The sequence below is a fragment of the Ruminococcus sp. 1001136sp1_2201st1_G3_2201SCRN_220225 genome, assembly GCF_040924365.1.
Lineage (GTDB): Bacteria > Bacillota > Clostridia > Lachnospirales > Lachnospiraceae > Blautia_A > Blautia_A faecis.
Map to the genome: position 1 here is coordinate 8,614 of NZ_JBCOME010000003.1, position 57,671 is coordinate 66,284.

42 protein-coding genes and 1 CRISPR repeat array (1 of these 43 running past the window's edge) are annotated in these 57,671 nt (G+C 42.0%); of the genes, 6 read left to right on the forward strand and 36 right to left on the reverse strand.

Going from position 1 to position 57,671, the window contains the following annotated elements:
- Positions 1 to 317: hypothetical protein (locus AB5642_RS01850; protein WP_368371425.1), on the reverse strand; the 317-nt coding region annotated here is incomplete at its 3' end.
- Positions 318 to 491: 174 nt separating this feature from the next.
- Here AB5642_RS01850 and AB5642_RS01855 point away from each other — a divergent pair.
- Genes AB5642_RS01855 through AB5642_RS01865 form a run of 3 tightly spaced genes read left to right on the forward strand, consistent with a single transcriptional unit; the run spans position 492 to position 2,493 of the window.
- Positions 492 to 1,166, forward strand: coding sequence for a response regulator transcription factor (locus AB5642_RS01855; RefSeq protein WP_118577702.1), 675 nt, complete (start codon positions 492 to 494; stop codon positions 1,164 to 1,166).
- The gene (locus AB5642_RS01860) at positions 1,163 to 2,383 is read left to right on the forward strand and encodes an ATP-binding protein (protein WP_237925986.1); all 1,221 of its coding nucleotides are present in this window, start codon (positions 1,163 to 1,165) and stop codon (positions 2,381 to 2,383) included. Before AB5642_RS01855 ends, AB5642_RS01860 begins: the two co-directional genes overlap by 4 nt.
- 17 nt (positions 2,384 to 2,400) lie before the next feature.
- Positions 2,401 to 2,493, forward strand: coding sequence for a hypothetical protein (locus AB5642_RS01865; protein WP_368371444.1), 93 nt, complete (start codon positions 2,401 to 2,403; stop codon positions 2,491 to 2,493).
- A gap of 15 nt (positions 2,494 to 2,508) precedes the next feature.
- On the opposite strand, the gene AB5642_RS01870 is transcribed toward AB5642_RS01865, so the two are convergent.
- The 20 genes from AB5642_RS01870 to AB5642_RS01965 form a co-directional block, all read right to left on the reverse strand.
- On the reverse strand, positions 2,509 to 3,075 hold the full coding sequence (locus tag AB5642_RS01870) for a M15 family metallopeptidase (RefSeq protein ID WP_173718040.1): 567 nt from the start codon (positions 3,073 to 3,075) through the stop codon (positions 2,509 to 2,511).
- Between the two features lie 114 nt (positions 3,076 to 3,189).
- A complete protein-coding gene (locus AB5642_RS01875; protein WP_118577704.1) occupies positions 3,190 to 4,596 on the reverse strand; it encodes a YfcC family protein in 1,407 nt (468 codons plus the stop codon).
- Between the two features lie 406 nt (positions 4,597 to 5,002).
- Positions 5,003 to 6,124, reverse strand: coding sequence for a linear amide C-N hydrolase (locus AB5642_RS01880; RefSeq protein WP_173716495.1), 1,122 nt, complete (start codon positions 6,122 to 6,124; stop codon positions 5,003 to 5,005).
- A gap of 274 nt (positions 6,125 to 6,398) precedes the next feature.
- Positions 6,399 to 8,456: a beta-galactosidase gene (locus AB5642_RS01885; protein WP_173718039.1), complete on the reverse strand. Its 2,058-nt coding sequence runs from the start codon at positions 8,454 to 8,456 to the stop codon at positions 6,399 to 6,401.
- A gap of 77 nt (positions 8,457 to 8,533) precedes the next feature.
- Entirely contained in the window at positions 8,534 to 8,944 is a 411-nt protein-coding gene (locus tag AB5642_RS01890) for a hypothetical protein (protein ID WP_195391830.1), read from the reverse strand.
- Positions 8,883 to 9,398, reverse strand: a complete 516-nt coding sequence (locus AB5642_RS01895; RefSeq protein WP_173716467.1) for a GNAT family N-acetyltransferase — start codon at positions 9,396 to 9,398, stop codon at positions 8,883 to 8,885. Before AB5642_RS01895 ends, AB5642_RS01890 begins: the two co-directional genes overlap by 62 nt.
- Positions 9,399 to 9,551: 153 nt before the next feature.
- A complete protein-coding gene (locus AB5642_RS01900) occupies positions 9,552 to 10,802 on the reverse strand; it encodes an ATP-binding protein (protein WP_173718037.1) in 1,251 nt (416 codons plus the stop codon).
- A 128-nt stretch (positions 10,803 to 10,930) separates the two neighbouring features.
- On the reverse strand, positions 10,931 to 11,794 hold the full coding sequence (locus AB5642_RS01905) for a hypothetical protein (protein ID WP_173718036.1): 864 nt from the start codon (positions 11,792 to 11,794) through the stop codon (positions 10,931 to 10,933).
- A gap of 83 nt (positions 11,795 to 11,877) precedes the next feature.
- A complete protein-coding gene (locus AB5642_RS01910; protein WP_173718035.1) occupies positions 11,878 to 13,200 on the reverse strand; it encodes a CRISPR-associated protein Csm6 in 1,323 nt (440 codons plus the stop codon).
- A gap of 12 nt (positions 13,201 to 13,212) precedes the next feature.
- Positions 13,213 to 13,551 (reverse strand): CRISPR-associated endonuclease Cas2, encoded by a 339-nt coding sequence (gene cas2 / locus AB5642_RS01915; RefSeq protein WP_173718034.1) that lies wholly within the window; start codon positions 13,549 to 13,551, stop codon positions 13,213 to 13,215.
- Positions 13,529 to 14,530, reverse strand: coding sequence for a CRISPR-associated endonuclease Cas1 (gene cas1 / locus AB5642_RS01920; RefSeq protein WP_173718033.1), 1,002 nt, complete (start codon positions 14,528 to 14,530; stop codon positions 13,529 to 13,531). Before cas1 ends, cas2 begins: the two co-directional genes overlap by 23 nt.
- Positions 14,531 to 14,547: 17 nt before the next feature.
- Positions 14,548 to 15,514: direct repeats of the CRISPR family, unit length 35 nt; unit sequence TTTCCGTCCCCTACCGGGGACTTATATTTCTCAAT.
- 134 nt (positions 15,515 to 15,648) lie between these two features.
- Positions 15,649 to 16,746 carry a type III-A CRISPR-associated RAMP protein Csm5 gene (csm5, locus tag AB5642_RS01925; protein ID WP_173718032.1) on the reverse strand — a complete coding sequence of 366 codons (1,098 nt, stop codon included), beginning with the start codon at positions 16,744 to 16,746 and terminating at the stop codon, positions 15,649 to 15,651.
- On the reverse strand, positions 16,743 to 17,669 hold the full coding sequence (gene csm4, locus AB5642_RS01930) for a type III-A CRISPR-associated RAMP protein Csm4 (RefSeq protein WP_173718031.1): 927 nt from the start codon (positions 17,667 to 17,669) through the stop codon (positions 16,743 to 16,745). Before csm4 ends, csm5 begins: the two co-directional genes overlap by 4 nt.
- 19 nt (positions 17,670 to 17,688) lie before the next feature.
- The gene (gene csm3 / locus AB5642_RS01935; protein ID WP_173718030.1) at positions 17,689 to 18,354 is read right to left on the reverse strand and encodes a type III-A CRISPR-associated RAMP protein Csm3; all 666 of its coding nucleotides are present in this window, start codon (positions 18,352 to 18,354) and stop codon (positions 17,689 to 17,691) included.
- A gap of 12 nt (positions 18,355 to 18,366) precedes the next feature.
- The gene (gene csm2 / locus AB5642_RS01940; RefSeq protein ID WP_173718029.1) at positions 18,367 to 18,768 is read right to left on the reverse strand and encodes a type III-A CRISPR-associated protein Csm2; all 402 of its coding nucleotides are present in this window, start codon (positions 18,766 to 18,768) and stop codon (positions 18,367 to 18,369) included.
- A gap of 1 nt (position 18,769) precedes the next feature.
- Complete coding sequence (gene cas10, locus AB5642_RS01945) at positions 18,770 to 21,106, reverse strand: type III-A CRISPR-associated protein Cas10/Csm1 (RefSeq protein ID WP_173718028.1); 2,337 nt, start codon at positions 21,104 to 21,106, stop codon at positions 18,770 to 18,772.
- On the reverse strand, positions 21,099 to 21,836 hold the full coding sequence (gene cas6, locus AB5642_RS01950; RefSeq protein ID WP_173718027.1) for a CRISPR-associated endoribonuclease Cas6: 738 nt from the start codon (positions 21,834 to 21,836) through the stop codon (positions 21,099 to 21,101). Before cas6 ends, cas10 begins: the two co-directional genes overlap by 8 nt.
- A gap of 330 nt (positions 21,837 to 22,166) precedes the next feature.
- Entirely contained in the window at positions 22,167 to 24,134 is a 1,968-nt protein-coding gene (locus tag AB5642_RS01955) for an oleate hydratase (protein WP_173718026.1), read from the reverse strand.
- A 358-nt stretch (positions 24,135 to 24,492) separates the two neighbouring features.
- Entirely contained in the window at positions 24,493 to 25,056 is a 564-nt protein-coding gene (locus AB5642_RS01960; protein WP_173716464.1) for a TetR/AcrR family transcriptional regulator, read from the reverse strand.
- Positions 25,053 to 25,196 (reverse strand): DUF6783 domain-containing protein, encoded by a 144-nt coding sequence (locus AB5642_RS01965; RefSeq protein WP_334285842.1) that lies wholly within the window; start codon positions 25,194 to 25,196, stop codon positions 25,053 to 25,055. Before AB5642_RS01965 ends, AB5642_RS01960 begins: the two co-directional genes overlap by 4 nt.
- Here AB5642_RS01965 and AB5642_RS01970 point away from each other — a divergent pair.
- Positions 25,161 to 25,262, forward strand: coding sequence for a DUF6783 domain-containing protein (locus tag AB5642_RS01970; RefSeq protein WP_334285841.1), 102 nt, complete (start codon positions 25,161 to 25,163; stop codon positions 25,260 to 25,262). The two genes, AB5642_RS01965 and AB5642_RS01970, sit on opposite strands and share 36 nt — an antisense overlap.
- Positions 25,263 to 25,412: 150 nt before the next feature.
- Here the strand turns inward: AB5642_RS01970 and AB5642_RS01975 are convergent, their stop codons facing one another.
- Entirely contained in the window at positions 25,413 to 35,363 is a 9,951-nt protein-coding gene (locus AB5642_RS01975; protein ID WP_173718025.1) for an InlB B-repeat-containing protein, read from the reverse strand.
- A gap of 581 nt (positions 35,364 to 35,944) precedes the next feature.
- Here AB5642_RS01975 and AB5642_RS01980 point away from each other — a divergent pair.
- Positions 35,945 to 36,496 carry a prolyl-tRNA synthetase associated domain-containing protein gene (locus tag AB5642_RS01980; RefSeq protein WP_118577811.1) on the forward strand — a complete coding sequence of 184 codons (552 nt, stop codon included), beginning with the start codon at positions 35,945 to 35,947 and terminating at the stop codon, positions 36,494 to 36,496.
- A gap of 116 nt (positions 36,497 to 36,612) precedes the next feature.
- Here the strand turns inward: AB5642_RS01980 and AB5642_RS01985 are convergent, their stop codons facing one another.
- The 4 genes from AB5642_RS01985 to AB5642_RS02000 form a co-directional block, all read right to left on the reverse strand.
- Complete coding sequence (locus AB5642_RS01985) at positions 36,613 to 37,632, reverse strand: sugar ABC transporter permease YjfF (RefSeq protein ID WP_148461387.1); 1,020 nt, start codon at positions 37,630 to 37,632, stop codon at positions 36,613 to 36,615.
- Positions 37,629 to 38,690 carry an ABC transporter permease gene (locus AB5642_RS01990; RefSeq protein WP_118577725.1) on the reverse strand — a complete coding sequence of 354 codons (1,062 nt, stop codon included), beginning with the start codon at positions 38,688 to 38,690 and terminating at the stop codon, positions 37,629 to 37,631. Before AB5642_RS01990 ends, AB5642_RS01985 begins: the two co-directional genes overlap by 4 nt.
- Positions 38,690 to 40,246, reverse strand: coding sequence for a sugar ABC transporter ATP-binding protein (locus AB5642_RS01995; RefSeq protein ID WP_330590177.1), 1,557 nt, complete (start codon positions 40,244 to 40,246; stop codon positions 38,690 to 38,692). Before AB5642_RS01995 ends, AB5642_RS01990 begins: the two co-directional genes overlap by 1 nt.
- A gap of 307 nt (positions 40,247 to 40,553) precedes the next feature.
- The gene (locus AB5642_RS02000; protein ID WP_173772959.1) at positions 40,554 to 41,537 is read right to left on the reverse strand and encodes an ABC transporter substrate-binding protein; all 984 of its coding nucleotides are present in this window, start codon (positions 41,535 to 41,537) and stop codon (positions 40,554 to 40,556) included.
- Between the two features lie 595 nt (positions 41,538 to 42,132).
- On the opposite strand from AB5642_RS02000, the gene AB5642_RS02005 reads away from it, so the two are divergent.
- Complete coding sequence (locus AB5642_RS02005; RefSeq protein ID WP_195991966.1) at positions 42,133 to 43,281, forward strand: GntR family transcriptional regulator; 1,149 nt, start codon at positions 42,133 to 42,135, stop codon at positions 43,279 to 43,281.
- Between the two features lie 9 nt (positions 43,282 to 43,290).
- Here the strand turns inward: AB5642_RS02005 and AB5642_RS02010 are convergent, their stop codons facing one another.
- From AB5642_RS02010 to AB5642_RS02055, 10 genes are all read right to left on the reverse strand, one after another.
- Positions 43,291 to 44,895 (reverse strand): response regulator, encoded by a 1,605-nt coding sequence (locus AB5642_RS02010; RefSeq protein ID WP_173770587.1) that lies wholly within the window; start codon positions 44,893 to 44,895, stop codon positions 43,291 to 43,293.
- A complete protein-coding gene (locus AB5642_RS02015; protein WP_173716786.1) occupies positions 44,870 to 45,898 on the reverse strand; it encodes an ABC transporter substrate-binding protein in 1,029 nt (342 codons plus the stop codon). Before AB5642_RS02015 ends, AB5642_RS02010 begins: the two co-directional genes overlap by 26 nt.
- A complete protein-coding gene (locus tag AB5642_RS02020) occupies positions 45,895 to 47,481 on the reverse strand; it encodes a sensor histidine kinase (protein WP_173718022.1) in 1,587 nt (528 codons plus the stop codon). Before AB5642_RS02020 ends, AB5642_RS02015 begins: the two co-directional genes overlap by 4 nt.
- Positions 47,482 to 47,602: 121 nt before the next feature.
- Positions 47,603 to 49,615 (reverse strand): diguanylate cyclase, encoded by a 2,013-nt coding sequence (locus AB5642_RS02025; protein WP_173718021.1) that lies wholly within the window; start codon positions 49,613 to 49,615, stop codon positions 47,603 to 47,605.
- 3 nt (positions 49,616 to 49,618) lie between these two features.
- Positions 49,619 to 50,347 carry an HAD family hydrolase gene (locus AB5642_RS02030; protein ID WP_173718020.1) on the reverse strand — a complete coding sequence of 243 codons (729 nt, stop codon included), beginning with the start codon at positions 50,345 to 50,347 and terminating at the stop codon, positions 49,619 to 49,621.
- A 281-nt stretch (positions 50,348 to 50,628) separates the two neighbouring features.
- On the reverse strand, positions 50,629 to 52,023 hold the full coding sequence (locus AB5642_RS02035; RefSeq protein WP_148461379.1) for a S1C family serine protease: 1,395 nt from the start codon (positions 52,021 to 52,023) through the stop codon (positions 50,629 to 50,631).
- Between the two features lie 95 nt (positions 52,024 to 52,118).
- Positions 52,119 to 52,280, reverse strand: a complete 162-nt coding sequence (locus AB5642_RS02040; protein ID WP_306467751.1) for a DUF6783 domain-containing protein — start codon at positions 52,278 to 52,280, stop codon at positions 52,119 to 52,121.
- An 81-nt stretch (positions 52,281 to 52,361) separates the two neighbouring features.
- The gene (locus tag AB5642_RS02045; RefSeq protein WP_118577927.1) at positions 52,362 to 52,865 is read right to left on the reverse strand and encodes a GtrA family protein; all 504 of its coding nucleotides are present in this window, start codon (positions 52,863 to 52,865) and stop codon (positions 52,362 to 52,364) included.
- A gap of 13 nt (positions 52,866 to 52,878) precedes the next feature.
- On the reverse strand, positions 52,879 to 55,314 hold the full coding sequence (locus AB5642_RS02050; RefSeq protein ID WP_195391808.1) for a glycoside hydrolase family 3 C-terminal domain-containing protein: 2,436 nt from the start codon (positions 55,312 to 55,314) through the stop codon (positions 52,879 to 52,881).
- Between the two features lie 117 nt (positions 55,315 to 55,431).
- Positions 55,432 to 57,671, reverse strand: the 3' portion of a protein-coding gene (locus AB5642_RS02055) for an ATP-binding protein (protein ID WP_195391809.1). 610 nt of this gene lie beyond the right edge of the window; the window shows 2,240 of its 2,850 coding nt (coding positions 611-2,850); its start codon lies beyond the right edge, outside the window; the stop codon is at positions 55,432 to 55,434.

The window sequence follows — 57,671 nt, forward strand, 5'->3', positions numbered from 1 at the left end:
ACCTTCATATTAATATCTGCTGCTTTTACTGTTTTTTTCACAGGTGTGCCATCTTCAGAGAAAACAGCTGTCTCAGAACCGTCACCGGCTACCACTGCGCCAGCTTCGTCTGCAGATACTGCTGCGCCGGCCTCATCTGCTGAAACTGCTGCGCCAGCTGCATCCGCAGGTACGCTCATGCCTGCTGCATCTGCCGGAACTGCCATGCCAGCTTCTTCTGCTGATACGCTTTCAGCCTTAATCATAACCGGATTGAAAGATGTTGCTGTCAGAACTCCTGCTGCCAGAATTGCCATAAGTCTTTTTTTATTCATCATTTTTAATTTTCCTTTCAGCGTTTTTTATTTGTCTGAACGTATTTTAACATCTTTCCTATAAAATCTGTGTTAAGATTTTTATTTTTTTCAAAATATGATAATATTTAAATTATAAATACTCTCTTTTTTGCGAGTATCTGATCTGCGCAAAATCATATTACGAAAGGAGCAGTTATGCACATTTTAATTATAGAAGACGAAGAGCAGCTCTGCCGCTCTGTTGCGGAGGGACTTCGCATAGATGGTTATGAAACAGATATCTGTTTCGATGGAGACGAAGGGCTTTGCCTGTGTATGACAGAAAATTATGACCTGATCCTGCTGGATCTGAATCTTCCCGGCACGGACGGTCTGGAAATTCTCCGTCAGTTCCGGGAACACAATACCAATACCCCGGTTCTGATCCTGTCCGCCCGGGATCAGATTGAAGATAAAGTAAACGGTCTGGATCTGGGAGCCAATGATTATCTTACCAAACCCTTTCACTTTCAGGAGCTGGAAGCCAGAATTCGAAGCCTTACCCGGCGGAAATTTGTTCAGGAGGATGTATGCCTGAAATGGAATCAGCTTACCTTTGATACCAGAACAAGAGAAACCTCTGTAAATGGAGTGCCGATTTCCCTTACCAGAAAAGAAAGCAGCCTTCTGGAATATTTCCTGCTCCATCAGAACCGTGTCATTTCACCGGAAGAAATGATTGAACATATTTGGGACGGAAGCGTAAATACCTTCAGCAATTCCATCCGTGTGCACATTTCATCTCTTAGAAAAAAACTAAAGGCTGCAATTGGATTTGACCCTATTCAGAATAAAATAGGCCAGGGCTATATATTGGAGGAATACAGATGATAAAAAAACGTTTCCACACCTCACTTCAGCTGAAACTCACTTTATTGCTGTCCTTACTGATGATTGTCTCCTGTGTTCTTATGTACTTCTTCATCAGCCATTCTGCCGTATCGGGAATGGACGGATTGCAGAATTATATGATCAAGGTGGACCCACAGGATGGCGATTCACCAATTACCTTTAATGTAGATCCCAAAGCTCTTTTTCCTCAGTTCGAGCAGGAAATCCAGGAAACCAAAGAAGCTTTTCTTCTACGAAGTGTTATTGCAACCACGATCATTATTCTTCTTTCCAGTGTGTGTACTTATTTTCTTACGAAAAAGGCCCTTACGCCACTGCAGAAACTAACCAGTGAAGTCAGTCAGATCCAGGCGCAGAACCTTTCCACCCAGCTGGCAGTTCCCAATTCAAAGGATGAAATTGCACAGCTGACCAGATCTTTCAATGAAATGCTGACCAGGCTGGACAATGCCTTCAGTACACAGAAACAGTTTTCTGCAAATGCCGCTCATGAGCTGCGGACACCACTAGCAGTCTTGCAGACCAATCTGGAAGTTTTTGAGAAAAAGCAGGAACCGGAAATAGTTGAATACAGACAGCTTTTCGCCATGATTAAAGAACAGACAGCAAGGCTTTCCCAGCTGGTGGGAACTCTTCTTGACATGACAAATCTGAAATCTGTTCCACGTACAGATCAGGTTACACTGGAAGAGCTTGTAGATGAGGTTTTCTGCGACCTGGACCCAGTTGCAGAAAAAGCAGGAATTTCCATTCATTTTGATGACAGCTCCAGTCAGGATTGGCATACTGATGTCCACACGCCTGATACATCTGCACTTAATAACAATATTCGCAATATCACAGGCAGTTATGTGCTTCTTTATCGTGCAGTCTACAATCTTGTGGAAAATGCCATTAAATACAACCGTCCCAATGGCTCTGTCACAGTTTCGGTGAAGGAGAAAAACGGTCAGGCTATGATCCTGGTAAAAGACACCGGCATTGGCATTTCACCTGAAAATCAGAAAAAAATCTTTGATCCTTTTTTCCGTGTAGACAAGTCCCGCAGCCGGGCTATGGGCGGTGCCGGACTGGGGCTGGCGCTGGTTGACTCCATTGCCCGGGAACACGGTGGTTCAGTGAAAGTATTAGAAAGTAATGAAAAAGGCAGCATAATTGCACTTATGCTACCCATTAGTAGTTTAGAGCGTGTCTAAAAAATCATTTCCGCAATCTGCACGCCCCACTTTGCGGGAGATTTTGCAGAAAGCCTTTTTCAGACACGCTCTATAGTAATCAAGCGGATTTTCGCAACCGACCCGGGTGACTTTACTTGATTCGGTTAAATTTCATAATCCGAAAACGGTGCCGGGTCTGTAGATACATCATAAAAATGCCACCATTCACATTCATATGCCTGGAAGCCTACGGATTCCATCACTTGTTTCAAATACTCGCCGTTTCTTCTTCCGTTTTCGGAATGACCGGAATAATTCAAAGCAGCGCGTTCGTCCATAATGTCAAATGGAGATGGCATTTCGATTTCGTTGCCTTCTTTATCAGTTAGAGTGACGTCAACACACATTCCGTTCATATGAGTAGGACGGAATTTCTTAATTTTCGTCATATCCGGCGGACGGGCAATGAAATCATCATTTGGCATGATCTCCCAGAACCGCTTCTGCGCACGAATTGGACGATAAGCGTCCCAGATTTTCACCCGATAGCCATCTTTTTCGAAAATTTCCTGCGCTTTTATCAGAATCTGCGCGGTGTGCTCATCCAGCCAGCAATCCGCTGACTGGTACACCTGCACGCCAGTGAAATTATCCGGCGTGGCATATTTCAGATCGATGATAAAATCGGAAGACAGGTCCGTAAGTTTAATTAAGTTTCCTTTTCTTTCCATTAGACTTACCTTTTCACAACAGTTACCTTTATGTTTTTAAAGTTCACTGGTTATCAAACAATTAATGTTCCTAAAGCTTTTCCTTGAAGTTCCAGAGCGTGTTTGAAAAAGGCTCTAGAACCCAATTCCAGTTGCAATTCCCAGCAAAATCGCCTGTGTCACAAACAAGATCAGAAACAGCGGTGTAAACCACTTATACCATTTCTGCAGGGAAATTCCACCAAGGCCACAGATGATAACGATATCTGCCGTCGGCCAGAAAATATTGGAAAGTCCATCGCCAAACTGGAATGCAAGAACTGCTGTCTGTCTGCTCACACCAATAATATCTGCCAGCTGTGCCATGATCGGCATGGTTGCAGAAGCCTGGCCTGTTGCAGATGGTATGAAGAAGTTGATCAGAGTCTGTACTACAAGCATTACCTGTGCAGAAACTGCATGAGGCGCATTTTTCAGCACATTTGACAAGCCGTAGATAACAGTATCCATAATTTGCGCATCTTGCATAACAACTGTGATAGCCTTCGCAATACCAGTAAGGATACATCCCCACATTGCAGTCTTTGCGCTGTCAATAAACTCACTGCACCATTTATTCGGAGACCACTTACAGATTGCTGCAGCAATCATAGACATAAGAAGGAACAAGCCACAAAGCTGCGGGAAATCCCATCCCCATTTGATCAGACCCAGCATAAGAACAACCAGCACTACAAGAACATCCAGAAGAACCAGACCATCTTTTAAGGTAAAGCTGTATTCATTTAACTCATCTCTGTCAAAGGCATGAATGTTTTTTTCACCAAATACAACGGATGCACCTGGATTTTTCTTAATTTTCCGCCCGTAAACCATTACATAGATAATGGAAATTGCCATGAAGATCACGAAGCAGATCGCACGGTATCCGGTTCCGGAATAAAGCTCTACACCTGAAATTGTCTGGGCAATTCCTACAGAATATGGATTCAGTGTCGCTCCCATAAATCCAACAAACTCTCCAACTGCAATAATGGCAAATCCGAACATTGCATCATATCCAAGAGCAACTCCCAGACCTACGATCAATGGATAAAATCCGTAGAATTCACTTGCCATACCAAACACGGAACCGCCCAGTCCGAAGATCATCATGATGATTGGAACAAGCAGAATTTCTTTTCCCTTCAGTTTCTTTAAAATGGTTCCGATTCCTGCATGGAAAGCACCTGTTTTCACCACAACACCGAAAGTTCCGCAGCAGCAGAGGATCATGAAGATTACATCAGCAGCCTCCACGCAGCCTCGATACAGTACACTGAAAAATCCAAGGAATCCGGTTGTGGTAACTTCGGATTTATCAATTGTGTGATAAGTTCCATCAATAGCTACGTTTCGAATTCTTCCATTGATGTTCATTTCCTGATAATCGTAGGTTCCGGATGGAATGATCCATGAAAGAATCGCCACCAGAAGTACAACGGATGCTACGATGATCAGGGTGTCTGGCATTGCCAGTTTTCTTTTTCTCTTTCCCGTCATAAATGACTCCCCCTTTAGATAGATGGATTATAAAAACTATTCGCTTTGCCTGAAGAGTTTTACACTTTTTTCTTATGTATACCCCATACATGTATCCACTCCGCAAACAGCAATTATAAATTCATAATACACTGCATATACTATGGAGTCAATCAAAATTAACGTGTTAAAGCGTTATTTTTCAGACTAAGTTGACATATTGTTTCAAATTTATAGACAAATTTAACTAACATTCCAGTCAACACTGTAACGAGATTCGTATTTCAAATAATCAAAATGCCCCGCCGGGGAAATGATGAAGCTTCCCTTTGACGAGGCATTTAAAACCTTATATTGAACTTCTGGTTCACGTGTCTTTCTCTTCCTTTAAGACTACCGGATTATGTTTGAAACAGGCTCTATGTTATTATTTTAATGTAATCGTGTTATCCTTCAGATTATACCCGATCACATCATCCCAGTTTCTCCGAAGGGCAATTTCTGCGGTGAGATTGGTATCATCATAAACAATAGACCACTGGGTATTACTGGTAACTTCCTCCTCTGACGGCTCCTGTGATGCGGCCTTCAAAGCCTCCCATGCAACATCACTGGTGTAAACTTCCTCATAGTCAAAAATAGCTTCCATTTTGTCATACCGCTCTTTTCCGTGACCGTAAATGCCATTCTTCTGATTCGGAAGGACTTTATCCTTATAGAGTCCAAAGAAATTCGTGATGGAACGAATTGGTGTGGCAACCATTTCTCTGGTTTCGCTTTCACAGTCATACTCCACTACTCTGCCATCACCGGAAGCATCTGTGATATAAAAGTGATAATCTCTGCCGCTTGTAGCAAACATGTCATACTGGTTCAGAAGCTCTACGGCTTCTTCTGTAGTTGCCGCGCGGTCCAGAATCAAACGGATCACAAGCGTGGTTCCGATCACCGGCCTGCCTGTATTCTGGTGAACCGGTTCGCTGTCCAAAGTAAGGACTGCAATAGATACCCCTTTTTCATTCATGCCGTCCAGGCAGATAAATGGTGCTGTTAATGTGGCAAGCTTTTTCTTCATACTCGCATCCGGAATATTTGCAGAGATATTATCCAATGCTGCGAAAGCCACGGATTTGTAACCACCCTTCGGTTCACAGTAAACCAGCATTGCGGAAGTATCCCGTTTGAAATCATAGTTTCTGCCCATCAGCACATTTCCGTCTGCTTCCTGCAGGGTAAAAGCACTGCAACCAAAATCCGGTGCTTTAATATGTACTGGCAAGATAGGAAGTGCCTCTTTCACAATGGCATCAACAAAGCTCTGGTTATCTGTTATGCCGTATTCGATCAGTCGATCCAGATCATAATCATATTTCACATCCATGCGATACAGATTATACTCGTCGTAATCTGTCACTTTCTGAATACTGCTTATGGTTTGAAAGCGACCCTCATACACTGAAATAAAACCACCCGCAGCCACTATCAGAAGCAAAAGAATCACCAGTAAAACCGTACGGATTATCTTACGTTTCTTCGATTGTGTCTTCATCTGCATCCCCCCTCCGGTAATATTTTTGATATAATCATTATACTGGATTAAATAATAGGTATGCAAGACAATTGTTGGATATGACTTGTTTTTCTGTTGAATTAACCTATTTTATCCATAACCTAACCAATACGTGTTTAAAAAACTAAAATCAAACGCGTTCTATGAATTTGGCTCACTACCTTATAAACAACAAAGAGCCGGATTTCTCCGACTCTTCGTTTAACTATTTCTGATTTATTTAATTTCATATTTTCAAAAACATTTTCCTGTTTCATTCCAAAACTTCATAAACTATTGTCTCATACGGTTTCATGCAGATTTCACCATTTGCAATTACATTATCATATAAGGACCGCATCTGCTTTTTCAGCACAATTTTTTGTTCTGAACCCATATAGTTCAGGACAAAGAAGTATTTCTTATTTCCTTTCACACGCTGAATGACTTCCACCTCCTGTGGAGCTTCAAGCATAGCCTGGAATGGTTCCAGAATTCCTGTGTATTCTAACAGCACCTTCATGCTTTCTCTGGAAAAAGTACTGCCAAAATGAATTGCATATCCCTTTCCTGTATTCTTTCTGATTACGGCTGGTTTTCCTGCGTAATAGCTATTGTCGTAGAAAGCCAGAGTTTCTCCCTCCTCTACAGGCTCCATAATGTCGTTAAATATTGGCATGTCAATCGTCTGACCGTCCCAGTTGGCGGTGACAGACGGCTCTGCTGGACTTGTGAATGTAAAATCTCTCACATCTGAACCAGTAATTTTCTGCAAAAGTCCGGGCTGCGGAAGCATAACACATTTGCCATTTTCCTGCTTATATCCGGAACGGCAGCCTATGATCAGGATTCCGCCATTTGCTACATATTCTTTAAGTAAAGCAGCTCTTTTTCCCGTCATAATAACAGGATGTGCATAGATGAGCACTGGATATTTCTGCAATTCCTTTATATCTGTATCCTCGCTCAGATATAACGTATTATATGGGGTGTGATAAATTTCAGAAGCAATGAAGATTTCTTCTGAGCTCTGCGCTTCCACCCTTCTATGCCATACATCCACATTCGTATCCCACATATTGTCGTAGTCTTTTAATACTCCAAATGCAGCTGTATAATCCGCTCCGCAAACTTCATCCAGACACTTTAATTTATTATAAAAGTCTTTTACCTCTGCCAGCTTACGGTTATCGCGATTGTCATAATCCAAAATTCCATGCCAGTACATTTCTGTACTAAAAGTACAGGTTCTCCACCTGAAAAAAGAAATATAATCTGCGCCATGGGCTACACTCTGCATTGCCCAAAGTGTAAGCTGACCAGGTCTTGGTGCCGGACCTTCCATTCTTGTAGTCCATCCACCTGCCCCAGACTGCTGTTCCATAATACCAAAATGAGGACATATGGAACGTACTTCCGTTAGATTTTTACTCCAATGACGGTCATTCAGGTCTTTCGCGGTCTTCGGATCTCTGTTCAACCCAAATGCAAAACTTGGATAGGAATCATATGTATAAACATCCAGGCATTCCTCTGCCATCTTGTGATTATCCAGATTCCAGAACATACCATTTGTGGTGATATAGTCTCCGTCTTTCTTATATTTCGAGATTATTTCTGCCTGCATTTTACAGAAAGAAATTGTACTTTCTGAAATAAAGCGGTAATAATCCAGCCTGAGATGTGGATTGCAACCATTATTTAACACCGGTCGCGGAACATAAATCTGCTCCCAGTCTGTATAGGTCTGATTCCAGAAAACAGTTCCCCATGCTTCGTTGAGGTTATCCAGAGTTTTATACTTTTCTTTCACAAAATTACGAAAGGCAACAGAATCTGCCTCTGAATAAAATTCATCCACCTCACAATTCAGTTCATTGTCAATCTGCCATCCCACAATTGCCGGATGTTTGCCGTAATGCTGCGCCAGCTTTTCTACGATCCTTGCAGATAATTCTCTATATTTTGGTGAATTGTAATTGTAATGTCTTCTGGCTCCATGACGATATGGAACTCCATCTTGACGGCAATTTAAAACTTCCGGGTATTTTTCCGTAAGCCATGCCGGCGGTGTAGCTGTAGGTGTTCCAAAAATCACCTGCATTTCTTCCTGTTTACATAACTCCATAAATTCATCCCAGAAATCAAAGGTAAAAACGCCCTCTTCCGGCTCCACTTTGTTCCAGGCAAACTCTGCTACACGGATCACGGTAATCCCTGCCGCCTTCATTCTCTGTAAATCATCCTGCCACAGTTCTCTACTCCAATGCTCCGGATAATAACAGGTTCCCATGGTCATTTCTTTCCATTGAAAATTTTGTGGTTTTCTCATATTCTGCTCCTTTTTAATTCAATTCTTTTGAAACAAAGAGTCGGAATTCTCCGACTCTTCGCTTCGCTTAATTCACTTTATTTTATTCCATATTCATCCATCAGTTTTTCACGATATCCAGGATCGTCCAACGCCAGTTGCAAGTCAGCCATTCTAGCAGCTTCCAAAAGCTTCTTGGTTAATGATGCCATTCTATCACTTCCTTCTATTCTTCCTTCACTTTTTCCAGCTTTTAATCCATCATCGTACAACATCTGACCTAATCTTGTCATCGCTACAACCTCCTTTAGCTCTTCCAAATCACTTCCCCGCAAAAACTTATCCGCCATTGTATATAATATTGCTACGGTCTTTTCTGCGGTTACTCTGGTATCCTGTTTTGCAAGTAATATAGCTATTTTTATAGTATCTTTCCGATCTTGTTCGCTACTTATCAACGGTGTTAATGAGTTCAATATAATACGGACAGATATCCTCATACTCCCCATTTTTCAATCTGAATCCTCCCGGAATCACACCCAGCTGGCGAAATCCAACTCTCTCATAAAGATGTCTTGCATGAACATTGCCCGCCACAACTGCGTTAAACTGCAGTACACGGAAACCATGCACTTTTCCCTGGGCTACGCAATCTTTTACCAGCTTTTCTCCAATATGAAGTCCGCGGTTACCGTGGGATACGGCGTAGCTGGCGTTGCAGATGTGTCCGCAGCGGCCTACATTGTTCGGATGAAGAATATATAATCCCAAGACCTGTCCGTTCTCCCTGTTCTCGGCTACCGCCGTATAAGTCTGCGCTGCGAAAAACTCCGCGCCGGTTTTCTCATCCAAACATTCTTCCTGTGGAAATGCCACGCCATCTTCCACAACCTCATTCCAGATGCGGATCATAGCTGGAAGATCTTTTTCCTCGTATTTTCTTACGATAATTTTGTTTTCCATAATGGTTCTCCTCAATTTCAGCTTATCTATCAGTGTACTCTTCTCTTTTTGTTGAAAAATCTGGCGAAGTTTTATTTCCATACATTGCAAATTACTTACCGTGAATGGAGTAACCGACAGCGACTCCTTATAGCAACATAAAAGACCACCACTTTATCTTATGATATATTTTGTACCTCTTCCTCTGCCCTCAACTGTTATAATGCCTTTTTGTCCCATACTCTTCAGCAACTGCGTTGTCTTGGATTTTCCAAAAGGAACATATGGTGCAATTTCACTAATTGATTTCATCAAATTCTTGCTCAAAATTTTATATACAATTCTTTCATCTTCCGTTAAGTCCACATCTTTTTCAAAATTCGGGAGTACAATCTTAATAGAATTTTCTGATACTTCAAAATCTGGTTTACTGAATCCATCTTCATATAGTTGTTTGATTCTCATAACTCCAGTTCCAAATATCTCAACAAACCCCAGCCGATAAAATACATTTGCAAGATTTCTATTTCTTAAAACAGATAATTTCCCAGCTAAATATTCCTCTTCTGTTATTCCAGATGGCAACCCGCCTGGAGAAACAATTTCTATCCTGTCATCAAACATTAAAATTCTGATTCTGGCCTCTATGTCCCAGGCTCTGTGGATCAACGCATTTGCAACCGCCTCTCTGAACGCAGCCTCTGGTATTTTTTCTACCTTTTTCCTGTCAGCCCCCTCAATTACTTCATATTGATAGTAATCTCTGAATATATCAATTGTCTTATCGTATACTTCAAGAATTGATATATTTTCAAAGGTTGCTCTCCTCTGAATAATGCTGATATTTTCGCCAAACTTCATAATGTCAATCCCTGGAAAATGGTTTTCGTCAGCCAGAAGACCTGCTGCATTATTATATCCATTCGTATTATTATATAAATTCAATGTTTTTAAAGTATCCTGATCAAAAGTCTCAAGCTGAATGCATTCTTTTAATTTATGATATAAGATTTCAAACGATAATTCCTGATCTTTGCACGGAAGCTCTTCAAATCTTATATTTTTCCCCTCCAGGATCAGTCTTGACAGTTCCAGCGTGTCTACTTCTATCGTAGCAGTATCGTTTCTTTTATACGCCTTGGATTTATACAAATAAGGCTTATGAACGCCACTTTTGACAACCAGTTTAATTATATGATCCTGCTGCACCTCAAGTGTATAGTCTGGTTGAGGGTAAATACTATCGTTAATTTTATTTTCAATATCCAGACATGATTGCTTTTCATCTGGTAACCCTTTGGCAACACCATTATCATCAACGCCAAAAAGAATCATGCCGCCATTGTAATTTGAAAAGGCACTAACAGTTTTCAAAAAAGTATTTGTGACAGTTTCTTTAAACTCCATTGTTCGTGTTTCCTTCATACGATTCAGCTCCTTTTCAATTATATTTCTATTATTATATGCAAAAACGCGCAAAAAAACAATCGTATTTTTTTACGATTGTTTTTTTGATTGATTTCAATTATTTCTATCATTATATCGAAGTAGCTTTATTGAGCCTCATCCCAGTAATCCTCCGCATCTCCATATTCGTCAAAATCATCTTCATGATCATAATAGAAATCCTCTGGATCATCATAATCATATACATCATATTCATCTTTTTTCTGTGACAATTTATTGTTGGAAGAGGATTTACTGCGTGACGAATATTTATTGGAAGAACTACTATAACTAGAAGAAGATTTCTGTACATATCGTATAAGGTCCGTAACTTTTCCATCCCGGCAGACTGCTCCATTTCTGTACGCGCCATCGCTTCCCTTCCACTTATACGTATTCTGCACTTTCACCTGTCCATTACTATCTCTGTAATTTTCTGACTCTTTTTTATCATAAAAACCCCAGATAGTACTTGTAATGTATTTCTCATCCATTCCTCTATACGGCTGATCTTGCTTGATTTTTTCTCGCTCTTTCTTTTCTTTCTCCTTCTTTAACCGCCGTTCTTCTGCTTCATTCTCCTTAGCTGCTGTTTCCCTGGCAATTTTCATTTCTTCTGCAAAATCTCCCGTATACATATCACCTTCATGAGGCAACTCCCACGTTATCCGATACTGCGTATGTATTGTTTCTCCATCGGCTACACTTTTACAATACTTTGCATAAACCAAAACATATTCCTTGTCCTTAAAGTTCTCTGGCAAATTCTCCAATAGCTCTACTGCGGTATTATAATCCTGCATCAGAATAGCATTCTCCGCCTTTTCATACTTCTCCAAATACTCCTCCTGCTGTCGTTGCAGTTCTTCCTGCTTACGTTTCTCTGCCTCAGCTTCCATATAAACTGAGGCACCTATAACTGTAAATAGCGCAGCGAGAATAAGAAATGGGGTAATAGGTATTCTCTTCATTTTGAAGTCTCCCTCAGTTTTAATAGAATTATTACACCGTAAATGGATATTACAATTACAGCCTCATATTGCTTTAAACGTTATCATAATTCATCTAGCAGCTTTATAATATGAGTATTCATTTTATCATATGAATTCCAATTTTCCTCTCTGATATTAATCTTCACTCGCGAACAAATGTATTTTATAAGCCACATAATTTCTGATACACTTTTTCCGGTCTGTTCTTTGACCCATTTCTCTGTCACAGATACAATATTATGAGCGGCAATATTTCGTGTGTTTTGTTCCACTGTAACCAACTCTCTTGCTCGTTGTTTCAATAAGTCATCAGAACACTTCGCTTCTATTAAATTAACTAATTGAATAGAATATACTGGTCCAAAATTAAACCGAGAAAAATCACCTTGCAAAAGCGGCAATATTTCACTACTTTCCAGTTTTCTCTGATTCCACTGCTTAGCAGAATTCTTTCCCTTATAATAATCCGAAATGTTCACTTCACAATATTGCTCAATTACAGATTCCATTAGATCAACACCCAAAGGCGTAAACGCTCGAATAAAATCCGCATATTCTCCTCTTTTTAGCTTCAAATCCAAAATTAAAGTATATTCAAAGAGGGAGCGTTTAACATCATCTGTTTTCACTGGCGTAACAATACCATTTCCCTTTGGAAGCGCTTTGTTCATTTTATTCCAATCTAATACCGATCTTGCCGCCGCTGCTTCTAGCCAGTTATAAATTTCTGGACTAATATCATCCTTTATATCTTTTCCCACTTCTAAAGCAGCACGATAATCATAAGAAAGCAAATGCTTTTTTATAATATCAATCTTTAACAAGCGCATTAAGTTCATACACTTTATTTCATGGCATCGATTTTCCGCCTCGCTTCTATTATCTTCGTTCAGTTCCCAGTTTGTTTCAACATCATAATCGTCTCTGTCTTCGTATTCCAGATTTCCTTTTTTCTTTGGTGTGGAAACCTGTATTGGAATAAATCTATATTCAGCTAATGTTGCCATAACCAGGAGAGCACTTTTCATTGCCGGTGTTCCCGATGCCATATTTACCAACAATATATCTTCGTTGTTCTTCTGTTTTTCAATTTCTCCTATAATTTTTCGAAATTCAGTAAAGAATACATCATATTGCTGAACGTCAATCATATCACTGTTTTCAATCACATGGACTTCAATGTTATGGTTGATTTTTTCACTCAATAACTCCACTGATCTTACATATCGATTATCTTTTTTATGATTCTCAATCATTTCTTTAGACAAATACAAATAAACAACATCTGGCTGGTAATGTCTACATATGTGCAGTAATGAACCATCATGAAAATACTTAATTGGATCCGTATTTCCTACTGGTGAAAATAAATACTTCTTTCCCATTTTCATTTTCCTCTATACTAAAATTATCTCTTCCTCAGAAACAGGCTCTATTCCCCAGGACTTGACTTTTCCCTTTCCTGTAATTTTGTAAACCCGCACACTATCCTCTCCATTTCGGTCAATGTATGCTGGAATCTGATCAATCAGCTTGTAATAATTTTTTTCTGAAAGCATTGCCTCAAATGCTGATTTTTGAACCCGTTTTCCATATCCTTCTAATAATTTGGCAAACTTGGTTCGACGCTTATTGTCAACAATATCATAAATTATCAAGATAAATTGACGGTCACTTTCCAGTTCATCTGTTATCTGAAAATAATATTCCTCATCATCGAATAACAATTGGTTCATACAAAGAAGCATCTCCCTTCTCAATTGCTTTGGTTAACTGCTCCATTTGCAATAAAATTCCACGACGAAAGCTTACAGGATAATCTACATATTTTAAATATCGAATTTCTGTCTGAAATTTACGTTCCAGTTTATTCAAATATAATTTTAATCCAGTCTTTGTTAAATAGCAACCTGGTTGCTCCAAGTTGAAAACAAAATCTTCTTTTGAAATTTCATGCCCATTTATCATGCTCATAACCGTTGCGTCCACAATAACAGCGCGCCACTCTTCCATCATATCACTTGCCAATGTGGGATGCTTTTCAGCATCTCTATGTATAAATCCGAAGTATGGATTTAACCCCTTCATTTCTATTTTACAGTATAATTCATTCATCAAAATAGAGTACCCTAAACTGATCATTGAATTAAATTCATCTTTTGGTGGGCGTCTACTTCTTCCGTTAAACTGAAATTCTCTCTCAATGCACTTTGAAAGACCTCTAAAATAGAACTTCGCAGCTTGCCCTTCATAGCCGATAATTTCTTCAATACGTCTGGAATTTTCTATTTTTCCTCTGCATATACTTAACATTTTTTGTTCTTCCTCAAGACGTATATTTCGACTTTTTTCATATCTTCTCAATACAACACTCTGATTTTTAATCTTTGCGCTTAAAATTCTTTTTCCAAGTTCTACCGCGAATTCTGTGTCATATAGTGCACTTTGCATTCTTTGTCTTCCAGCGTTTATATGGCTTGTAGACATTACACGACCAAAGTATACCCCACCTTTTGAAAAATAGACGACCGGAATTCCTCTTTTCAGACATTCTTCGGTACATTTTGCCGTCATCTGTGATTGCCCCATAATAGTGATACCCTCTAGAGATTCAATAGGAATCAATTTTTTCAAACCATCTTTATAATTTACTACACATTTATTTGCTTCATAACCAATCTGAGCTCCATTTTCATTAACATAAAGTAATCCCATTGTGTTCCCCCTTTGTTTTTCTCGTCCCCTATTGGGGGCTTATATTTCTCAATAACACGCCAAAAGACAATCAGAGAATTGTAGACGAATGGTTTTCGTCCCCTACCGGGGACTTATATTTCTCAATAGTAAAAAAGATTTCGTTGGAGAATTACAAGAAGTGTTTCCGTCCCCTACCGGGGACTTATATTTCTCAATTCCTTTTGAAACTCCGTACACAGCAAAGACTAGATTTCCGTCCCCTACCGGGGACTTATATTTCTCAATGGCATTCGGCATTCTGTACTTTGAAAATGGCATACGGGTTTCCGTCCCCTACCGGGGACTTATATTTCTCAATTGTTCCGGTTTTAACTTCGCACGCGGGTTTGAATCCGTTTCCGTCCCCTACCGGGGACTTATATTTCTCAATTGTTCATGTAAAATCCGAAATCACTGATTTTCCATCATTTCCGTCCCCTACCGGGGACTTATATTTCTCAATGGGCATCCCACCAAAAGCCACATATTCAATTCGTGCGTTTCCGTCCCCTACCGGGGACTTATATTTCTCAATTGCCTCTCCCTTAGTGTGTGGATAGATAACGGTTCGAGTTTCCGTCCCCTACCGGGGACTTATATTTCTCAATCTGAAGGGCAAAGTGATACCCAAAACAGAGATTGTTTCCGTCCCCTACCGGGGACTTATATTTCTCAATTGTTACACGGAACTAGCAAAAGTGGACGTAAATTTGTTTCCGTCCCCTACCGGGGACTTATATTTCTCAATAAAAGAAAGTGGCGTGGTTTATAAAAGTAACAAATCAGAGTTTCCGTCCCCTACCGGGGACTTATATTTCTCAATAAGGTTCGGTGGTATCTTTGTACATTCTGGCTTGTTTCCGTCCCCTACCGGGGACTTATATTTCTCAATAAAAACCTACTGACAATTGCAACACATAAATAGCAGTTTCCGTCCCCTACCGGGGACTTATATTTCTCAATACCATCTCCGCAATTCCTTGTAAACACTGACTGTATTACGCAATTTGCGTGGGAAATGATTTTTCAGAAATATAAGTTTATTTTTCATTATAAGAAACTCTCCAAATGCCTATTTTATGCGGTGCGCGGGAAAACTAATATATTTTGAATTTACATTGCCCCATCATATAAGTTTTCCCACAATATTTCGTACATTTTAGGACATGAGGAGAAACTCCCAGTCTGCAATCTTTGTAATGCTTATGTTCCTTTGGCACGTAAGTTTTATCAAAAATATCCTGCACAGCTTGAACTCCTTCTCTTTCTCCTAACAGAGAATATATCACAGTTTTTGAGACAAATCCACTTCCGCCACCAAGAAATACCGTTTCATCAAACATCTGATCTGCAATAGGATATTTGCTCTGAAATACACTATAGTAAAATTGATAAAATTTTTTTACTGCTTCCATAATTTTCTCACTTGTAATCTGATTGATTGATTCGTCAACTTTCATACTCGTCTTTATCACAGTTCCTGGCTTGACACATTCACGAAGCAGATTTAGTGTTTTGCTGCTACCATCGATATGATATTCCCATTTCTGACAAAGTATCATATCTTCATTGCTCAGTGGTTTACTGTCACTGATTATAATTCCTGACATAATATCATTCACTGCATCTTTGCTTTTTTCTGTTCTATTTAATTTATGAAATGCTTTTTCTTCAATTCCCCCTATATTTTTTTGTAAAATATTTCTATTTCTAATCGGTCCATCCAATTCCATTTTTATCTTCTGGACATCTTGTTTATAGTACAGTGGATTTTTCATAATATCTGCTGCAAGTAAAATTGTACGAAGCATTCCCTTTATTGAACTGCCAGGAATATATGGATTTCCATAAGGATCTCGCATGAAATTCATAATTTGCATGCGCCCTTTTTCCATCTGAATATCTCCTACATTTATTTTATACTTCATACAGCACTTGATTTCATCCAGAGAAATTCGATTTCTTTCAACCCAATGCTTCAAATCTTCTCTTCCATCTACAACCATAAATTTTTCAAACTCAATTTCCAAGTGCTTTTTCTTGGCTAACATATACAACTTATCAATATCTATAATACCAACTGTATTTCTATTCAAAAAAAGATATTCCTTTTTCTGAATTTCCATGCCACTTCCGACATAAACAGGTCCGCATACCTCTAATTCTAACTGATATGTTTTTAATACTCTTTTCATATGTCTACCCCCAGAAAAAGTGCTTTCTCATATCTGAATATAGGGTGTGTTCCACGATTCTTTTCTGTTATCACAGTTCCTTTAAATACTTGCTGAAAACAAGATCCCGGTATAAAAACATATCTTTCCTGTTTTCTCATCTGTTGTTCTGCATATTTTTCCGAATCTATAAAGCCCCCTCGCTTTAACAGACTATAATAGGCACAATCAAGAATCTTCTCCAGCTCCATATCTGCTGCCATCGCAGTAGAAAGCAATATATTTATTTTTCCAGCTTTTTGTAATTTTTTTTCTAAATTTGTAGAAATTTCACTTTCCTGATATTCAAAGCGCCCTAATCCTGTGCTCTTCTTTCCTCCAACTCCAGTATACGATAAACTTTCTAATAATTCTTCAAACAAATTTTTCACTTTTTCATCCTGAAAACCAACTATAATATATAGCCCGTTTCCATCATTGAAATAAAAAGCATTTACTCTATATGGCTCTGGATCCTCATTGCCGCTGATTCCAACAGATACTCTCATTCCTGATTTTCCTAGATTATGGAGTAAATCCATTTGATCTAACGGAAAATCTCCATTTATGTATTCTTCCAAAAGCTCTACTGGAATATATTTCATATTTTTAATCAACTTTTTTTCTCTCGAATCTCCACGCGAAGCTGAACTTTTTCGTTCAATTTTTAACATTGGTTTTGGAATAAAATATTCCTTTCCAATATAGGGAAATCCATCTGAAAATAATAACCTATCATTTTCTACAAATTCCAAAAATAAATTTTCCTTATTTAATTTTAATGCTTCCTGATAAAGAGCCGAAAAAAGAGTATCTGCATGAAATGATATATCTGTACTGTCGAGATTCCCATGTCCAAATCGTACTCCATTAAAGAATTCCAAACGATAACTTGTGTAATTCAATGTTTTCTCCTTTCAGAATTCACTCCTGAATTGCTTGTGATAATATCTTATTACACTGCGCCAATAATTCTTCACTTACCTCACCTACAACAGTTTCCGCAATTATATTCTCAAATGCAATTTTCCCATATCCCCGTGAACCACTTCCTCCAATATAATCGTATTGAAGCAAGCGCATACCCTCTGCCAGCGTTTCCACATCTTCTATCATTTCTTTTTCATCTTCCACTTCGTATATTAAATCTAACTCAAAAATAGAACCTCGAACAGCTCTCTCTATTTGTCTTGGGTTTGCTACTGCAGTAAGTCTGGAAATCGAATTCTCAAATTTCACCTCGGTCATACTCTGCAGACCTGCTCGTCTTAATTCTCCTTCATTCGCCAATACCATATCTGAAAATAACAGCCTGCTTCGCTTTACGTTTCCCTTCTTAGCTGAACCAAATAAACGTACAATTCTTTCATGATCATTATCTGGATCCTGAAGACTTTCATTAAATTCCTTAGCAAGTAAACTCCTCATTTTGCCTTTTAAAGAACTTCCAGGAAGCAATGGAAGATTTGATCTTACATCCCTTACTATTGGAGAATCAACTGCTCCAATTGCCGCAAAAGCACTGCTTCCTCCAATATGCATACCGGTTTTCACTAAAATATCCCCATTAATTCTAATTTTTGCGTACATAATGCTCCCCCTTTACTGTTCTTTTCCACCATAGTACTTATGAAATGCAATAAGAGCTTCCATATATCGACTAAAAAGCAAATAGTTCTTTTTACTTGCACCAATTTCTTTCAAACATTCAATTATTTCAGCCTTTTTTATAAACTTTTCTACCTTGTGCTCATTATCACGCCCACATTCATACATAACCCGAACTCTTAAATATTCTATTCTTCCTAGCAGTTCATCATCAAGCCTCTCCGACGGATAAAGTAATACCTGATTATATATATCAGCTGTCATTGCCAGAAGATTTCGAAGTTTAGAGGTCGTTACAATATTTACACGCCCTCTGTTCTTCACCTTTGATTCTTCTGCCAGATCCGAAATTACTTTTTCAGCCTTATCGACATAATTTTTCTCATTTATTCGCATATTAATGAGCCCCCTTCTCTCTGTGCATATAAGCATATAGATTTATTGCTGTTTTCAATTCTCTACAGTCTTTTTCAGATTGCACCCATTGATACATTTTTCTGGAAAACTTGCGATATTTTTCTTTCTTTTCACCTTCTTTATCTGGCTCCAAGCGAGACAGAAGATAGACAAATCTTGCAAAGTTAATTTTCTCCTTCTGATTTCGGATCAGTTCCAGCATGCGGTATAAGAATGACATTCCTCTTTCATCTGATTCTCCAAGAAAATCTTGAATTACATCATATTTTTCTCCAAGAACACTCTTATATAATTCTTCCCACCGATAAGTACCATCGCATATTTCAAGTTCATTAATCAAATGCGTCTCACCATCATCCATAAACGTCACAGAATCTTTTTCAGGCATTCTTTTTGACTCCGCTTCCATTTCCCCAGTTTCATTCGCAATGGCACCTATCGGATATGTACATTCATAAATTCCAATTCCAGACGATATTGACAAGGTTCCTTGCGTGTATTTTTTAAATTTTTCCTGTAAATCAATTGATAGCTCGATTACCTCATTCCACGCACCTACAATAAATACGTCATCTCCACCTGAATATACAATAGTTGCATTTCTTTCTGTCAACTTCTTTTCTCCATCAATATGATACTCTCCATTTTTTAAAATTGAACGAATATAATATTTAAAGAAAATTGATAACTGCCTTGAAAGTGCTGCTGTTCTTGACAATGTCGCATATTTTCCAGCAAATCCAGCAACAAAAGTCTGTCCTAAATTATCCACATCAGCTCTCAAAACACCAATACGTTTAATTCCTTCTGCCTTTTGCGCAAATTTTTCAAATGTATCCCCAGTAGTGTAATCTCCTACCCAAAGCTTTGTGGCAATATGTTTTCCAGTATACATCTGATTTTTTGCATATACCCTTACGAAATATGAATCTTTTTCCATACGTTTTGATAACGTTTTTTCATCATCTGCAAGAAGTAAATATCCCCCTGGAAGCGGAAGACCATCCGCTTCTCCTTCTAATACGACAGAAAAGAAATCACTATACAATACATTATTGGATAATTTCTGTATTTTACTGCATAATGGACATAGTCCATCTTCGCTTACTTTCCCAACATGCTTACATACTTTACATTCTTTCGTATAATCATCAGCCTTTTGGCTATTTAACCAAATAATTTCGTCCGCTTCATATCGATGCATTTTTTCCGCTGACAGTTTTTCTCCCACCCCGCGAAACATTTCAGAATAACTTCCCTCAGGAATATTCCTCAGAGAATTAGCACTACATTTGACATATCCACATGCAACGAACAGTTCATTTTGAAAATGCTTTAGGAACCATAACTTTAACTCTTTTTTCCAATCTTCCAATTTATGTAGCGTATCTTCCGTATTTGCCAATAAAAGATAACAATGTCCGCCACCAGAATACAATAAATTCGCTCTGGATAATTCTAATTTTTCAAGAAGCGTATCAATAATGTGCTCCATCATTATTTCTAAATAAAAAGAACGTGCTCTTAATGTACGTAATGCATTTTGGGAAGTAATTGTATAAATAAAATTCTGAATACCTGAAATATCTAAAGAGCAAAGTAAAAAAGCCTGTCTGTCATAAAATTCTTTCTCTTTCGTGAAAAGTTCATCCTTACAATTCTTTTTTCCAGCATTTAAATAATCATAAATGCAACTGGCTACTGCTGCTGTAAATTTTACATGATCAAATAATGAAATATCTGCCAGCTCCGCCTTTGCTGTAGATGACGGTACATATGACAAATTTGCCTCCATTACAGCCAACAGGGAATTCACATATTCATCATTCCAGTCTATTCCTCGAAGATTATCCGTTATTCTCTGACGGATTTTTATATAAAATGTCTGTGAAAAGTTTTTCTTCTCTTCTGACGGATAATTGATTCCACTTTCCGGATCCATGTCTCCCGGTTGATAATAATATTCTTGTTTATTTCCATTTAAAATATTAAAAATGCTTTGAAGTGGAACCGCGATTTCAAATCCTTTGTCATCGACATTTTCTTTTTCTCTTCTATCTGCAAATGCCGCGATATTATCAGCTATATATGTTATATACGCCAGGTTATCATCTTCAAGATTTGCACTCTTTAATAGCAGTGCATGATGATATTTAACACAATCCAAAATTTCCTTTTCTTTTATGTCAGCTTCTTCTTTTAAGTAATCATATCCACTTACGCTGTGGTTTCTTTTGTCACCACCTTCTCTGTAGATTACTTTTCCAATATCATGTAAAAGGCTTCCTATAATCAGCTTCGCTTTTCGATCATTCATCCTTTTTCCCTCCGCATCTTATAGCTCCCATTCCCATTCCAGTTTTTATTCCCACTCCTGAAAATTCCCCGAAATGAAAAAGAAGCCTTATATATCTTGCTATAGTCTCTGAACCTTTCACTTTAATTCCAATTTTTCCAACAAACCCAGTCACGTTTATTTTTTCCAATGGAAATGGTATTGTTTGTAAACGATAATTTACGACTTCACTGCTCCTGCACAGTTCCTCTAAAGTGTCTTTATCTTCCATTGTCATCTGCTGTGAAAATGCACTATATTTACGCATTAAGCTTCCATATATCAGACTTAAATCCGGATAAAAAATATAATTTCCATCATGCTTAAATGCTGTAGGTGTTAAAAAATATACCTCAAAATACCTAGAGCATTTCTTGTCATAAAACTCATCCAATAGAGTTTTCGCTTCCATCATTTGTATTGTTTTTTTCTCAGGAACAATTGTAATTCCTCGTTTTCTTAGTGTAATCTCTTTCAGCTCGGACATTGGAAGTATAATATTCTTATATGCTTCATCTGTAATAGTCTTTATATGCCAAACTACACCGTTCTCTTCTTTTGACACATATTGACTATACGGATTAAGCTGATTTCCATGAAGAATTCCCGCATACTCCGTGCTTATATTCTCCATAATGACACCTTGTAAATTTGAAGATTGCTGAAAATTTATTTCTGTTTTTCCAAACTCCATGCATAATTCTACATACATGTTTCATTCTCCGTTAAAATAATTATCATTTTGGTCAAGTATGCAAATATTATAATACAAACGCACTATAAAATCATTGTTTTTTTGCATTTTTTGTATATTTTTATATTATTTAAAGTGTCTAATCTATTATCTTGCAAAAACATGACACAAAAAACCGTTACCTATGTCTGCTCAAAACATAAATAACGGTTATGCCTACTTTGATTTTTTCACTCTCCAATATTCCAACATTTTTCAGTCTTCTATCTTTCATTCATTACTATTAAACAAAGAGCCGGATCACTCCGACTCTTCGCTCGTTTCAGCATATAAAATTTTTACAACCGCTTATTTCTCCAGCATATAATCCTTAATCACATCATGATCTCTCAGCACCTTCTCCACTAAAGTTCCCTTGATTGCTTTCAGCAGAGGTTTTTTCACCAGATTCAGCGGTCCAGGAAGCTCGATTTCAAGTGGGGATCTGCCATCCATAAGTTTTACGCTGGCGTCAAGGAGTTCTCGTACGTCGTAAACGCTGCCCCATACTTCCGGAACACCACGGTCTACGCCCATAAGTCCGTATACAGCTTCCATTGCGGTACGAACAGAATATTCTGTGGTGAAGATGGTGTCTCTTGGAGTCTCAGCAAACTGTCCAAGGAATGCAAAGTTCACGCAGCCATCCGGGATAACGTCCGGTCTGTCGCCTTTTGCTCTTGGCATGAAGAATGCAGTGATGTAAGGCATCATGGTCGGTACGCAGACTGCGCTGTTTTCAGCCAGATCCTCGATCTGATCCGTCGGTACGCCCATATGGTACAGCCACTCTTCGGTAATTTCTTTACCGGTACATTCTTTCATCGGTTTCTTTACATAATCGCCAGGTACATCTGTGAAAAGACCATATACCCAGACGCAAACCTTATCTTTATCCTGGTCCTTGAACTGACCCTGACGGTTGATGGTCCAGCTTAACAGCCAGCTGGAATCCTGGCAGCTTACGATACCGCCGGTAACAACCTTGCCGCTCTTTGGATCTCTTTTGCAGATGTCGGTAATATAAGGAATGATCTTGTCATCCAGTGTGGTAACAGTTGCAGATTCCCAGTTGGTCTTCGCAATATCGGAGCAGAATTTCTCCGGATGTCCGAAAGACGGATCCTGTTTTGCAATATTTTTCCAAAGGCTCCAGCAGCCGCTTGTACGAACCTCAGCATCTCCGTTTGGAGCGTGGTTCTGGTCACCGTAGATAGTTCCCTCTGTACAGCTTCCGTTGGTAACAAATACGTAGTCATTCTCAGTAAGAAGGATTCCCTTCTCAACACCCTTTACCTTGCACTCAATGGCAGTTGCCACTTTTTTGCCATCATGGATATCAAAGATTACATTGGTAACCTCTGTGTTGAACTGGAAGTCAACGCCTGCATCCTCCAGATATTTCTTCATTGGAAGGATCAGGGACTCATACTGATTGTATTTGGTGAATTTCAGAGCACTGAAATCCGGAAGTCCGCCGATATGATGGATAAAACGCTGGATGTAAAGCTTCATCTCCAGTGCACTGTGCCAGTTTTCGAATGCAAACATGGTTCTCCAGTATAACCAGAATGTGGAATTCAGAACCTCATCATCAAATACATCCTCGATGGTCTTGTCATAAAGATCCTCATCCTTTGTAAAGAACAGCTTCATGATTTCCATGCAGCCCTTCTGGCTCAGGTTAAATTTGCCATCTGTGTGAGCGTCTTTGCCCTGATTTACAGTAGCACGGCAAAGAGAATAGTTCGGATCATGTTTGTTCAGCCAGTAGTACTCGTCCAGAACGGATGCGCCTGGTTTTTCCAGAGATGGAATGCTGTGGAAAAGATCCCAGAGGCACTCGAAATGGTTCTCCATCTCACGCCCGCCTCGCATGACGTATCCTCTCATCGGATCGAAGATACCATCACATGCGCCGCCTGCAATGTCCATCGCTTCCAGGATGTGAATGTGGTCGCCAGGCATCTGCGCGTCTCTTACAAGGAAACAAGCTGCTGCCAGAGCCGCAAGTCCGCTTCCTACCAGATATGCATGCTTGTCATCTACACCTTCCGGTTTCTCCGGGCGGGCAAATGCTTCGTAGTTACCGTTTGTATAATAAATACCTTTGCTGTTTTTCTCGTTTTTACCACGCTCTGTATTGCGGTAATTCGGGTCTACGTGTGCTTCTGTAATCTGTTTCTCCTCACGGCTTTTATTTGCCAGGACTGCTACTCCTGCACCTGCTGCGGCAAGTGCTGCCATACCTAATACGGAATGTTTTTTCTTTGACATAAAAATTACCACCTTTCTGAAATTTACCGTTACATTATTTCCGGCTATCTGTGTTTATTCTTGTTTTAACTTTTCGAATCAGCTTCTAAGCTCTCTCAGGTTTGTTTCCTGACTTCAGATAAAAAGCTTTTATTTGGCTGATTCAAAATTCTGCTTCCTTTTATTTAGTATTTCCTGTTTCTGAGTGTATTCTACGTCAAAAAATAATTTTCCTCAATTTACAAAACAAGACGGATGACAAAAAACTTATCATCCGCCTTACTTTGTAAAGTTGATTTCGAATACTTTATGTCCCGCACTTTCAGCATTAAAGCTGCTATGCCATAGTTATCCCTTATTTTCCGGATAAACTTAATCTTTATTGCCCTTCCTTCTCCATATTCCGCAGGGAATTCCCAACATTTCCATGCATGGTCACGCAGACCATATTCGCGATTTCTTCCGGGGCTTCCTTCATTCCTCTCTTGATCCAGTCAAGCATGACACCTACGAAACTGTATTTGTAAAAATCCGCAATAAATTTCTTCTGTTCCTCTGTAACCATCAGGTTCTCGCTCTGCTCTTCCACCACTCCTTCGATCAGCTGATAGGTCAGGCTGTACAGATAATTTTCCACCTGCTCTCGTTTCACAGAGCGATATACATTCAAAATAAATGGTTTATTTTCCAAAACAGCCTCAAAAATCTGCTGAAGCCCTTCCTGCCAGGTGTCGTAGGTCTTTTTTCCCTGCAAAGCCCGGGAAGCGTCCTCAATACAGGACCATTCTACCAGGTCATAAATGTCTTTAAAATGATAGTAAAAAGCCATTCGGCTGATTCCACAGTCTGTAGTCAGGTCGCTGATGGTGATCTTGTCCAGAGGCTTCTGAAGGAGAAATTTCTTCAGAGACTCTTCCAGTGCATTTTTTGTGATATTGTTCATTCAGATGTGCTCCTCCTGATAATATTTATTTTGCAGTATGGCATCATGCAATACATGAGGTCTGTACAATTTCTAGAGCGTGTTTGAAAAAGGCATTCTGCAAGATGTATGTCACAATTTGTGGGAGATTTTGCCCGGATGAGGGCACCGTAGCGGACTACGACAATCGAATTCGGACGAAATATACCGCAATCTGCAGGCTCTAAGAATTTTATAAAGCCTTTTTGAATTTTTGTCAACAGGAGCACTATGGAAAAAGCAGCTTTCACACCATTTTCGCAAAAATGCATGGGAAAAGCCCCCTTTCGTGGAGGGCACATAAAGTGCTTTTCCAGAAAGGGGGCTAAGGGGAAGCCTTATTTCATTATATCTTTTTCATCTTTCTTTTTGAGAAAAATGATAAGAAGGATTGCAGCGGAGGCTGCGAAGAGCATGAATGCAAGCTGGGTAAGAGGTGAATCGTCACCGGTCTTGACGCCATTTGTTGTAACTGCCCTGTCCTCTGGCTGCTGTGTGACCTGAGGAGCCTGGGTGGGCTCTGCAGGAGCTTCTGTAGGTTCCTGGGCCGGCTCTGCTGTCGGTTCCGGTTCTTCCTTTCTGGATGTGTTGATAATAAGGACTGTTGCATCTTCTGATGTCTCAGAAAGTGTTACAAAGCCGTCATTTATTTCCACATCATATTCAAAGGTTTCGTTCAATGCTACCGGTGTACCATCTGCTGTAACCTCCGTTACATACAGTTTTATTTCTTCGCCGCCTACAGGAACTGTAACTTCTGTTTTTGCTGTTGCAGTGGATTCACCGTCCATAACAAGCGGAACAATGTTCTGGCTTACGCCGTCTGCAAGCTGTGTACAGTCTTCATCTTTGAAAATTCCTGCATAGAAGGTCTCTTCAGATTTCAGGTCTTCGCCGTTTTTCTTAACAACTGTCTTATTAATTGTGATGGTTTTCACAATATAGTACTCGTCTGGCAGAAGCAGGAACTGATTATCAAACTGGAACTGTGCTGCTGTTCCGTTCTCCGTAATCTCTACTTTATTGCCTGCCTGATACTGTGCTACATAAGAACCATTGTTGTAGGTACCCTCTGCAACAACTTTGCCTTCTGCGTCGGTCTCTGCTACATAGTAGGTACCGCGTTTCAGCTGGTCAAATGTTACCGAAGAGGTTCCCTGATTTTCATCAAAGTGAATCATCTTTGTATTAGCTGCCTTCTGAGTCATTGCCTCGTCGGAGAACAATGTCACATAGAAGTCTGCTGCACGGACTGCAAGGAGTTCACCCTGGATATTTGTAAGCCGTTTAGTTACTGTAATACTGCAATTTGCCGGATCTTCTGTTGGAACTTCTTTCTCATCTTTGCCTTCCGGTTTCGGGGTGTCGGCCGGATTCTCCGGTACGTCACCTGTTGCGGTTGCTGTATTGAGAATGGATTTTCCAAGGTCAGATTCTTTCACCTGATAGGTGTAGGTTACGGTCTTTGCCTCTCCTGCTTCCAGGATGCCAAGGTCAAAGCTCTGGCCTTCTGCAAGCTGGATTCCTTCCAGACTGTCTGTAATCTTCACATTTGTGAGTTTCACGTTTCCGGTATTGGTTACAGTTACGCTGTAGGTAATGATGTCGTTCAGGTCTGCTTTTCCTGCTTTGTCCTTCTGGGTTCCATCTGCTGCTGTGATGGAAACAATGTCTTTCTTCACTTCAAGCTTCGGATTTTCTACCGGGTTATCCGTGTTGTCTTCTGGCTTCTCGCCATCTGGATTCTCTGGGTTTGCAGGAGTTCCTACTGCTGCGTTACTGATTGTATTGCCTTTATCTGCTTCCTGTACCACATAGTCATAAGTGATGGTTGCTTCTGCTTTTGGTGCAAGGCTGCTGATTGTGAAAATTGTTACCTTTCCATCCTGCTTACTGTCTGCGCCCTGGATGTTGGAAATTGTTCCGGCTGCATTCAGAGTATCTGTGATCTCTACATTTTCCAGAGTCTGGTTTCCTGTGTTGGTCACGATGAGGGTGTAGTGGATGGTTTCGCCTGCTTTGAACATTCCGTTTTCGTGAGTGCTCTCACTGGATTTCTTGGTAAGTGTATAGCTTCTTACCGGGTCAACGGTGGTTACTGTATCCGTGTTTTCAAATGGCTTACCGCCCTCGAATTCCACTTTTACCGTATTTACAAAGCTTCCGTTGGCAATGTCTGCCTCTGTAATTTTATAGGTTGCTGTTGCTGTAACAGTTTCACCTGCAGGAACCTTCTCAACTGTGAGAACGTTCGGAGTCTCCTGCGGTGCACCTTCGATCACAACACCAGGAAGTTCAATGATCCTTACGGTTTTCGCTTCGTCATAGATATTCTTTACATTGATTGTAAAGGTAACAGTCTCATCCAGATCATAGGTTTTATCCTCATGGGTCTTGGTTACAACCTGGCCTGGATCTACCGGATCTTCTTCACTTCCGTCTGTAACCTTCAAAAGTCCTGCAAGAAGAATAATGGAATAGTTCTTTGTCACATCCTGTGCTTCTGTCTCGCTGCCCTCAGCTTTCTGGCTTGCTGCATTTGCAAAAATCTTCAGATCTGTGATCTTATTCTCGCTTTCGCCAACCAGTGTCTGGCTTCCTTCTACATGTGCGATTTCCTGCTGGCCATCTGCCAGAGTTCCATCTGCCAGTTTCCATGTAGGAGCCGTAAGCTCCTCGCCGTCATATTTCTTCTCGCCGCTGTCAGCCTGGAAGGTTACCTGGCGTCTGGTGATTTCAAGAGCTCCGTCCTCCACCTTAAACACAACGTTTGTAAAGTTCGGGTTGATGTTCTGGAAATCTTCTGCCTTCAACTCCATATCGTAGATTCCGGCATCTGTTCCTTTTACCTCAGCATTTCCAGTGAATGTGAAATCTTTGTCAGTATACAGCTTGTTACTGATGTCTGCTACAGTGTAGCCGGTAACTGTTTTCTCTGTTCCGTCATAGACTTCTGTACCACTGTTTTCTTTCAGTGTTACCACAACCTGATCTGTTACAGGTGTAACAAGCAGGCTGCCATTCTTAGTTTCAATGGTGTAGTTGTCAGCGTTGGTATTTTCATTCAGCTTATAGGTGAATGTATTCTCGCTGTCACCTACAGTTGTCTGGGTTCCTGTTACATCATAGGATGCGCCTTCGCCCTTGACAAATCCATCGCCACTTACCGTTACATCCTTTGCTGTTAACTCTGTTCCATTGTAAACCTTCTGGGCACTTGCACTGGTAAGAACCAGATTACGTTTTTCGATTACAAGAGAGCCATCAATTACATGGAAGGTAACTTTTGCAAAGTTCTTATTGGTATTTGTGAAGTTCTCTTCACTCAGCCCCATCATATAAGTATCTGCATTTGTTCCTTTTACAAGAGCTATACCATCAAAGTTGAAATCACTTTCTTTATACAAAGGACTGGTAATGGATACTGTGTAGCCTTCTACCGTTTTCTCTGTTCCATCGTACTTCTGAGTGCCTTTGTTACCTGTGATTGTTACCACTACTTCATCTTCGCTAGAGGAAACAGTAAGGATTCCTTCAAATGGTGTGATGTTGTAGTTATCCGGTTTGGTATTATCTTTCAGCTCATAGCTAAAGGTATTGTTGCTGAAGCCTGCCTCTGTCTGACTTCCGGTTACGTTGTATACTGCACCTTCTCCTTCTGCGAAGCCGTCACCGCCAACTGCCACATTGTCATTGGTCAGCGGCTTTCCATCGTATGTCTTGCTGTCTGTTGCGCTGGTCAGAGTCACATCTCGTCTGGAAATATTCAGAGTTCCGTCTACGATTTTGAAGGTAACACTTGCGAAGTTATGGCTTATGTTGTTAAAGTCAGATGGTTTCAGTTCCATGTTGTAAATGTCTGCATCTGTTGCTTTAATAACATCATTTCCACTAAATGTAAAGTCATTTTCTGTATACAGTTCATTGTCTATTGCTACGTCATAACCGGTTACTGTTTTCTCAGTGCCATCATATTTGGCGCTGCCACTGTGTTCGGTAATGGTGACAATTACGTTATCTGTAACCGGGGTTACTTTAAGGGTTCCCGGAGTAGTTTTGATATTGTAGTTGATTGCCTTGGTGCTGCTGTTCAGTCTGTAAGTGAATTCATTATCACTTGATCCTGCATTTGTCTGGCTTCCGGTTACATCATAATCTGCGCCTTCTCCAGGAACAAACTGGTCACCTGCGATCAGAATGTGATTCTTAGTCAGCGGAGTTCCGTCGTAAACTTTCTCGTCAGAACCACTGATCAGTTCCACATCTCGTTTGGTAATCTCAAGCTGTCCGTCTACAATTTCAAATACTACATTTGCAAAGTTTTTATTCTTGTTTGTAAAGTCTTCTGCTTTCAGATTCATCGGATATGAACCAAAGTCAGTTCCTTTCGCTGTGGCATCTCCGCTGAAGGTGAAATCAGTTTCTTTATAGAGGGTGTTGTCAATTGCTGTGTCATAACCTGTAACAGATTGTTCCGCTCCGTTGTATTTCAGGGAAGCGCTGTGCTCTGTGATGGTTATGGTTACTTCGTCAACAATTGGAGTGATCCTGAGGGTTCCAGGTTCATACTTAATATCGTAGTTTTCCGCTTTATAGCCAGTTTTCTGAGTAAAGGTAATTTCATTCCTTACATCCTTATCACTTACATTTAAAGCACTTCCAATTGCTTTGACATCAGACACTTCGCCATTTACGAAGCCATCCCCACCTATAGTTACATCCGGACGGATTAATGGAGTTCCATCGTAAACCTTAGCAGCACTCTCGCTGGTAAGAGTTACAGAACGTGGGATAACCTCTACATAACCATCCGTAACTACGATTGTTATATTTGTGAAATTCGGATTTCCATTTGCGAAAGCGTCTGCCTTCAATCCCATAAATGTGGTTCCTGCATCTGTTCTTTCTGCAAAAGCACTGTCATTACCAATGACTTCAATATCGTCTTTTTGGTAAACACCAGATGTGTCTTCCACAATATTGATAACATAGCCTTCTGCCACTTTCGGAGTGCCATCATATTTCTCACTTACATGATTTCCAATGATTTCAACTTTTACTTTTGTGGTAACCGGGGTAATTGCAAGTTCTCCCTCAACCTGTTCAATGGCATAATTATCTGCATTGAATTTTCCTTCAACAGGTGTAAAAGTAATTGTGTTTGGTTTTGGACTGTCGGCTACATTTGTAACGCTGCCGATTGCTTTGATATCTGTTACTTCACCATCTACGAAGCCACTTCCAGTTACTGTTACATTTGAATTGGTTAATGGGGTTCCGTCGTAAATCTTGCTGGCACTGGCGCTGGTGAGGAGTACAGAACGTTTATTAATCGTTACAGTTGCTTCTCCCTGAACGGATTTGTAACCATACAGGCTCGCCTCAAATTTCACAACTGCCGGAGTATCTGCCACATTCCTGTATTCAGGTGATTTGTCCAGATCATATGCATTTGTCTTTTCATTCCAATATTTGACTGTTATATTTGGATTCTCAATTTCTGCATTTTTAATCCGTGCTGTCGCTGTTACTCCATAGCTGTTTCCATCGTATTCCTTTACTACATCTGCTGCACTTACTGTCAGACCATTTTCATTTTCGAAGATGGTAAAGTCTGCAGGGATAATAGTAAAGGTGTAGTTGGTATATTCTTTTTCCAGAGCTTCTTTGCTGTTCTGGATACTCAGCACATTCTCATGAACCTTTATAGTATCGTCTCCTGCATCACTTCTGATTACTGCAAGATCAAGATCTTTAAGCTCATCTCCTACACTGTTTTCCAATATTGCCAGTTCGAAAGCAGGATCTGGATTTCCGTATACCTTGCTGGACTCTTTGGCTTTGATGGTTACCGGGCATCTGGCAATTTCAAGAGTTCCATCTACAATTACAAATTTTACATTTGTAAAGTTTTTGCTGATATTCTCGAAATCCGCTGCCTTCAGTTCCATATTGTAGCTTCCTGCATTAGTTCCTTCTATAACCGCATTTCCGTTGAAACTAAAATCTTTTTCAGAGTACAGCGTATTGCTGATATTCGTTACATCGTATCCTGTTACGGTCTGTTTGTTTCCGTCATAAACACCTGTACCGCTGTGTTCTGTGATCGTAACTACAACCTCGGTGTCAACTGGTTTCACTTTCAGTTTTCCAAATTCTTTTTGGATTTCGTAGTTTCCTGATTTGGTATTTTCTTTCAAAGTATAATCAAATACATTGTCCGATTCTCCTGCTTCTGTCTGTGATCCTGTCACTCCATAGGAAGCAATACCTTCTCCTTCTACGAATTCATCTTCTCCACCAACTACAATAGTGTCATTCGTCAGTGGAGTTCCGTCATAGAATTTTTCGTCCTTTGCACTTGTAAGTGTTATTTTACGCTGTGTAATACTTATCTTTGCTTCTACTGCAGGTCCCACATTTCCATTATTAACAACACGAACCTTTATTACAGTAGTTCCGCAATCTTTATATTTCGGAAGATTGGTAAAATTGTCATTGAGATCAGTCCACTGACCGTCTCCAATCTGATATTGAATCACATCTCCATCAATACCAGGCGCTGTAATAGTGATGGTATGCTCCTGACCATTGTACTTGCCAGTGTAATCCTCTACAGAAGGAGACGCTCTGTTATAATAAACTTTAAGAACTAAACTGCCGCCTTTTACTACAGCACCACTACGTTCGATTTCTCCACTTACACAGGTAAATCCAGTATAACCTTTAGGCGTCGCAGTTACCCATGCACCAATCTTTTCTGCACCCTGAAGTTCAAATTCTTTCTTATAGTAAGTTCCATCTGGATTCTGCAGCCAATGTTCTACTGTGTATGTTGCTTCTGGGGCTACATACGTGAAAACGATCTCAGTAGTCTGGCCTTTAATTGCCTGTACTACCGCCGGAGAAGTTAACTGATAACCCTCGAAAACCTTATATACAACAGTTTTCATATTATCAGTTGTGGTCACAGACTCTGCTGTTCCTATTTCTTTTCCACTCTCATCTACATAGCGAATCGTATAAGTCCAGCTTTCAAGCGGTTTATAGATGAAAACAATCTCCTGTTTATCATTGTTTATAATTACACTCTTTGAAAGTTCCTGCGGATAGTAGGCGTCTATAGGCTGCGCGTTTACACTTGCATTTTTTCCTTTCTCAATGCTCTGTGCTTCGCTTCTCCATAATTCCTTTCCATCTACATCCTTTGCTACAATATAGTAAGTGATAATATCAGAACTTTTCCATTTCGCATAAAGGGTCTGATCTTTTACAATCTGTGACTCTTTTACAAATTTGTGAGTAAAAGATTCATCTGTGTACCAACCGAGGAATTCATCGCCTTCTTTAGTTGGTGTTGGTAATGTATCTCCAAGTGTCTGACCTTTGGTCACTGTCAAAGTTGACTCAGTTACTGTTCCACCATTTGGATTAAAAGTTACTGTGTATGTTGGGGCTTCCCATTTGGCATATAATGTGATGGTATGAGATGGCATTTCTATTTGCCAGTTAAATTCTGTACCCTCTTCACATGCCGGTGATGTATACCAACCAGCAAAAATGTAATCTCTGTCTACGTTTGCTGGAGGCTGTACATCTTTATCCAATGGTTTATAACCGGAGACATTGGCTTCAAATTTTATACTTGCATCCGCAACACCGGTACAATTTTCAAAATGAAGGGCATAGGAATTACGAGAATAATATAAAAACGCACCGTTTCTGGATTTTCCAGTTACTTTATCCTTAAATGACGATTTATTTTTTACGTAATTTCCGCCATCTTTGTACCACCCATAGTTTAATGAATCATTCATATCAAAAGAAAATCCATCTATGGGCTGAGCATCCTCACTTGTTAAATGAGAATACGATATATTATAGCTTTGATATTCTTTAATCTTTCCATCTATCGTTTCTATATAATATACGATATCTGAGCCTTCTTGTTTTTTAAATCCATACATAGACAGATTTTTTGCTGGCATATTGGAAAAATTTGTATAATACGTGCCCCCGCTAGAAGTTGTAGCCCATTTCTTCTTTGAATGCTTTTCATCATTCCACTGATCAGAAACATCCTCTCCATATCGCGCTGAAATTTCTAAGTTATTGTCTGCTTTCCAATCAGTTGGATTTCCAAAATAATCTCGTCTTTGTGAAACATAAAATTTTATTATATATGTCTTTCTGTTATAATAAATATTCTTAACAGCCAGCCCATCGGCTGTAACCTGAATATCTCCTTTATTCTTTTCTACAGCAGGTTCAAATCCCTCATAGCGATTTTTTTCTACGCTATAGGAAATATTTTTTCCAACAACATCAGTACCAGCAACTATGTCCGCTTCGCCATTCTTGTTCTTAGCCATCTCATATGTTCCTGGAGTTTCCAATGATTCCTGCCAGTAAATAATTCTGTATGCAGCTCTTGTATTAATTTCCCATTTCGCTGTTACAGTAGTGTCTTCTGCCGGCATCGTTGCAGGGCAATTAGCCCAGCCTTTAAATGTATATCCAAGCTTAGTTGGCTCTTTCGGCAGTGTTATAGAAGCACCATACAGGATATCACTTGGCTCAACATAACTTCCACCGTCTGTATTCCAGGTAAGACGATAGCTATTTCTGTCATATTTAATTTCAACGACAGTAGAACCGTCCGCATTTACTTTTGCCTGATTCACCTCTTGTGAGGTAAAGCCTTTATATGCTCTCGCTGCAGCTACAGTTGTAGTTCCTGTAGTACCGTCAATTGTTTCACTAGCATCTTCTGTATACGTTTTTCCATCTGTATTTTGAAGCAAATGCTTAACTGTATAAGTTGTTGCAGTTCCTGTATAGGTAACTGTAATTGTCTGATCTGTCTCTACTTTTCCACTAAAAGTTACTGTTGACTGGTCAACACTAAAGCCCTCTAACTGAGGTGAAGTAATCGTATTCTCATAAGTTACACCTTTTTCTAATTCAGCTACCCATGGCTGCGCTGCTACAGTTCCATCTGTGTATTGATAAATAATCTGATATTTTACCTTTGCACCAATTTCAGAATACTGAGCTGTAACTTCCATATCTGCTGTTACATTACTGAAATCTTTATCCCATCCGATAAAACGATAACCATCTTTTTCAGGTGCAGCAGGTGCTACTGCAGCTTTTCCACTTTCTATCTGCTGAGTAGTTAAGGTATGGAAGGTTCCGTCCTTATCCTCGTATTTAAATACAACTTCATAATAAGTAATAACGTTCTGTTCATGATCTGTTTCATCAAGCATTAATAATGCGATATTATTCTCTGCAGCTGGTGGCTCTGCCACTGGCTCCTGAGCTACTGCTTTGTATGTAACAGTAACTTTCTCATCTTTTGTTACCGCCAGGATCTCGTAGAGACCATCTGCATTTTTCTGAATATCTGCCTGAGTGTCTGCAAAGCAAACATGGTCTACTTCATATCCATCGTTTGCTTTAACAGAAAAAGCAAAACTTTCATTTTCATTTACTTCTTTTCTGTAAGAAGAAATATTCTCCACCGGAGCCCCTTCGCCGCGAACCTGGATTTTTCCAAAATCTGCTGCGTGCTCGTCGAAAGTTACATGATAAAGAATTTCTTTCGCTTCTTCTGAAGGTTGGCTTTCCTGAGAATTCTCGGCTCCATTTTCGACATTAGTCTGGTCTTTATTTTCCCCAGAGTCAGATGCAGCAGGCTGCACTTCTGGTTTACTCTCTTCCTGGCTATTGTTCTGGGCAGGTTCTGGCGTTTCTGCCACTGTCTGACCCGTCGGTTCCGCTGGCTTTTCTGCCACTGCCTGCGCTGCCGGTTCCGCTGGTGTCTCTGCCACTGCCTGCGCTGCCGGTTCCGCTGGCTTTTCTGCCACTGCCTGCGCCGCCGGTTCCGCTGGCTTTTCTGCCACTGCCTGCGCTGCCGGTTCCACCGGCGTTTCTGCCACTGCCTGCGCTGCCGGTTCCGCTGGTGTCTCTGCCACTGCCTGCGCCGCCAGTTCCGCTGGTGTCTCTGCCACTGCCTGCGCCGCCGGTTCCGCTGGTGTCTCTGCCACTGCCTGCGCTGCCGGTTCCGCTGGTGTTTCTGCAGCCGGTGCCGATTCCTGAACTGCCGGTGATGCAGACTCTTCAACCTGAACCTCCGGCTCCTGAGCCTGCTCTTCTGCAACCACAGCTGTATTATCAGCCACATAATTCTCAGCGGTGGTCATCACTGTATTCTGCCCGATCATTGCTACAGCCAGCAACGTTGCCATCGCTCTCCTGAACTGTAAAAACTGCTTTTTCCTCATAATGCTTCCTCCTTTTCGCAACCTTTTTTTGTTGGCAGTTGCTTAACAGTTACTGTCCACTGATAACGTTTTGTATAATCTAAAGCGAACAATAACATTAAAACATTTGAGATCCAGTGAACATTTACGGTCCTTCACCGGATGCTCCGGAGCGTGCTTGAAAAAGACTTTCTGCAAGGATTACGGGAATGATTTTTCAAACAGGCTCCAGCCTGTATGGCACTGTGAGCCATACGGCTAAATCTCTACTATGTTTCAATTATAGCACCTCCTTTTCCACTATCCTGATTTCGGGGAATGAACTGCACGCTTAGGGAACGAAATGCACAAAAATTTACGAAAATGTGCATCTCATATTCGTAACTAAGGACAGATATCCGCCTCCGAACTTATATATGCATATATTTTCTGAAATATTCATCGCTATCCTGGAATATATTTGAAAAGTGTTTTCTAAAAGATGTGCATCACAATTTGTGGGAGAACATCCTCCACTTTACAAGAAAAACGCTCAATGCTACAATATTCCCCAGATATTTGACAAAAAAAGCCCCTGTGGGGGAATACATAAGGAGAACACCATGGAATTAAAGCTTGAAAACGGACGTCCCGCAGATACCACGGGCAGACTTGAAAAAGAGATACGTACTTATGATTTTCTTGATGCACTTCAGGTGCCTTATCAGAGGATTGACCATGAAACTCTGATGACCATTGAAGCTTGTAAAGATGTGGATAAAGTGCTTGATGCAGTAATCTGCAAAAACCTGTTTCTCTGCAACCGCCAGGAAACGAACTTCTATCTGCTACTCCTGCCAGGCGACAAGAAGTTTAAGACAAAGGAAGTATCTTCCCAGCTTGGCGTTGCCAGACTTTCCTTCGGCAATGAAACTTATATGGAGAAATTCCTTGATATCACACCTGGTTCTGTCAGTATACTTGGACTTATGAACGATAAGGAAAATCATGTGCAGCTGCTTATTGATGAAGACCTCCTGAAGGAACCTTACATCGGCTGTCACCCTTGTATTAACACATCCAGCCTGAAAATTAATATGAAAGATATGATGGAAAAAATTATTCCGGCTATGAAGCATGAACCGATTTTTGTGAAATTGGGACAGGAAGAATAAAATTGCAATTAACTAATTTGTATGTTACCCTTTCTTCCATTATGCCCAAAATAAAACAGACAGATACACATTTTAATCATGTACCCGCCTGTCTCATTTCAGTCTTTATTCAATTTTTATTTGCTCTTCCGCTCCTTTACCAGTGCAAATACACTCTGAAGTACAATGAAGAAGCACAGCAGGATTGCTGTTACAATGTTGGACCAGGAGCTGATCAGTTTTCCATTGGTTTTAACCAAAGTAGAAATCGTACCATTGATCAATACACCAAATAAGGAACCAAGTACATTTCCTACACCACCGGTAAGAAGTGTACCACCGATGACTGCGGAGGAAATAGCGTCCATTTCAAGGCCGGTTGCCTGGGTGGTGGTACCTGCCATGGTATTCAGGCAGTAGCAGATTCCGCCGATGGAAGTAAGGAAACTGGAAAGAATATATGCCTTCATCTGTGTTTTCTTAACATCAAGTCCCATCAGGGTTGCAGACTGCTGATTGCCGCCTACTGCGTAAATACTGCGGCCGAAGCGTGTGTATTTCAGCATCAGATAAATAGCAAGAATTACGATCAATGCAACTACAACAGTTACACGAAGGTATGGAAACTGCATGATTCCCTTTTTGTTCAGATACCCTCCAAATGGAAGGGAAATCTTAAAGCTGGAAAGAGTGGTAAAAATCTTGTCAGAAACAATACTTACCTGCTCTTTACAGATCACGGCTGTCATACCTCTGGCAAAGAACATTCCTGCCATAGTAACGATGAAAGGCTGGATTTCCAGGTAGGAAATACAGAAGCCCTGAACAATACCAAATATAATGCCAATTGCAAGAATCAGAAGCATAAGTACCGGGCTGGACCATCCCCACTGCTCAATTCCCACTGCCAGGATCATACAGTCCATAGCAACCAAGGAACCTACGGAAATATCAATACCGCCAGTAAGCATAACGCATGTCATACCAGCTGTGATGCAGATCAGACCTGCATTGTTGATCAGGATGTTCAGAAATGTCTGGAAACGGGTAAAGCCTTTGTCCGCATATACGATACATCCTGCAGCATACATTACAAAGAATAATACAATGGTGATCAGCAGCAACAGGTTATTGCTGTTTATTTTTTTCTTTTTCATGCCCGAGCTGCCTCCTTTCCGGATTTCTTTGTCAGCTTCTTAAAGAAGGCTTTGGCTGGCTCAGCCTGAATTACTACGATGATAATAACTACGATTGCCTTAAATACCGGTGCCTGTGCAGAAGAAACACCAAGTGCATACAGAGTTGTGGTAATCGCCTGGATGGTGTACGCTCCAATGATGGAACCTGCCAGGGAAAACTTACCGCCGCCAAGGCTGTTGCCGCCAAGTGCTACAGAAAGAATTGCATCCAGCTCCATGTTCAGACCGATGTTATTGGTATCTGCTGAATAGATTCTGGAGGTTGCAACCATACCTGCAAGACCTGCACAAAGACCGCAGATTGCATAGCACATAAGGATGATTTTTGCGGAATTAAAGCCTGCGATACGGGAAGCTTTTTTGTTAATACCAACACTCTGGATGTAAGTTCCAAGTGCTGTGTAGCGAAGTACAATAGAAGCAATTGCCACACACACAGCAGCCACAATGATCGGTGTAGGAATGATTCCGCAGTAAGCGCCAAGCTTCTGGAAAGAAGGAACTCGAACATAAACGATCTGGCTGTTGCAAAGAAGAAGTCCTACTGCTCGGCCTGCCGACCATAGGATCAGGGTGGCGACCATAGGCTGAATATTCATATAGGCAACCAGAAATCCATTAAAAACGCCACAGATCAAAGTGACAAGAAGTCCGGCTCCAATGCCAACCAGCAGCGGATGCGCATATTCCTGCACATTTACATTTCCGTATCCTGCAAGGATCATACAGCAGACACCTGCGTAAAGACTCATTACGGAACCAACGGAAATATCAGTACCGCCGGAAGCAGATACAACGAGTGTCATACCGATTGCCAGTATGGCGATTTCACTTCCACGGTTCAGGATGTCGATCAGACGTCCGTAAAGTACACCATTCTTAATGGAAATCATAAAGAAGGAAAGCGGTGCACTTCCTGTTGCAATATCATATACTACGTTGATCAGCATGACCAGGATCATACTGAAAACCGGAAGGAACAGACGTTTCTGCGCCAGTTTTTTGAAATTACCCATTACTGCTCACCTCCTGCGATTGCTTTCATTACGTTCATCTGGTTCATATCTGCCTCATCAATCTCTCCAACCTTCTGACCGTCACGGAGAACTGCCATACGGTTACAGGTACGGAGCATTTCCTCAATCTCAGAGGAAATGAAGATCAGACTCTTTCCTTCATCTGCAAGCTTCAGAACCAGCTTCTGGATCTCTGTCTTGGTACCGATATCGATGCCTCGAGTAGGCTCGTCCAGAATCAGGAAATCCGGGTTTGTTGCAAGCCATCTTGCAAGGATAACCTTCTGCTGGTTTCCACCGGAAAGTTGTTTGATCAAAGTCTCGCGGCTTGCACATTTGATCTGGAGAAGATCGATATACTTGTCTGCAATCTCACACTGTTTTGCCATAGGGATCTTTTTCAGAACTCCCTGTTTTGCCTGAATTGCAAGGATGATATTTTCTCTTACGGACAAATCTGCAACAATTCCCTCCGCTTTACGGTCGTCAGGAAGAAGTCCCATTCCAAGATGCATGGCATCAATAGGATTTTTCACCTTAACTTCCTTGCCTTTTACTTTCAAAGTACCAGTCTGGGCGCGGTCAGCACCGTAAATAGTACGTGCCAGTTCGCTTCGTCCGCTTCCAAGAAGTCCGGTAAGACCGATAACCTCTCCTTTGTGGATATCAAGGTCAAATGGTTTGATGGTTCCTGCATGGCTTAAGCCACGGGCTTCGATTACCATCGGTTCTTTTCTCTTATCTCCTGTGGTCTCCGGTTTAATGGAAGCAAGATCGTCGAAATCTTTTCCCATCATAGCTGCTACCAGCTTCACTCTCGGAAGATCTGCGATCTCATATTCGCCAACCAGCTGACCATTTCGAAGAACGGTAATTCCGTCACATACTGCATAAACCTGTTCCAGGAAATGGGTAACAAATATGATTCCTACACCTTTCTCCTTCAGTCTGCGCATCATGGTAAAAAGCTTTTCTACTTCACGGTCATCCAATGAAGAAGTTGGCTCATCCAGAATGAGCACCTTACAGTCCATATCTACAGCACGGGCAATTGCGATCATCTGCTGCAATGCCAGTGAATATTCTTCAAGATTACGTGTTACATCAACGTCAAGCTCCAGCTGTTTCATAAGGACAGCTGCCTGACGGTTCATTGCCTTTCGGTTGACCGTTCCAAGCTTTGTCAGTGGCTCGCGGCCTATGTAAAGATTCTCTGCCACCGAAAGGTTTGGACAGAGGTTTACTTCCTGATATACAGTAGAAATGCCCTTCTTCTGGGCGTCCATGGTATCTTTATTTACGATGGGATGATCAAATCCTTCCAGATAAATCTCTCCAGCCTCAAATTTATTTACGCCGGTCAGGCACTTGATCAATGTGGATTTACCCGCGCCATTCTCTCCCATCAGCGCGCGGATTTCACCTTTTTTCAATGTCAGATCCACGCCTTCCAGTGCTTTTACACCTGGGAATGTCATGCAGATTCCCTGCATTTTCAATACTACTCCTGCCTCCAACGCGATTCCTCCCTTCCCGTTATCAACTTCATTTTTCATTCTCCTCGTTATCGCGTTATTTGCCATAGATTCCTCTGTTCTGCGGCTCATAACCTCGTATAAACAACGAGATAAAACACGCTCTGCGAGTTTTACCCGTTATCGCGGCAGTCGCCAAGGTCTCATGCAAGCATGGACTTCGGCTCGTTGCTCGCGAAAATTAAGGGGAAGAAAATCCGCCTTGGGACTTTCCTCCCCTATTTGTTCATCTTTATCGTTTTTCAGCTGCTTGCTGATAACCAATTTCGATGTTTACGGATTGTTTCACAGCTCTGCTGTTTTCACACTCTCCGATTGATTTTTCTGATTAGTAAGCACGTCCAGCCAGAACTTCATCTGTCATAGTTGTAGCATACTCGCTCTCAATTCCAGGTGCTACGAATGCCTGATCCTCAACAAGTGTTGTCTTCTCAAATTCTTCGCCTGCCTGCATTTTCTCGATTACGCCCTTAACAACCTCAGCCTGGATCGGGTTACACTCAACATCACAGTTGATCTTTCCATCTAATGTATACTGAAGTCCATCGTGTGTTGCATCGAAGGAAATAAGAGTTACATCGCCGTCAACACCGTAGGTGATACCTGCTGCATCCATTGCATCCATTGCGCCGTATGCTTCGTTATCGTTCTGGCAGACAACTACATTGAACTGTCCCTCGTAGGATTTGATGAAAGACTCCATAACTTCCTGGCCACCAGCCTGTGTAAAGTCACCGGACTGAGAATCAAGGATCTTCCAGTTGTCATGCTCGCCAGCTACCTGATTGAATCCTTCTGTACGTCCAAGTGCTGCGGAAGCTCCTACGGAACCTTCGATTACAAGAATGTTAGCATCTTTATCGCCAAGATACTCAGCTAACCAGTTACCAGCTGTGATACCTTCGTTTGTTGTGTTTGTTCCAACCCATGCATCATATAAGTCGTCGCTTGCTTCGATCTCACGGTCTGCGATGATTACAGGGATTCCTGCATCCTGTGCTTCCTGAAGAACGGTGTCCCAGCCAGCGGACTGGATCGGAGCGATTACGATGTAATCCATATCTTTACTAATGAATGTACGAACTGCTTCAAGCTGTGCAGCATTGTCATTGTCGCAGTCTACAAGATCAAGGCTGTATCCGTTCTCTTCTGAGAAAACGTCCTGATAGTTCTGGGTGTTTGCTGTACGCCAGTCTGATTCATGTCCAACCTGTGCGTATCCAACTGTTACCAGATCGTCAGCGTAAACCGGCATAGCCATCATGCTGAGTGTTGCTGCTGCGAGTGCCATAACTGCTAATTTCTTTTTCATGTGATTGTTCCTCTCTTTCTTTTAGAAAAATACTTTTGCAGGTCGCGCCTGCCATTGGTTTCTCGTTCAACACTGATCCGTTTGCTGTCTTAGCTTTCCGTCCGTTCTTTGAATCCGTGTTCTTCTTGATGTCTATAATTTAGCGAAAATCAACATAAATTTCAATATTGTTTTCCCGCCTTTTGGTTGTTTCGTCAGTTCAAACAATACAAATTTGTTGGTTTTCATAGTGAAATACAGACAAATTTATATTATAATGAATTTCAAGCAGGAAAAGGGGTGATATTTTATGATTTCTCATTTAGAAAGTTTGTTTTCTTATGATTTTGTGAAAAATATTACACCTTTTTCTATGTTTTTCGATTTGGCAAACTGTCTAAGCTGGAAAAAAAAGGTTTGATCATTTGAAAAAAGGTATAATATTTTGGGTTTTAGAAGTGAAAAAGCAGAAGATTTATTGGGAAATCATAAATAATTCATGTGAAAATTTTATGAAATAACTATCCCAGCAAAATAAAAAAAACAGAGTGGCGCGACAGATTGCGGGAATACTTTTTCAGACACGCTCTAACCTAAGAAAGAGGAACTAAAATATATGGCGATCAAATATAAATGGCTGGTTGAACAGCTAAGAGAAATCATTTCAGATTCTATTCAAAAGGGAAGCAACAAGCTTCCCACCGAACAGGAGCTGGCTGTCAGATACCGTGTCAGCCGACAAACGGTCCGGGCTGCGCTGGCGGTTCTTGAAGATGAGCGGGAAATCCGCCGCATTAAAGGGAGCGGAGCTTACATTACCGGACTTTCCAGCCTGGAAGACCGGAATATAGTTGGAATTCTGATTCCCGATGAACAGCAATATGAATATCCTGCACTGATAAATGATATTCGTGTGGCGCTGGCTGCGGAGGGATTTTCCTGCAAGGTTTACCCCACTCACAATCATGTGGACCAGGAACGGCAAATCCTTCAGTTTCTTTTGAAAAGTCCGCTGCGAGCACTTATTGTGGAGCCTGTAAAAAGCGCCTTACCATCACCTAATACAGAGCTTTATCAAAGGCTGATACAAAGGGGAACTTCCATTTTGTTCCTGGGATGTGCTTATCCCCAGTTGTCTCAGATTCCAGTAATCTATGAAGATAATCTATATGGGGCTGGTCTTCTGGTGCAAAGTCTTGTGGAAAAAGGCCACTCTTCTATCGCCGGTATTTTCCAGATGGACGATCAGCGGGGACTTGAACGCTACCAGGGATTTCTGGATGCTATGCAAAATCAGGGGCTGACTGTACCAGACCGCAACATCTGCTGGTACACCACACAGGAACTGGATGATTTCCGTCAGAGCCAGGATATCAGCTTCCTGAAAAAATTTCTAGAACGGATCACCCCCGACTGCACTGCGTTTATTTGTGAGGATGACTTTATTGCATGGCTGTTATGGGAAGAGCTGTCGCTTGGACAGGAGAAAAAGATAGCAACTCATGCTTCCCTTTCATCCTCTCTTCAAAGCACTGGATTCAAGACTACTTCCGCCGACCATAGTTTCGAAACCACAATAGCACTAGCCGCCTTCAATACCAGCTACCTTACCACATCTGGTCTGCTCCGCGCCACAACACTGACACACCAGACACACCAGCCTGGTACTCTGGCCGCCCAAATGAGCATAAACAAATTAAAAGGACTCCCTGTCTCTTCGCAGGAAGTCCCATGGCAGTTATCACTGCCGAAATCGCATAATTAATTTTGAATATCATGCAGTCCCCTTACTCCGATATTCCCTTGGGCTGCACCCGGATTTTTTCTTAAACACATAACTGAAATAATGGGGATCCTTATATCCCACCTCCTGTGCGATCTCTCCGGACGACTTGTCCGTCTCGCGCAGGAGTTTTTTCGCTCTGTCAACACGTTTGCAGGTAATATACTCTACAAACGTCTTCTGCATATTCTGGCTGAAAATTGCGCTTAAATAGTTGGCACTCATATTTACCGCATCCGCTACTTCATTCAGGGAAATGGTCTCTTTATAGTAATTCTCATCAATATAATCCAGCACTTTCCTCATGGCGCTGTTGCCCTGAGACTCATTCTTCTCATCCCTGATATCAATGGCACTCTGAAGAATGTCCACACAATACCCTGCCACCTGTGATGCCTTGATGCTGGTATCCTGATATTTTCCCTCAATCCGTTCTGTATAACCCTCTTTTTCCACACCAATGGATTCCAGATACATAATAGTTGTAAACCGAATATGAAGCACCACATAATCCCGGAACATTCTGGACTCCAATGCCTTACTCATTCCACCCAGATATCCCTGAACGAACTCCTGGATCTCACTACTGCTTCCTTTTGTGAGAAAATCCTTGATGATCTCAGGATTCAGCTGTGAAGAATCCACTGCTGCCAGCCGGTTCTCCCCCTGCGAGTTTACATAACTTTCCAAAGTTTCTTCTGTAAGCACATGAAGCCCCGGCACCATAAAACGATATGCAAAATAATGATTCACGCTCTGATAACACTGGGAAAGCAGGCTCAATCTCTCCACTGGTTTTCCTACCGCCACATACCAGTCCATCTGCTCTTCCCCTTCGCAGGCCCGTTTCACATACTCCACGCAATTATCTGTCAGCTCTGGAAGCCGGGACAATTCCCCCTTTACCAGAACTCCATAACTGTTTACATTCCAGCGGAAAAGCAGATACTGGGGATAGCGGAGAAAATAATGAAGCACTTCATCCTGTTTCCGAAGAAAACCTGCCATCTTGTCCTTATTTTTCTCCTGTAAATACAGGAAAAGCAGATTATATCCTGCTGCCGTAATTTCTATGGACTGACGCTCTGCCTCATCATAAATCTCCTTAACCGACAGCTCGCCCTCCAGAATTTTCTCCATAAAACGCCGTCTGGAAAACTGCTCATACTCCTGGATCTCATTCTGGAACTGGGTGCGGTAGTCCTCCTGCTCCTGATCCTGCTCGATCTTATCTTTCAGTTCAAGAAGTACATTTTTCAGCTTCATTCTGGTAACCGGCTTCAGAAGATACTGGTCAACACCAACTTCAATTGCCTGTCTCGCATATTCAAAATCATCATAACCACTGATAATAATAATCTTCATCCGCGGAAATTCTTTGCTCACAATTTTACTTAAGGAAAGCCCATCCATAAAAGGCATTTTAATATCCGTGATCAATACATCCGGCTTCGTCTTACGGATCAGGGGCAAAGCCATTTCCCCGTCTGCTGCTTCTCCTACAAAACGGTATCCGAACTGATCCCAGGGAATCCTGTCCCTGAGCCCTTCGCGGATCACCGTCTCATCTTCAACCAGAAATACCTTCCGTAACATTTTCTTCCTCCCCAACGTTCTCCTGGGTATACACCCGCTCCGGAACATAATATGCTTTCTCTATTTCTTTGCCAGCTTCCATATCCTGAATGATCTGCTCCACGTATTTTCCCTGGTCAGGATTACACTGGACATCAATGTTGATCTCCCCATTTCTCACCAGCTCCACGCCCGCATCCACCGCATCAAAGGAAATTACCGTAATATCGCCGTTCACTCCTGCAGTTTTTCCTGCTTCTCTGATGGCTTCAAGAGCACCAAAAGTCATGTCATCGTTCTGTGAAACCACCACATCTATGTCCTCATACTGATCCAGAAGCCTTGCCATCTCTTCTTTTCCTTTTGCTGTGGTAAATTCTCCGTCTACCTGCTGCAAAATGTTCCAATTGCGCTGCACCTTTGCCACTTCATTGAACCCACGGGTTCTGCCGATGGTGGCGGAGGCGCCTTTGGTTCCTTTCAGCACTACAATGTTAACTTCGTCATCTTCCCTGCCCTGCTTTTTCATGTAATCCTCAAGCCAGTAACCGGCATCCTGTCCTTCGCGGACAAAATCGGAACCAACCCAGGAAGCATAGAGGGAGTCATCATCCACAGAAACCTTACGATCTATGAGAATTACCGGAATCCCGGCATCCTTCGCCTCCTGAAGCACAGTGTCCCAGCCAGATTCCTCAATAGGAGAAAGTACGATATAATCCACCTGCTGGGAAATAAAGCTTCGGATGGCCTTGATCTGATTGGCCTGCTTCTGTCTGGCATTGTCAAAAATCAGCATGTAGCCGTTTGCCCTGGTGAAAGCGTCCTGAATGGACTGCGTGTGGGCACTTCGCCATACAGATTCGCTTCCCACCTGGGCAACACCTACTACGATCAGATTATCGTCCTCCGCAGGAGTTTCCTGCACTTTACTGCTCAAAGGGCTTCCCAGAAGGGCCAGTGCCATAAGCACAAGCACAACCGGCGCCACAGCCCAGATATTTTTTCTTATAAACTGTCTCATACGCCTGTCTCCTCCTGCTGTGGCTGTCCACCCTCAATTATCTTATTGTCATTCTGCTGTTTCGGATTATTTTCTATTTTTTTATTTGCGTCAGAATTCACGCTGTTGCTGACATCAACCGCTTTTGCTGTATCATTCCCTGTTTTCTCCACCGGAGCTTCCAGAATAGCCGGGATCACAATCTCCACTGTAGTTCCCTTGCCCTTCTGTGACTGGATCTTCATTCCATACTCCGGTCCGAAATACATGTGGATACGCTCATTTACATTTGCCAGACCAAAGCCCTTCTCCGTCTCCTGGCAGGGCTTCTCGATCTGCTGGCGAAGCTGTTCAAGCTCTTCCTCATCCATGCCCACACCATCATCCCGGACAGTCAGACGGATAATATCGCCCTCTTTTTCCCCGTGAATGTGAATACAGCCTTTGGCACGTTTATATTTGATTCCATGGTAAAGTGCATTCTCCACCACTGGCTGAAGGGTCAGTTTCAGAATCTGATATTTATAAATCACCTGATCCAGCTGAATGTCATATTCCAGAATATCCCGATAACGCATCTCCTGAATCTGGAGGTAACTGCTGATGTGTTTTTCTTCTTCCTTAATGGAAATAAATTCCTTCCCTTTGCTGAGGATTTCACGGAAAAAGTCCGACAGTGTAACAACCATGGTCACCGCTTCGTCCGGCTCATTGGACTCGATCAGCCACACAATGGTGTCCAGCGTATTATAAAGAAAATGAGGCTGAATCTGCTCCTGAAGAAGGCGCAGATCTGCTTTTCGCATTTTCCGCTCGTCTTCCTTCACCTTATCGATCAGAGACTGCATGCTTCCTGCCATTTTGTTAAAGCTCACTGCAAGCTCAGCCACCTCATCATCGGAATCCGCCTGGGCTCTGGCATTGAAATCACCCTGGGCAATCTTCTCCGTAGCCTGGTTCAGCTGACTGATGGGCTGTATAATACCGGAAACGATCATCACCGCACTGACTGCAACCACAATGATCAGCACGCCGATCAGCACACTGCACACCACCATAAACCGCCCGATCTGATCCTGCAGGGTATCTGTGACCTTGTCCATATAACGTGTCTGATAATAGATATAATACTGGATATCATCCTGGATCAGTTCCGTCAGAATGTAAATATTATTGTCCAGCTTCTCAATATTCTCATTGTATCTGCCCCCGGCAGAAATACTGTCCACAATATCGTCCACCCTTTTTTCCAGGGTATCAATATTGCGAAGAAGACTCTCCAGCCACAGCTTGCTCTCAGATTCTGTGGTAATGGCTGTCAGTCTGGTAAATTCGCTGCGTAATTCATCTATTAAAGTATATGGATTCTTAAGACTTTTGTCTGTTTCGATGGTATCCAGAGTGACGTAGCCAACAACCAGCTTATACAGGCTCTCGTCCATCTCTTCCTTGAAATTCAGATTGTAATTATTCGCTACAGTCATGTTGCTTACGATCTCATCATAAGTATTGCTGTAACTTGCCATCGAGGCAAGAAGATACATCACAAGAAGAATAAACGGCAGTGTTACCACTGCCGCCAGTGTAAGAATTTTCTTTTTCATAAAGTAAAACTTACCCCCACTCCCGCAGGTCCCCCGACCTGCAAATGCTGCTGTTCGCGATTTTTACCCAAAATAATTCGTCGAACAATACCTCAATATATTACATTATAATAAGCCTTGCCTACTGCACCGTCTCGATCATCTTCCCCACATAAGAATTCTGTACAAGCATAGGCTGCTCTTCTGCCCGCTTCATTTCCTCCTGGATACGGCCCTGAATATCCTGCAAGCACTCCAGCAGCAGCGGATTGAAGGTTCCGCACTCACCGGCCAGGATCATCTCCATAGCCTTCTCATGGGAAAATGCTTTCTTATAAACACGCTCGCTTGTCAGTGCATCATATACATCTGCAACAGAAACCACCTGAGCTGCAATCGGAATTTCTTCCCCCTTCAGACCATCTGGATAACCCTTGCCATCGTAGCGCTCATGGTGCCATCTGCAGATCTGGTAAGCCACCTTCACAAGCTCTTCATTCTGATAAACACCCAGGCTCTTCAGCATGGAAGCACCGATCAGGGTATGCTTCTTCATTTCCTCAAACTCTTCATTTGTCAGTCTGCCTGGTTTATTCAAAATCTTCTCGTCGATTCCCACTTTACCAATATCGTGAAGGGCAGATGCAATTGTGATCATGTACTGGTCAGACCATTTTAGATCATATTTGTCTGTTTTCTGCATCAGTCTGTCCAGCAGAAATCCGGTCAACATCTTTATGTGCTGAACGTGCTGACCACTCTCTCCATTACGAAATTCTACGATATGGCTGAGAATATCTATCAAAATTTGACTATTTTTTTCTTTTTCTCGAATTTGATCCGTTACAAGTGTGATTAGGCGCCTCTGTTTTGCGTATAATTTAATAGTATTATATACACGCCGGTAAACAACCTTGGCATCAAACGGGCGGCTGATATAGTCTGAAACTCCCATTTCATACGCCCGGCGTATATATGATTCTGTCTCCTCACTGGAGATCATGATGACCGGAATATCCTCGATCCAATGGTTCCGGTTCATCTCCTCAAGAACTGCAAAGCCGTCCATGCCAGGCATTACAATATCAAGCAACACCAGTGAGATTCCTGCACCATACTCCCGAAGCACGGAGAGACATTCCTCCCCACTGCTTACTTCCATAGTCTTAAAATCATGGTGCAGAATCTCCGCAAGAATATCACGGTTCAGCTCAGCATCATCCACGATCAGAATCTGCTGTTTCAGCTCATCACGATTAACCTCTGCGCCGTCTGCATTTCCATCTTTTATCTCATTAGACTCGGTTACCACCAGATTCTTACGGGTTTTCGCCTGGTACATAAAACGGTCAGCTCTTCCTACCACACTTCCGATTGTTTCATCTGCCCCGGCAATTGTACCTCCAATGCTCACAGAAAGCTGAATCCCTGCATATCCCGGCACAGCAGCCAGATGGATCTTATCATGGATTTCCTGCAGTCTTCCGGCAAATTTCACTTCCGTTACTCCAGGAAACACCAGAAGAAACTCATCCCCACCATAGCGGATCAGAATATCATCCTTACGGATATGCTTGCATATGGTTTCTGCAACAACAGTCAGTGCCATATCCCCGACATTATGTCCATATGTGTCGTTATAAAGCTTAAAATCGTCCAGATCGATCATGGCAATTCCAGCCGGTCCCATCTGGGACTTCAATTCTTCTTCATAATAACGTCTGTTGTATGCCTTCGTAAGAACATCCTGATACAGTCTCTCGTTATATCCGGTAAGGCTGCTGATCAGGCGCTCATAATCTTTCCGGTCGATCAGGCTGCTTTTATCCATTTTCTTCAAAAGCTCCATTACATAAGGATTACCGTCAATTTCCAGATATTTAGCCATGATCTGATAAATGTCATCTCCAATAAATTCCAGCTTGCACAGCTCTGCCTTCCGTAAAAAGGCTTCCATTGCCACACATCCCTGGCAAAAATGCCCTATGCACAAATCTGCCTTTTTTGTCTGTCCGCCCTCTGCTGCCAACAGACCTTCTGCATTCAATTTCTCCAGTTTATCCTGGTCAAGAAGCCTTACAAAGTTAAAAACCTTACGGTAACAGACCATCTCGTATTCTGCCTGCTCCATGGTGATTTTGTAATCTGATACCATACTTTATCCATCCTTCTTCGTTGTAAAGCATATTTGGACAATAAGCTTTCTCAACTCTTCCTCTGTATATGCAATATAATCTGGTTTTTCCATACCTTCCGGAACCGTATAACGGTGATGGTTCATCCAGATGGTCTTCCATCCGGCATTTTTTGCACCTGCAATGTCATTCTCCAGAGAATCCCCGATCATAAAAGTATTCTCCGGCTTCATTCCCCATTTTTCTTCTGCCATGCGGAAAATCTGCACATCCGGCTTGGCCACGCCCACACCTGCAGACACGATCAGCTGATCCTCTGTAAACCATTTATCAAGTCCCAATGTGTGAAACTTCTGAACCTGATGGGAAAAAGGTCCGTTAGTGATCACACCCATTTTCACTCCGGCAGCTTCGCATTCGTCCAGCAGTTGTGTCATTACCCCTGAAACATGAAGATGGGACTGATTCTCTTTATATCTCTTCTGGAAGAGCTCTGCCTGCTCTCTGGTAAAGGGAATTCCAAGGTCTTTCATAGTATTTTCAATTCTGTAAATCCGGGATTCATGAATGGAAACCTGTCCACTCTCGCTGAACAGAAACATTTCAGCGCTTCTTTTCCCGAAGATCCGGTAAAACAGCTCCGGATCCGGAAGCTTCCTGCCCAGACTGAACTCACAGGCTGTAAGCAACGGCTCCATCTGGCTATATAAGGTATCATCTATATCGAAAACCAGAAATCTTTCGTTGTTCATTTTACTGACTCTTTTCCTTGTTCGTATAATTCTTAAAAATATTATGCCGCAGTCTGCCGACAATAAAATAATTATACCTTTTTAAGGTAGGTTACGCAATCTGTTATTCAATTTTCTATGTGTTTTCTAACTATTTCAAAGCATAGTATGTTTGAAAAATCAGTTTCTCAATCGGCACGCCTCGCTTTGTGGGAAATTTTGCCCGAAAAAAGAGGTTCACCTTTTTTACAGATGAACCTCTCTCATTCTATTATTTATTTTATTCACATTTCCGAAGCTTTTTAATTCCAGCCCTCGCCGTACTGGAGACCTGAGCCGCCTTCGTTATTCTCCCAGTCTTCCAGAAGATTATCATCCTGGCTGCTTCCCTGACCGTCACCGTTGTCCTTGGAATCCGTACTCTGTGTATTTGTGTTCTCGCCAAGAGTTACAGTTACTGTCTCTTCTTTGTAACCTTTTCCATCCGGAACCTCAATGGTAAGCTCTACATCCTCACCAGGCTCGTAGTAGGAAAGGAAATCAACCAGCTGTTCCTTGGTTGTAACAACCTTGCCTGCAAATTTTGTAATGATGGATTTTGCTTCAATACCAGCCTCATCAGCTGCACCGCCTTCTGTTACGTCTCTTACAAGAACGCCTTCCGGAACACCGTATGCTTCACTTACTGCACTGTCAACACTCCGAACTGTGATTCCCAGAACACCGTGGTTATCAACTTTATCTCTGGTCTCCTCATTCATCAGGCTCTCCAGCGTATCTGTTACATCAGAAATTGCAATTGCATAACCGATACCCTCAACCGCTGTGGAAGCAAGCTTTGCAGAGTTGATACCAACAACCTCACCGTTCATGTTCAGAAGAGCACCACCGCTGTTGCCTGGGTTGATTGCTGCATCTGTCTGGATCAGGTTTGTAGCGGAATTGCTGTCGCTGTCATAATCGCCGACTGTATCATCAGAATTCAGCTGACGGTTCTTGGCGCTTACAATACCGGTTGTTACGGACTGACCATAACCAAGTGCGTTACCAATTGCAACAACCTGTGCACCAACCTTCAGGTCATCGGAATTACCGATAGTTGCAATCGTAATGGCATCCATTGTATCGCTGTCAATATCATCCAGGGAAACTGCTACAACTGCAAGATCCCTCTCGCTGTCATAACCTTTTACCTTAGCCTCACATGCTGTGCTGTCACAGAAGCCAACAGATAAAGTCTCCGCACCTTCTACTACATGATAGTTGGTTGCGATCAGAAGCTCGGAATCGTTCTTACCAATGATAATACCGGAACCGCTTCCCTGTACTTCTCTCTGCTCAGGAGAGTAAGCACCGTACTGACCAAACATTCCGTAGTAGTTCTGAACCTCTTCTACAGATTTGGTTGTAATGGAAACGATACTTGGCATTGCCTCTTCTACAATATCAGATACATCAAGGCTACCCTTTGCTGTACTCTCATCTTTGCTGTCATCCTGGGAATCATCCGATTTCTTCTCGGATTTCAGCAGCTCAACTTTACCTTCGCTTGCTGCCTGTACGTTCTGCTCATAGCCTGTCAGATAGTTAACTCCTGTATATGTCCCTGCTGCAAGGCCGCCTGCCAGTACTGCGCAAAGACTAATGCTTGCTGCCTTTTTAAGTTTTCTCTTTAATTCTTCATTTCTATTCTTCATGATAAAAGCCTCCTTTAGAAACTCCTTTATGTTCTTTTCATTTGATAGTTCACAGTATATAGACAATTTGTGTTCTCTTTGTGGGAAAAATGTGTTTAAATTGTTAAATTCCGCCTTTTAATATTAGAGCGTGTTTGAAAAATCATTCCCGCAATCTGCACGCCCCACTTTGCGGGAGATTTCACCCGAATTCGGTTGCCGTAGCCCGCTACGGCGCCCTCATCCGAGCGAAATCTCCCACAAATTGTGACGCACATCTTGCAGAAAGCCTTTTTCAAACACGCTCTAGCATTAAAAAACCCGGACTGCAAGGCAATCCGGGTAAAGAACAATCATCTTTATTTGTTCGGCATGATCCAGAATTTCATGGTCGGGTAGCTGAGAACTACCTGAACCAGAATGTTCAGAACATTTGCGAGTGTAGGTGCAAGTGCTTCGGAAATACCGATGTTTACGAAAAAGCTCTGGCTGTAAGCCGGAAGTGCTGCGGATACAAGCACCAGCACAACTGCAAGTACAATGTATTTCGGTACAGCCTTCTCAAACGCTGCATTGGATTTGAAAACCAGATTCTTCTGTACAAAGAAGTTTACGGTCTGAGCTGCTGCAGTTGCAACCAAAAAGCTTAAAAATCCACATAAACCAAGATTGGACTCGATATTATCTGCGTAATTGAACACCAGAAACTTAAATGGTGTATTTGCAAAGCTTTTGAAAATAAAACCGGTACACAGCCACATGATAATGAAGTTTGTAATAGTTGCACAGTTGGATAATACGTTAAATTTAATAAATTCCCAGATATTCGGGTGATCTTCGATTAACTGTTTGATTTTTCCCATAATGATACTCCTCCTATTTCTGCTCTTCCAGATCTTTCTCATACTGCTTGTTCAGCTTCTGGTTTCTGAAAAATCCGCTGATTACTTTTCCAAGTCCGCTGAAATGACCGTTTACAACCTTTAGAAGTCCCTCTACCATTTCCATGGAAACCATACCGCCTGTCATCTTGGCGATTGCACGGAATGGCATGTTGTACTGGAACAGGGTGTTCAGATCCGGAATTCCCGCTGCCTCGCTCTTTTTCAGCTTTTCACCCAGCTTCTTACAGATGAAGCGGGCAATTCCGTTCTTCGCGTAATACATCTGGCAAAGGGCATCGTTCATGCCAAGCTCGCCGCTCCAGCTTCCGTCCGGAATGGAATGTCCCAGGATCGTCTCGTACTCCTCATTTCCGATCTGCTGGATTTTTCCCTCCACGTAAGAAGAAACGCGGTTAGTATAGTATGGCATTACCTCAGTGGTTCCGATAATGGCAAGAGAATCCTGAAGACGGATATCCGCACAGCTTGCACCGATCATAATGCTGTAAACGCCGCCTTCTACTTCCCATTTATTTGTCTTCATATTCCAGTAACGGAATGTCTTGTCGTCGAACTTAATGGTAACGGTTTTCTCCTCGCCTGCCTTTAAGAACACCTTGGAAAAACCTTTCAGTTCCTTGACCGGGCGGAAAACTTTTGCTCCCGGAAGTCCTACATAAAGCTGGGCAATCTCTGCACCATCATACTTTCCGGTGTTGCGAAGGGTAAACGTCGCCCCATCCGGCTTCACCTGAAGATTGTCATATTCAAATGTAGTGTAGGAAAGACCATATCCAAATGGATAGTTTACCGGCACACCTGCGGTGTCGAAGTAGCGGTATCCTACGTAAATTCCCTCTCTGTACTCAGAGTTCCGCTCCTGTGACGGATAGTAATTGTAAGAAGGAGTATCCTCATATTTCTTAATGTAAGTTTCAGCAAGCTTTCCGGATGGGTTGACTTTACCGGAAAGAATATCAAGCACTGCACCTGCACCTGCCTGACCCATGAGAGCGGTGTGAAGCAGGGCTTTGAAATGATGGTGCCATGGCATTTCAATAACAGAACCTGCACTGATGATACCAATCATGTTTGCGTTGGCTTTTGCCAGCTCCTGGATCAGGTTGATCTGGTTCTGCGGAATGCGGAGATGCTTGCGGTCAAGACCTTCTGTCTCGCTTTTCTCGTTCAATCCGAAGAAAAACAGAACCACATCAGAACGGCGGGCAAGATCTACGGCCTCTTTTTTCATAGCTTCGTCTTCCTTGCCATCGCGCTGATAACCGCGTACAATTCCAGTCACAGAGATTCCGCTGGTCTCCAGCATGTCCTTGATGGAATCTACTTTTGTGGAATTTACCATGGAAGAACCTGCGCCCTGGTATCTTGGGTCAAAAGCGAAGTCACCGATTATGGCTGCCTGAACCTTCGCTCCAACCGGAAGGATTCCGTCCTCATTTTTCAGAAGAACTGCACTGTTCTCGCAGGCAAGACGTGCCAGCTTGTGGTGCTCCTCATGAAGGGCTTTCTTGTCTGCCACTTTTTTATAATGCTTTGCATTCTCGGTGGTGGTAAGTACCAGATCAAGAAGCTCGTCTACGCGCTCGTCAATGTCCTTCTCGCTGATCTTGCCGCTTTCTACGCTGGCAAGAAGCTCTCTCGCTGCATCAAGTCCCGGAGTCGGCATTTCCAGGGTAGAACCGTTCTTTACACCGAGAGAATGGTCGTTAGAAGCACCCCAGTCAGTGATAACAGAGCCTTCGAAGCCCCACTCGTCACGGAGAATGTCTTTCAGCAGATGCTCGTTTTCGTTGGCGTAAACACCGTTTACCTCGTTGTAGCTGCTCATAACCGTTTTCGCGCCACCCTCTTTGATGGCAATCTCAAAACCGGTGAGGTAGATCTCACGGAGAGTTCTCTCATCTACCACTGCGTTCATTGCCATACGGCGAAGCTCCTGGCTGTTTACAGCGAAATGTTTTGCGCAGGCTGCTGCTCCTGTGCTCTGCACACCGCGGATAAAAGCAGCTGCCATTTTTCCGGAAAGATAGGGATCCTCGGAAAAATACTCGAAGTTACGTCCACAGAGAGGATTTCTCTTAATGTTCAGTCCAGGTCCAAGAAGAACGTTTACGTCTTCTTCCATGGATTCTTCACCAAGGGCAACGCCTACCCTCTGCTCCAGCTCTTCATCCCAGCTGTTTGCCATAGCTGCCGCTGTAGGAAAACAGGTTGCCGGTACTGCTGGATTGATTCCCAGATGATCTCCTGCTCCAGCCTGTTTACGCACACCATTCGGTCCGTCTGAACAGAAAATCGCCGGGATATCCAGACGCGGGAAATCTCTTGTCTGCCACTCGCTTTTTCCGCTGAGGAATGCGGCTTTTTCCTTCAGGGTCATGTTATCTATGATATTCTGATATTTCATGCTTGTGATCGCTCCCTTCTATATTGCCATAAATATAACATAACCCCGTCTGTAAAAGACGGGGTTATCACAAACTGTCAATATATTGCACAAGATGCATTAAAAAACCATTTATTTTTATCCCAGCACTTTCTGCAGCGTTTTCTCCAGCACCTGCAGATTCACAGGCTTGGAAAGATGTCCGTTCATACCGCTTGCCAGGGAACGTTTCACATCCTCGTCGAAAGCGTTGGCGCTCATTGCGTAAATCGGAATCTTTTTGCAATCCTCACGATCCAGATTCCGGATGGTCCGGGTTGCTTCCAGTCCGTCCATTTCCGGCATCATAATATCCATAAAGATCATATCGTAATATCCGGGAACGGATTCTTCCATGCGCCGCACAGCTTCTTTTCCGTTAACTGCCTGCTCGGTTTTAATTCCGTAATTTTCAAGAATCGTACAGATAATTTCCATATTCAGCTCATTATCCTCAACCACCAGGATTCTTTTTCCCGGGAAGCTGATCTCCTCCGGCTGGCTGGTGACCGTAGTCTTCTCTCCGCTTACCGGCTGAAGCTTCACGTTAAAGCTGAAGCTGCTTCCCTTACCAGGCTCACTTTCCAACTTAATATCGGAATCCATCATCCGCACAATTCTTCTGCTGATGGCAAGACCAAGACCAGTGCCCTGTTTTCTTGCATTTTCAGAATTATCCGCCTGCTCAAACTGCCGGAAAATAAGCTGCTGTTTCTCAGGTGCAATTCCAATTCCATCATCCCTGACCTGAAAATACAGATTGGAAAAGCCTTTCTCTTCTTCTGTCTCGCGAACGGTCAGCCACACATGTCCATCTGGTCTGGAATACTTCAGCGCATTTCCCAGAAGATTTACCAGAACCTGGTTCAGCCGCAGGGAATCTGCCATAAACCAATGGTTTTTCAGCTGGATATCTGCTATATACTGAATGTTATTTTCGTTCAGCTTCGCTTCCAGCAAAGGACGAAGTCCCTGTATCATCTCCATGAGATTGCATTTTTCTTCGATCAGCCTCATCTTTCCGCTCTCAATCTTGGACATATCCAGAATATCGTTGATAAGTCCAAGCAGATATTCCGAGGAGTACTCGATTTTTCTCAGACAGTCGATCCGCCGCTCCTCAGTCTGTCCATCTTTCAATGCAATCTCCGTCATACCTATAATACCGTTCATAGGAGTACGGATCTCATGAGACATACGGGCCAGGAAATCCGATTTCGCCTTAGCTGAAAGATCGTGACGCTCCAGGTTCAACCGGTTCTGAATAATTGCACTGATTTCTTCCAGACACTTGCACTCTTCTTTTTTCTCCAGAACATCCTGGTCAATGTCCTGGAATACAATACTTCCGGAATACTGTCCGTTGTCTGTCATATGGAATACAATATCGTTTCTGCCCGAAGCAAAAGGCTGAATCAGCGGCTCTTTCCGTATGCTTTCCCCGGAGGTCAGAAGCTGCTGCATTTCCTGGGTCTCCACAAAGTGCTGATATTGCTTCTCAGAACAGTGGACCATACCGTCCCAGCCATCCTTTTTCTCCCAGGTTTTCCAGCAGTACAGCAGGTTATTTACCATATATTCCCCATTGAAATGGGTGATCACAATGTCTGTCAGATGGTATTTCTCCTGCAGCTTCAACGCCAGAATATCCAGAACCACAGAAGTATCACCATCTCTGTCAAACAGGTTCAGAGCTATAGAGGAAAGTGTCATTTCCTTCAGACGTTCCAGAGAAGCCACCTCCGCAAATGCCACATCAACAGCACAGGCTTTTTCCTCAGTTGAAAGCTCCTCATAGAATATAATTTCCTGCTTTCCATGACGTGCAGCTGTAAGAGCAGTCTTCGTCTGTTCAAGTGCCTCAGACAGCGAATTTCTGCTGCCTGTAACTGCGATTCCACATTTCAGGGAAAGGGACAGATGCTTCTCATCTGTAAGCGCCCCAAACTCCTTTTCCAGTCCCTGCACACTTCTCACGATCGGTCCGGTCGTACATACCGGCAGCCATACCAGCATCTGGTCTGCACCAGCCCTGATATAAATACCACCGTTTAAACCGTCCTCCTGGAAGCGCTTCGCCAGCAGACCGGCAAACTGCTCCAGGATAATATCTCCGAAGATCAGGCCATAGCGCTCATCGATTTTGGAAAACTGCTGGATTTCCAGAAGTACCAGTACTCCTTCCGGGTCATCCCGACACAGTGTTTCCACAACTTCCAGTCCGCTTCCAAGGCGGTAAAAAGATGTAATGGAGTCATAAATCTGCTTTCTTTTCTGCGCCTGCTCCAGAAGCTTGTGCTGATGCACATTGTGAATACAGCCAACGACCCTGCTGCGCT

Coding starts and splice junctions, on each gene's coding strand:
- AB5642_RS01855 (WP_118577702.1), top strand. CDS start 492: ATGCACATTTTAATTATAGAAGACGAAGAGCAGCTCTGCCGCTCTGTT.
- AB5642_RS01860 (WP_237925986.1), top strand. CDS start 1,163: ATGATAAAAAAACGTTTCCACACCTCACTTCAGCTGAAACTCACTTTA.
- AB5642_RS01870 (WP_173718040.1), bottom strand. CDS start 3,075: ATGGAAAGAAAAGGAAACTTAATTAAACTTACGGACCTGTCTTCCGAT.
- AB5642_RS01875 (WP_118577704.1), bottom strand. CDS start 4,596: ATGACGGGAAAGAGAAAAAGAAAACTGGCAATGCCAGACACCCTGATC.
- AB5642_RS01880 (WP_173716495.1), bottom strand. CDS start 6,124: ATGAAGACACAATCGAAGAAACGTAAGATAATCCGTACGGTTTTACTG.
- AB5642_RS01885 (WP_173718039.1), bottom strand. CDS start 8,456: ATGAGAAAACCACAAAATTTTCAATGGAAAGAAATGACCATGGGAACC.
- AB5642_RS01890 (WP_195391830.1), bottom strand. CDS start 8,944: ATGGGGAGTATGAGGATATCTGTCCGTATTATATTGAACTCATTAACA.
- AB5642_RS01895 (WP_173716467.1), bottom strand. CDS start 9,398: ATGGAAAACAAAATTATCGTAAGAAAATACGAGGAAAAAGATCTTCCA.
- AB5642_RS01900 (WP_173718037.1), bottom strand. CDS start 10,802: ATGAAGGAAACACGAACAATGGAGTTTAAAGAAACTGTCACAAATACT.
- AB5642_RS01905 (WP_173718036.1), bottom strand. CDS start 11,794: ATGAAGAGAATACCTATTACCCCATTTCTTATTCTCGCTGCGCTATTT.
- AB5642_RS01910 (WP_173718035.1), bottom strand. CDS start 13,200: ATGGGAAAGAAGTATTTATTTTCACCAGTAGGAAATACGGATCCAATT.
- cas2 (WP_173718034.1), bottom strand. CDS start 13,551: ATGAACCAATTGTTATTCGATGATGAGGAATATTATTTTCAGATAACA.
- cas1 (WP_173718033.1), bottom strand. CDS start 14,530: ATGGGATTACTTTATGTTAATGAAAATGGAGCTCAGATTGGTTATGAA.
- csm5 (WP_173718032.1), bottom strand. CDS start 16,746: ATGAAAAGAGTATTAAAAACATATCAGTTAGAATTAGAGGTATGCGGA.
- csm3 (WP_173718030.1), bottom strand. CDS start 18,354: ATGTACGCAAAAATTAGAATTAATGGGGATATTTTAGTGAAAACCGGT.
- csm2 (WP_173718029.1), bottom strand. CDS start 18,768: ATGCGAATAAATGAGAAAAATTATGTCGATAAGGCTGAAAAAGTAATT.
- cas10 (WP_173718028.1), bottom strand. CDS start 21,106: ATGAATGATCGAAAAGCGAAGCTGATTATAGGAAGCCTTTTACATGAT.
- cas6 (WP_173718027.1), bottom strand. CDS start 21,836: ATGTATGTAGAATTATGCATGGAGTTTGGAAAAACAGAAATAAATTTT.
- AB5642_RS01955 (WP_173718026.1), bottom strand. CDS start 24,134: ATGTCAAAGAAAAAACATTCCGTATTAGGTATGGCAGCACTTGCCGCA.
- AB5642_RS01960 (WP_173716464.1), bottom strand. CDS start 25,056: ATGAACAATATCACAAAAAATGCACTGGAAGAGTCTCTGAAGAAATTT.
- AB5642_RS01970 (WP_334285841.1), top strand. CDS start 25,161: ATGTATGTCACAATTTGTGGGAGATTTTGCCCGGATGAGGGCACCGTA.
- AB5642_RS01975 (WP_173718025.1), bottom strand. CDS start 35,363: ATGAGGAAAAAGCAGTTTTTACAGTTCAGGAGAGCGATGGCAACGTTG.
- AB5642_RS01980 (WP_118577811.1), top strand. CDS start 35,945: ATGGAATTAAAGCTTGAAAACGGACGTCCCGCAGATACCACGGGCAGA.
- AB5642_RS01985 (WP_148461387.1), bottom strand. CDS start 37,632: ATGAAAAAGAAAAAAATAAACAGCAATAACCTGTTGCTGCTGATCACC.
- AB5642_RS01990 (WP_118577725.1), bottom strand. CDS start 38,690: ATGGGTAATTTCAAAAAACTGGCGCAGAAACGTCTGTTCCTTCCGGTT.
- AB5642_RS01995 (WP_330590177.1), bottom strand. CDS start 40,246: ATGAAAAATGAAGTTGATAACGGGAAGGGAGGAATCGCGTTGGAGGCA.
- AB5642_RS02000 (WP_173772959.1), bottom strand. CDS start 41,537: ATGAAAAAGAAATTAGCAGTTATGGCACTCGCAGCAGCAACACTCAGC.
- AB5642_RS02005 (WP_195991966.1), top strand. CDS start 42,133: ATGGCGATCAAATATAAATGGCTGGTTGAACAGCTAAGAGAAATCATT.
- AB5642_RS02010 (WP_173770587.1), bottom strand. CDS start 44,895: ATGTTACGGAAGGTATTTCTGGTTGAAGATGAGACGGTGATCCGCGAA.
- AB5642_RS02015 (WP_173716786.1), bottom strand. CDS start 45,898: ATGAGACAGTTTATAAGAAAAAATATCTGGGCTGTGGCGCCGGTTGTG.
- AB5642_RS02020 (WP_173718022.1), bottom strand. CDS start 47,481: ATGAAAAAGAAAATTCTTACACTGGCGGCAGTGGTAACACTGCCGTTT.
- AB5642_RS02025 (WP_173718021.1), bottom strand. CDS start 49,615: ATGGTATCAGATTACAAAATCACCATGGAGCAGGCAGAATACGAGATG.
- AB5642_RS02030 (WP_173718020.1), bottom strand. CDS start 50,347: ATGAACAACGAAAGATTTCTGGTTTTCGATATAGATGATACCTTATAT.
- AB5642_RS02035 (WP_148461379.1), bottom strand. CDS start 52,023: ATGAAGAATAGAAATGAAGAATTAAAGAGAAAACTTAAAAAGGCAGCA.
- AB5642_RS02040 (WP_306467751.1), bottom strand. CDS start 52,280: ATGTGCGTCACAATTTGTGGGAGATTTCGCTCGGATGAGGGCGCCGTA.
- AB5642_RS02045 (WP_118577927.1), bottom strand. CDS start 52,865: ATGGGAAAAATCAAACAGTTAATCGAAGATCACCCGAATATCTGGGAA.
- AB5642_RS02050 (WP_195391808.1), bottom strand. CDS start 55,314: ATGAAATATCAGAATATCATAGATAACATGACCCTGAAGGAAAAAGCC.